Annotated in this window: 52 protein-coding genes (2 of these 52 running past the window's edge); 22 read left to right on the forward strand and 30 right to left on the reverse strand. The window is 36.8% G+C overall.

Annotated features, from left to right (window positions below):
* Together rplU and J0M15_00855 are read right to left on the reverse strand one after the other, a co-directional pair.
* On the reverse strand, positions 1–198 hold the start of the coding sequence (rplU, locus tag J0M15_00850) for a 50S ribosomal protein L21 (protein MBN8535573.1). 393 nt of this gene lie to the left of the window's left edge; only the first 198 of its 591 coding nucleotides appear in the window; the start codon lies at positions 196–198; its stop codon lies beyond the left edge, outside the window.
* Positions 199–315: 117 nt separating this feature from the next.
* Positions 316–1,848, reverse strand: coding sequence for an Rne/Rng family ribonuclease (locus J0M15_00855; protein ID MBN8535574.1), 1,533 nt, complete (start codon positions 1,846–1,848; stop codon positions 316–318).
* A gap of 139 nt (positions 1,849–1,987) precedes the next feature.
* On the opposite strand from J0M15_00855, the gene J0M15_00860 reads away from it, so the two are divergent.
* Both J0M15_00860 and J0M15_00865 read left to right on the forward strand, forming a co-directional pair.
* Entirely contained in the window at positions 1,988–3,061 is a 1,074-nt protein-coding gene (locus J0M15_00860) for a type IV pilus twitching motility protein PilT (GenBank protein MBN8535575.1), read from the forward strand.
* A 140-nt stretch (positions 3,062–3,201) separates the two neighbouring features.
* Positions 3,202–3,612, forward strand: coding sequence for a hypothetical protein (locus tag J0M15_00865; protein ID MBN8535576.1), 411 nt, complete (start codon positions 3,202–3,204; stop codon positions 3,610–3,612).
* A 17-nt stretch (positions 3,613–3,629) separates the two neighbouring features.
* On the opposite strand, the gene J0M15_00870 is transcribed toward J0M15_00865, so the two are convergent.
* Positions 3,630–3,938, reverse strand: a complete 309-nt coding sequence (locus J0M15_00870; GenBank protein ID MBN8535577.1) for a hypothetical protein — start codon at positions 3,936–3,938, stop codon at positions 3,630–3,632.
* Between the two features lie 130 nt (positions 3,939–4,068).
* Here J0M15_00870 and deoC point away from each other — a divergent pair, with 130 nt between their 5' ends.
* From deoC to J0M15_00885, 3 genes are read left to right on the forward strand one after another with little or no spacing between them, the layout of a single operon-like run.
* On the forward strand, positions 4,069–4,758 hold the full coding sequence (gene deoC / locus J0M15_00875; GenBank protein MBN8535578.1) for a deoxyribose-phosphate aldolase: 690 nt from the start codon (positions 4,069–4,071) through the stop codon (positions 4,756–4,758).
* A 39-nt stretch (positions 4,759–4,797) separates the two neighbouring features.
* Positions 4,798–6,123, forward strand: a complete 1,326-nt coding sequence (locus J0M15_00880; GenBank protein MBN8535579.1) for a thymidine phosphorylase — start codon at positions 4,798–4,800, stop codon at positions 6,121–6,123.
* Positions 6,124–6,144: 21 nt separating this feature from the next.
* Positions 6,145–6,972: a purine-nucleoside phosphorylase gene (locus tag J0M15_00885; protein MBN8535580.1), complete on the forward strand. Its 828-nt coding sequence runs from the start codon at positions 6,145–6,147 to the stop codon at positions 6,970–6,972.
* A 79-nt stretch (positions 6,973–7,051) separates the two neighbouring features.
* On the opposite strand, the gene J0M15_00890 is transcribed toward J0M15_00885, so the two are convergent.
* On the reverse strand, positions 7,052–7,543 hold the full coding sequence (locus tag J0M15_00890; GenBank protein ID MBN8535581.1) for a hypothetical protein: 492 nt from the start codon (positions 7,541–7,543) through the stop codon (positions 7,052–7,054).
* A gap of 294 nt (positions 7,544–7,837) precedes the next feature.
* On the opposite strand from J0M15_00890, the gene J0M15_00895 reads away from it, so the two are divergent.
* From J0M15_00895 to J0M15_00920, 6 genes are all read left to right on the forward strand, one after another.
* The gene (locus J0M15_00895) at positions 7,838–9,115 is read left to right on the forward strand and encodes a S8 family serine peptidase (GenBank protein MBN8535582.1); all 1,278 of its coding nucleotides are present in this window, start codon (positions 7,838–7,840) and stop codon (positions 9,113–9,115) included.
* Positions 9,116–9,148: 33 nt separating this feature from the next.
* On the forward strand, positions 9,149–9,637 hold the full coding sequence (locus J0M15_00900; GenBank protein ID MBN8535583.1) for a DUF1456 family protein: 489 nt from the start codon (positions 9,149–9,151) through the stop codon (positions 9,635–9,637).
* Between the two features lie 108 nt (positions 9,638–9,745).
* Positions 9,746–11,035, forward strand: coding sequence for an asparagine--tRNA ligase (gene asnS / locus J0M15_00905; GenBank protein MBN8535584.1), 1,290 nt, complete (start codon positions 9,746–9,748; stop codon positions 11,033–11,035).
* Positions 11,036–11,128: 93 nt separating this feature from the next.
* On the forward strand, positions 11,129–12,691 hold the full coding sequence (locus J0M15_00910; GenBank protein ID MBN8535585.1) for an acyl-CoA carboxylase subunit beta: 1,563 nt from the start codon (positions 11,129–11,131) through the stop codon (positions 12,689–12,691).
* Between the two features lie 36 nt (positions 12,692–12,727).
* Positions 12,728–14,245, forward strand: a complete 1,518-nt coding sequence (accC, locus tag J0M15_00915; protein MBN8535586.1) for an acetyl-CoA carboxylase biotin carboxylase subunit — start codon at positions 12,728–12,730, stop codon at positions 14,243–14,245.
* A 17-nt stretch (positions 14,246–14,262) separates the two neighbouring features.
* On the forward strand, positions 14,263–14,793 hold the full coding sequence (locus tag J0M15_00920) for an acetyl-CoA carboxylase biotin carboxyl carrier protein subunit (GenBank protein MBN8535587.1): 531 nt from the start codon (positions 14,263–14,265) through the stop codon (positions 14,791–14,793).
* A gap of 56 nt (positions 14,794–14,849) precedes the next feature.
* Here the strand turns inward: J0M15_00920 and tatC are convergent, their stop codons facing one another.
* From tatC to J0M15_00940, 4 genes are all read right to left on the reverse strand, one after another.
* Positions 14,850–15,620, reverse strand: a complete 771-nt coding sequence (gene tatC / locus J0M15_00925) for a twin-arginine translocase subunit TatC (protein MBN8535588.1) — start codon at positions 15,618–15,620, stop codon at positions 14,850–14,852.
* Positions 15,621–15,631: 11 nt separating this feature from the next.
* Positions 15,632–16,015 carry a twin-arginine translocase TatA/TatE family subunit gene (locus J0M15_00930; protein ID MBN8535589.1) on the reverse strand — a complete coding sequence of 128 codons (384 nt, stop codon included), beginning with the start codon at positions 16,013–16,015 and terminating at the stop codon, positions 15,632–15,634.
* 133 nt (positions 16,016–16,148) lie between these two features.
* Complete coding sequence (locus J0M15_00935) at positions 16,149–16,796, reverse strand: hypothetical protein (protein MBN8535590.1); 648 nt, start codon at positions 16,794–16,796, stop codon at positions 16,149–16,151.
* Between the two features lie 156 nt (positions 16,797–16,952).
* On the reverse strand, positions 16,953–19,547 hold the full coding sequence (locus J0M15_00940) for an insulinase family protein (GenBank protein ID MBN8535591.1): 2,595 nt from the start codon (positions 19,545–19,547) through the stop codon (positions 16,953–16,955).
* A 16-nt stretch (positions 19,548–19,563) separates the two neighbouring features.
* Between J0M15_00940 and hemW the strand changes: the two genes are divergently transcribed.
* The 7 genes from hemW (at position 19,564) to lon (ending at position 27,965) form a co-directional block, all read left to right on the forward strand.
* On the forward strand, positions 19,564–20,754 hold the full coding sequence (hemW, locus tag J0M15_00945; protein MBN8535592.1) for a radical SAM family heme chaperone HemW: 1,191 nt from the start codon (positions 19,564–19,566) through the stop codon (positions 20,752–20,754).
* A gap of 96 nt (positions 20,755–20,850) precedes the next feature.
* Complete coding sequence (gene grpE, locus J0M15_00950; protein MBN8535593.1) at positions 20,851–21,420, forward strand: nucleotide exchange factor GrpE; 570 nt, start codon at positions 20,851–20,853, stop codon at positions 21,418–21,420.
* A gap of 26 nt (positions 21,421–21,446) precedes the next feature.
* Positions 21,447–22,454 (forward strand): DnaJ domain-containing protein, encoded by a 1,008-nt coding sequence (locus J0M15_00955; protein MBN8535594.1) that lies wholly within the window; start codon positions 21,447–21,449, stop codon positions 22,452–22,454.
* A 23-nt stretch (positions 22,455–22,477) separates the two neighbouring features.
* Positions 22,478–24,190, forward strand: coding sequence for a penicillin-binding protein activator (locus J0M15_00960; GenBank protein MBN8535595.1), 1,713 nt, complete (start codon positions 22,478–22,480; stop codon positions 24,188–24,190).
* An 83-nt stretch (positions 24,191–24,273) separates the two neighbouring features.
* A complete protein-coding gene (locus J0M15_00965; GenBank protein MBN8535596.1) occupies positions 24,274–24,654 on the forward strand; it encodes a TraR/DksA family transcriptional regulator in 381 nt (126 codons plus the stop codon).
* Positions 24,655–24,883: 229 nt separating this feature from the next.
* Positions 24,884–25,327: a TraR/DksA family transcriptional regulator gene (locus tag J0M15_00970; protein MBN8535597.1), complete on the forward strand. Its 444-nt coding sequence runs from the start codon at positions 24,884–24,886 to the stop codon at positions 25,325–25,327.
* 202 nt (positions 25,328–25,529) lie between these two features.
* The gene (lon, locus tag J0M15_00975; GenBank protein MBN8535598.1) at positions 25,530–27,965 is read left to right on the forward strand and encodes an endopeptidase La; all 2,436 of its coding nucleotides are present in this window, start codon (positions 25,530–25,532) and stop codon (positions 27,963–27,965) included.
* Here the strand turns inward: lon and J0M15_00980 are convergent.
* Positions 27,962–28,996 carry a hypothetical protein gene (locus tag J0M15_00980; protein MBN8535599.1) on the reverse strand — a complete coding sequence of 345 codons (1,035 nt, stop codon included), beginning with the start codon at positions 28,994–28,996 and terminating at the stop codon, positions 27,962–27,964. The genes lon and J0M15_00980 overlap by 4 nt on opposite strands.
* Before the next feature lie 31 nt (positions 28,997–29,027).
* Positions 29,028–29,780, reverse strand: a complete 753-nt coding sequence (locus tag J0M15_00985) for a hypothetical protein (protein ID MBN8535600.1) — start codon at positions 29,778–29,780, stop codon at positions 29,028–29,030.
* Between the two features lie 374 nt (positions 29,781–30,154).
* Between J0M15_00985 and J0M15_00990 the strand changes: the two genes are divergently transcribed.
* Complete coding sequence (locus tag J0M15_00990) at positions 30,155–31,357, forward strand: patatin-like phospholipase family protein (GenBank protein ID MBN8535601.1); 1,203 nt, start codon at positions 30,155–30,157, stop codon at positions 31,355–31,357.
* Here the strand turns inward: J0M15_00990 and J0M15_00995 are convergent.
* Genes J0M15_00995 through J0M15_01025 form a run of 7 tightly spaced genes read right to left on the reverse strand, consistent with a single transcriptional unit; the run spans position 31,354 to position 38,724 of the window.
* Positions 31,354–32,817, reverse strand: coding sequence for an NADH-quinone oxidoreductase subunit N (locus J0M15_00995; GenBank protein MBN8535602.1), 1,464 nt, complete (start codon positions 32,815–32,817; stop codon positions 31,354–31,356). The genes J0M15_00990 and J0M15_00995 overlap by 4 nt on opposite strands.
* A gap of 10 nt (positions 32,818–32,827) precedes the next feature.
* A complete protein-coding gene (locus tag J0M15_01000; protein ID MBN8535603.1) occupies positions 32,828–34,378 on the reverse strand; it encodes an NADH-quinone oxidoreductase subunit M in 1,551 nt (516 codons plus the stop codon).
* A 10-nt stretch (positions 34,379–34,388) separates the two neighbouring features.
* Positions 34,389–36,320: an NADH-quinone oxidoreductase subunit L gene (gene nuoL / locus J0M15_01005; GenBank protein MBN8535604.1), complete on the reverse strand. Its 1,932-nt coding sequence runs from the start codon at positions 36,318–36,320 to the stop codon at positions 34,389–34,391.
* Positions 36,321–36,334: 14 nt separating this feature from the next.
* On the reverse strand, positions 36,335–36,661 hold the full coding sequence (gene nuoK, locus J0M15_01010; GenBank protein ID MBN8535605.1) for an NADH-quinone oxidoreductase subunit NuoK: 327 nt from the start codon (positions 36,659–36,661) through the stop codon (positions 36,335–36,337).
* Entirely contained in the window at positions 36,648–37,196 is a 549-nt protein-coding gene (locus J0M15_01015; protein MBN8535606.1) for an NADH-quinone oxidoreductase subunit J, read from the reverse strand. Before J0M15_01015 ends, nuoK begins: the two co-directional genes overlap by 14 nt.
* A gap of 15 nt (positions 37,197–37,211) precedes the next feature.
* Positions 37,212–38,339: an NADH-quinone oxidoreductase subunit H gene (locus J0M15_01020; GenBank protein ID MBN8535607.1), complete on the reverse strand. Its 1,128-nt coding sequence runs from the start codon at positions 38,337–38,339 to the stop codon at positions 37,212–37,214.
* 13 nt (positions 38,340–38,352) lie between these two features.
* Positions 38,353–38,724, reverse strand: coding sequence for an NADH-quinone oxidoreductase subunit A (locus J0M15_01025; GenBank protein MBN8535608.1), 372 nt, complete (start codon positions 38,722–38,724; stop codon positions 38,353–38,355).
* A gap of 341 nt (positions 38,725–39,065) precedes the next feature.
* Between J0M15_01025 and mfd the strand changes: the two genes are divergently transcribed.
* Positions 39,066–42,716 carry a transcription-repair coupling factor gene (mfd, locus tag J0M15_01030; protein ID MBN8535609.1) on the forward strand — a complete coding sequence of 1,217 codons (3,651 nt, stop codon included), beginning with the start codon at positions 39,066–39,068 and terminating at the stop codon, positions 42,714–42,716.
* 3 nt (positions 42,717–42,719) lie between these two features.
* Here mfd and J0M15_01035 read toward each other — a convergent pair whose 3' ends face one another.
* The 3 genes from J0M15_01035 to J0M15_01045 all read right to left on the reverse strand — a co-directional run bounded on the left by J0M15_01035 (position 42,720) and on the right by J0M15_01045 (position 47,275).
* The gene (locus J0M15_01035) at positions 42,720–45,386 is read right to left on the reverse strand and encodes a hypothetical protein (protein MBN8535610.1); all 2,667 of its coding nucleotides are present in this window, start codon (positions 45,384–45,386) and stop codon (positions 42,720–42,722) included.
* A gap of 8 nt (positions 45,387–45,394) precedes the next feature.
* Positions 45,395–45,943 carry a hypothetical protein gene (locus tag J0M15_01040; protein ID MBN8535611.1) on the reverse strand — a complete coding sequence of 183 codons (549 nt, stop codon included), beginning with the start codon at positions 45,941–45,943 and terminating at the stop codon, positions 45,395–45,397.
* A gap of 105 nt (positions 45,944–46,048) precedes the next feature.
* A complete protein-coding gene (locus J0M15_01045; protein ID MBN8535612.1) occupies positions 46,049–47,275 on the reverse strand; it encodes a hypothetical protein in 1,227 nt (408 codons plus the stop codon).
* A 21-nt stretch (positions 47,276–47,296) separates the two neighbouring features.
* Between J0M15_01045 and J0M15_01050 the strand changes: the two genes are divergently transcribed.
* A complete protein-coding gene (locus J0M15_01050) occupies positions 47,297–48,973 on the forward strand; it encodes a glycoside hydrolase family 3 protein (protein ID MBN8535613.1) in 1,677 nt (558 codons plus the stop codon).
* A 1-nt stretch (position 48,974) separates the two neighbouring features.
* Here the strand turns inward: J0M15_01050 and atpC are convergent, their stop codons facing one another.
* The 10 genes from atpC to J0M15_01100 form a co-directional block, all read right to left on the reverse strand.
* Entirely contained in the window at positions 48,975–49,385 is a 411-nt protein-coding gene (gene atpC, locus J0M15_01055; GenBank protein ID MBN8535614.1) for an ATP synthase F1 subunit epsilon, read from the reverse strand.
* A 27-nt stretch (positions 49,386–49,412) separates the two neighbouring features.
* The gene (gene atpD / locus J0M15_01060; protein MBN8535615.1) at positions 49,413–50,816 is read right to left on the reverse strand and encodes a F0F1 ATP synthase subunit beta; all 1,404 of its coding nucleotides are present in this window, start codon (positions 50,814–50,816) and stop codon (positions 49,413–49,415) included.
* Positions 50,817–50,832: 16 nt separating this feature from the next.
* A complete protein-coding gene (gene atpG, locus J0M15_01065) occupies positions 50,833–51,714 on the reverse strand; it encodes an ATP synthase F1 subunit gamma (GenBank protein ID MBN8535616.1) in 882 nt (293 codons plus the stop codon).
* Positions 51,715–51,716: 2 nt separating this feature from the next.
* A complete protein-coding gene (locus J0M15_01070; protein MBN8535617.1) occupies positions 51,717–53,246 on the reverse strand; it encodes a F0F1 ATP synthase subunit alpha in 1,530 nt (509 codons plus the stop codon).
* Between the two features lie 17 nt (positions 53,247–53,263).
* Positions 53,264–53,803 (reverse strand): ATP synthase F1 subunit delta, encoded by a 540-nt coding sequence (atpH, locus tag J0M15_01075; GenBank protein ID MBN8535618.1) that lies wholly within the window; start codon positions 53,801–53,803, stop codon positions 53,264–53,266.
* Positions 53,800–54,423 (reverse strand): ATP synthase F0 subunit B, encoded by a 624-nt coding sequence (locus tag J0M15_01080; protein MBN8535619.1) that lies wholly within the window; start codon positions 54,421–54,423, stop codon positions 53,800–53,802. The genes atpH and J0M15_01080 overlap by 4 nt, the downstream gene beginning before the upstream one ends.
* Complete coding sequence (locus J0M15_01085; protein ID MBN8535620.1) at positions 54,423–54,851, reverse strand: ATP synthase F0 subunit B; 429 nt, start codon at positions 54,849–54,851, stop codon at positions 54,423–54,425. Before J0M15_01085 ends, J0M15_01080 begins: the two co-directional genes overlap by 1 nt.
* A 113-nt stretch (positions 54,852–54,964) precedes the next feature.
* Positions 54,965–55,315, reverse strand: coding sequence for a polymer-forming cytoskeletal protein (locus tag J0M15_01090; protein ID MBN8535621.1), 351 nt, complete (start codon positions 55,313–55,315; stop codon positions 54,965–54,967).
* On the reverse strand, positions 55,303–56,367 hold the full coding sequence (locus tag J0M15_01095) for a ParB/RepB/Spo0J family partition protein (protein ID MBN8535622.1): 1,065 nt from the start codon (positions 56,365–56,367) through the stop codon (positions 55,303–55,305). The genes J0M15_01090 and J0M15_01095 overlap by 13 nt, the downstream gene beginning before the upstream one ends.
* Positions 56,360–57,181: a ParA family protein gene (locus J0M15_01100; GenBank protein MBN8535623.1), complete on the reverse strand. Its 822-nt coding sequence runs from the start codon at positions 57,179–57,181 to the stop codon at positions 56,360–56,362. The genes J0M15_01095 and J0M15_01100 overlap by 8 nt, the downstream gene beginning before the upstream one ends.
* A gap of 206 nt (positions 57,182–57,387) precedes the next feature.
* Here J0M15_01100 and J0M15_01105 point away from each other — a divergent pair, with 206 nt between their 5' ends.
* Positions 57,388–57,671: the 5' portion of a hypothetical protein gene (locus J0M15_01105; GenBank protein MBN8535624.1), read on the forward strand. 208 nt of this gene lie beyond the right edge of the window; only the first 284 of its 492 coding nucleotides appear in the window; the start codon lies at positions 57,388–57,390; its stop codon lies beyond the right edge, outside the window.

A 57,671-nucleotide genomic window follows, 5' to 3' on the forward strand; every position in this document is an offset into this window, starting at 1 on the left:
GGCTTGCTTAGTTACCACAACAGTTACAGAGGCATTTTTAACCACTGGCTGGCCTACATGAGTTACATCTCCACCTAATAGCAAAATATCGCTAATGTTAAATTCTGATCCTAATTGCTGTTCAAGCTTCTCAACTTGCAAAACATCACCGGGTTTTACTGTATATTGTTTTCCACCAGTACGAATAACTGCGTACATTTTTGTACCTCCAAGAACGGGATTAAGCTCGATGTTAATGCCACTAAGCTCATTAATTGTCAATAATTTAATCAAACTATTTCATATAAATATAGGGGTCAATGAATATTTAGATTTTTACATTATAAATAGTTCATATTGTTCAAGATGATAATTAGGCTCAATTTTAAAAGCGACTGATTTTTTTAATTTTCGTTCTAATTGTTCAAGGGTCTCGCCCTCGAACTCATAAATCCAATCCACTATTTCACTCCGACAGTGAACAACGAAATTATTCTTCTGGTTTTCAACCATTCCAACTTCTCGCTCTAGTTCTCTGAAAATTTCATTTGCCACTGTTGATTTTCTTTTAATATAGCCCTTCCCATCACAGTAACTACAGGGTTCACACAGTATTTTAATCAAGCTTGGGCGAATTCTTTTTCGAGTCATCTCTACCAGACCCAAAGAGGACATGGATAAAACATTGACTTTGGCTCTATCTTTAATAATTTCTTCCTTTAAAGCTTCAATGATTTTTTCCCGATGACTGTCTTTTTCCATATCAATAAAGTCTATGATAATAATCCCGCCACAGTTTCGTATTCTTAATTGATGAGCAATCTCTTTAACAGATTCTAAATTCGTTTTTAAAATGGTGTCTTCCAAGTCTTTTTTCCCGACAAATCGACCCGTGTTCACATCAATAACTACAAGTGCTTCCGCTTCATCAATAACAATATATCCACCCGATTTTAACCATATTTTTCGGTCCACCGATCGAGATATTTCTAACTCGACATTATACAAATCAAACAAAGGCTTTGGCTCTTCATAAAGAATAATATTTTGCTTATATTTAGGCATCAGTTGCGAAACAAATTTAGTTACTTTTTTGTGAACTTCCACATCATCAACCCAAACAGAAGTTACCACTTCACTCATTAAGTCCCTGAGGGCTCTTAATTCCACATCCATCTCTTGATGGATCTGCCCTGGGGTTTTTTTCTTTTCATAATTTTTAAGGATCTCTTTTGATAGCCTATCTAGATACTCAATATCTGATCTTAAATTTTCTGCAGTGGCACCTTCCCCGGCTGTCCTGACGATGACCCCTCCGGTTGGGTTGATTTTTTGAACTAATTCCTTGAGCCTTTCACGCTCTTCTTCATTTTCAATTCTACGAGAAATTCCTAAATGCCTAATAGTTGGCAAGTAAACAATAAATCTTCCTGGTAAGGAAATATGGGTCGTAAGCCTCGCTCCCTTGGTGCCTAAGGGATCCTTCGCCACTTGAACCAAGATGGACTGCCCTTCTTTGAGTAAATCTTGAATTGGTGTTTTGTTGTCATTCTTTTGCGGAATACCCTCTTCATCATAAATTGTCTCTGAAAGTGGTTCTTCCCTATCTAAGTCTGAAAGGGGATAACTATCTGAGTCTAGGTCTTCCCTGATATCTCCAACATAAAGAAAAGCTGCCTTTTCTAGACCTATATCCACAAACGCTGCCTGCATGCCTGGCAAAACACGTAAAACAGTTCCTCGATGAATAGCTCCTACCAAAGTTGGAGATGTTTTTCTTTCAATTTTCAAATCCGTAAGGACCCCAGAGTCAACATAAGCCACCCTTGTCTCGTGTGGTCTTACATTAATCAAAATTTCAGCAGACATATTGGCTCCTAAAAATTAGCAGTCCAGATTTGTTTTAAATAAAACCCTAAAACACCCGTCGAGGTTTATTGTATTAAAATAATACCGATAAGTCATACATTAAAGATATTATGTATTCTACATTAACCGGGAGTTAGCTGTGGCAGCAATAGATGATTTATTCAAAATCATGGTTGAACAAAGAGCATCAGATTTACATATCACCAGTGGGGCACCTCCTTTTTTGCGACTACACGGAAGAATGATGCCTCTAAATTATAAAGAATTAAACAGCCAAGAAGTTCAAGGTTTGCTTTTTGAAATTTTAACTGAAAAGCAAAAAAAATCCTTTGTTGAAAAATGGGAGTTGGATTGCGCTTATACTCTACAGGGCGTGGCTAGATTTAGATGCAATGTTTTCATGCAGAGAAAAGGACTTGCTGGTGTTTTCAGGATTATCCCAGAAAAAATCAAATCAGCTCAAGAGCTCAATATTCCCCAAGGGATTCTGGATTTGTTGGATTGTGATCGTGGTTTGATTCTTGTGACGGGTCCAACTGGTTCTGGAAAATCAACAACTCTAGCTGCCATGATTCACGAAATAAACTTAAGCTCTGAATCGCATATTATCACGGTTGAAGATCCCATCGAATTTGTGCATCAAAATATCAAGTGCATCGTGAACCAAAGAGAAGTCGGCTCCCACACCAAATCTTTTGCCAATGCCCTCAAAGCAGCGCTGCGAGAAGATCCAGATATTATCTTAGTGGGAGAGTTGCGAGACCTTGAAACCATTTCATTAGCTCTGACTGCCGCAGAAACGGGTCATATTGTTTTTGGAACTTTACATACGAATAATTCTGCAAAAACGATTGATCGAATTATCGATGTTTTTCCTTCTGGACAGCAATCTCAAATCAGAACCATGCTTTCTGAAAGCTTACGTGGAATTGTGGCTCAAACTCTTTTTTCTCGAGCTGACGGACAGGGACGAATTGCCGCCTACGAGATTTTAAGAAACTCAAAGGCCATTGCCAATCTCATCAGGGAGGGCAAAATTCACCAAATCCCATCAGCTCTTCAAACAGGAACTTCTCTGGGCATGATTACTTTTGAAAAATATATCGAAGATCTAGTAAAAAAAGGAAAGGTATCCAGTGCTGATGCTAAGACCTTTTTAGGAAAAGAAAGTGAATCTTCGTCCTCAGTAGCGTCCGTCAAAAAATCAAGCTAGTAAAAGCATTCTAAAATGGGTTGTAAAAAATACTATCATGTGAAATTTCCTTTTTGTTGAACTATTTATAATTTCGATTTAAACACTTGAATCTAGTCTTTCAATTATGATTCGGGATTCCCTATAAAAAAGGAGAACCCATGAGCAAATTTTTACGAATACGAACCATTTTAGCTCTGGCAACATTTTTATTTTCTATGATTTCCAGTGCGAGCAATAAACTTACCTGTTTGAATCAAGCCACCGGAGCAGCTTTAGAAGTTAGCTATTTTGGTGCCCCTTCCTATTACAATACTAACGGCGAACTACGTTTAAATCATATTCTGGTTGGTTTCTTTAGATCACAAGGCCTCAACATAGAAGCGCCTTATCTTTTTGAAGGTTATACTAATTGGAGTTATAATAATTTTTCTTTTACTGCCGGAACGCCAAAAGCATTTTCACTTAATTTTTCTGCCGACTCTGGTGGCTTAAAACTTTACTATGTTCAATATTCTAGAACGACTCCTTCAACTTTTTTCTTTAACTCAGGAGAATGCCGCTTTAATTAATACACAAAAAAGAAAGTCTACCAATTGTGTTGCCACAAGGTAACCATGGCTGTTGGTTGACGGTTGTTATCATAAACAACATAACCGACTCCGGTTATAAGCCCTAAGAGAACGCCTATAGTGATATTATCAGTGTGCTCTTGGGGTTTTCCATAAAAACTCAATGTACTTAATCCCAAAACTCCGCCACCAATACTTGTAAATAAGACGGTTGCGGTGGTTCTTTTAACAGTTGAAGAGTTTAATCCGCTCTGCGCTAAACTGTTTTGTGACCAAAGAAACAAAATGGTACTAAAAAAAAGAATCCTTAGAATGACGTTTTTCATTTCACCAACCTATCATTGAACATTCAATTTTGACAATTCCTTTTACCCAGGGGTAAATTAAGAGCTGTCCAACTTATTTTTAGATAGATTCTTAACCCCAATCAGAGAAAATTCGGAGACCCAGCAGAATATGGATACAAATTTCAGTAAAACTAATTATGATATAGCAAAATATATCGATCACACCATGCTCAAACCAGAAGCAACTGAATCACAAATTAAAAATTTATGTATGGAGGCTGTAGATAATCGTTTCTACTCTGTTTGCGTCAACTCTGTCTGGGTTCCTTTGTGTTCGTCTTTACTTAAAAATTCGGAGGTTAAAGTTTGTAGCGTTATTGGATTTCCCCTTGGCGCCATGTCAAGTCAAAGCAAGGCTTTTGAAACCTCTTGGTGTGTTGAAAATGGTGCAAGTGAAATAGATATGGTCTTACAGCTTGGTTTTTTGAAGAACAATCAATTTGAATTTGTTGTCTCAGATATTCAAACGGTTGTCGCCGCTGCCAAGGGAAAAACCGTAAAGGTCATTTTTGAAACCTGCTTACTCTCCCATGATGAAAAAATCAAAGCCTGCGAGGCCTCTCTTGCTGGGGGAGCTCAGTTTGTAAAAACCTCAACTGGATTTTCAACTGCGGGAGCTACCATAGAAGACGTTCAATTGATGAAACGTATTGTTGGAAATAATGCAAAAGTAAAAGCCAGCGGTGGAATTAAAAACCTTGCCCAAGCCATGGCTTTTATTTCCGCTGGTGCGGAAAGGCTTGGTACTAGCTCTGGGGTTGAAATACTTAAAGGTCTTGAATCAAAACAAGGTTACTAATTCCATTTTAGAAATAAAAAAGAACAGCAGGGGTTTTTAATGACTTATTTACCATCAGAGTTAATCAAGAAAAAAAGAAATGGCTTCTGTCATTCAGAATCTGAAATAGATTTTCTAATTCAAGCTTACACTCGAAATGAAATTCCCGATTATCAAATGTCGGCATGGTTGATGGCGGTCTATTTTCAGGGCTTAAGTGATGAAGAAATTTTATACTTAACAAAATCAATGATTCATTCTGGTCAAGTTGTTAATTTTAAAAGTATAGACACCTTTAGAGTCGATAAACATTCTACCGGAGGAGTGGGAGATAAAACAAGTTTGATTCTTGGTCCTATTGTTGCTGCGGCAGGAATTCTCGTTCCTATGATTTCTGGCAGAGGCTTGGGACATACCGGTGGAACCTTAGATAAACTTGAATCTATTCCTGGCTTTAATACGCAGCTAACTTTGAAACAATTTGTTGAGAATGTAGAAAAACATCATATTTGTTTTATTGGACAAACCAGAGAAATTTGCCCTGCTGATAAAAAAATATACGCCTTAAGAGACGTCACTTCCACCGTAGAAAGCATCCCTCTGATTTGCGCTAGTATCATGTCGAAAAAACTAGCAGAAGGCATAAATGGTTTAGTTTTGGATGTAAAAGTTGGCTCTGGTGCTTTTATGAAAGATTTATCAAAAGCTGAAGAATTAGCTCGCCAATTAATGAATATTGGAACGGGTTATGGAAAGAAGGTGACAGCTGTGTTGACAAATATGAATCAACCACTTGGAAGATTTGCAGGAAATGCATTAGAGGTATTTGAATGCATTGAAATCCTTAAAGGAAATAGGTCCCAAAATAGCTTAGGAGTTGATTTATTTCAAGATACGAGGGAACTAAGTCTTGTTCTTTCAGCACACATGATACTTTTATCAGGAAAATATAAAAACTATGAAGCTGCCTATCAAAAAGCTACAGAGCTTTTATCTTCTGGAAAGGCATTAAAAAAATTTGAAGAGCTCTGTGAACTTCACTCTGGAAATCTAAATCAATTCAAAATTCTACCCCCTGCTTATGAAATAAAATCCCCCTCTTCAGGCTTTTTTTCCTTTGTTAATACTGAAAAAGTGGGCGTTGCCTTGATCCAATTAAAGGCAGGACGAAATCAAAAAGAAGATATTTTGGATCTTCATTCGGGGATTGAATTTCATTTTAAAACTGGCGACCACGTAACCGAAGGTGATACCCTTTTTACTCTTTATGGCTCAAATAAAAGCTTATTCCCACTTGCTGAAAAGCTGCTAATTGAATGCTTTAAAATTTCCTTGCAAAGATCTTCAAAAGAAGATCTTATCTATAAAGTGATGTTGTCCTCTTAAAGAAAAAAGTTGGGAGTCCTTTTGGTAAAAACGGCGATAGAAAAATTAACTGAAACTGTTGGTTATATTCGAAGCCAATCTCCTGTAAAACCAAAAATAGGAATTATTCTTGGCTCTGGACTTGGTGCTTTTGTCGACCAGGTCCAAGTAAGCACAAAAATTCGCTACGATGATATTCCTCATTTTATGCCCCCAACAGTAGATGGGCATCAAGGTAATTTAATTCTTGGTCATGTGGGCATCAATCCTGTGGCAATTCTTCAGGGGAGAAATCATTATTACGAAGGTCACAGCATGGAAACCGTTGTTTTCCCAACTAGAACTTTAGCTATTTTAGGAATAGAATATTTAATTTTGACTAATTCTGCTGGTGGTTTCGGCGAAACCATGCAACCGGGTGATTTCATGTTGATAGAAGATCATATTAATTTAATGGGAAATAACCCATTGATGGGTCCAAACATCAAAGAACTGGGACCTCGATTTCCTGATATGACTGAAGCCTATGATAAAAAATTGTTAGAACAAATGGAAAAAATTCTCCAACAACAATCTACAAAATATCATAAAGGCATTTATTGTGCAGTCAGCGGCCCTACCTATGAAACCCCAGCAGAGGTAAGATATTTAAAGCAAATCGGGGGTAAAGCTGTTGGCATGTCAACCGTTCCAGAAGTCATTGCCGCCAATCACCTTGGCTTAAGAGTCGCAGCACTAAGCTGCATCACCAATTTGGCTGCTGGCCTGTCGAGGCAAAAACTCTCTCACCAAGAAGTCACCGACACAGCAAAAAAAGTAGAACAAAAATTCACTCACTTTATGAAAGAATTTGTCGAAAATATAGCTTAGGTTATAATGACTTTTGAATAAAACCTCTTTAACTCTTCCTCCGAAAATTTCATCCAAGTCTTATATGTTTTTCTGTAAATTAATTTTCGGTTTCGCAGAGCCATTTCTTGGTTGGCACAAAAGTATCAATATGTAAAAATAAAATATTGCCTTCCATGTCTAGAAAGTAGGTGGCTTCTTCCGTACTTAAATCCCAACTTTGAACCACGACCTTGTAACCAAGTGAAACGTTAGTTTGAGATTCAAATTTATAGGCAGAGACTCTCATGGGATTAGACTGACCTTGTATAACTAAAGATGTATTCATTTCTTTCATATAGGCATTAATGGCCTTTTGTTCTGCTATTGTTAAACTTAAAATATTATTCACTGAGATTTGATATTTTTCTTTCAGGGTATAAGGTTTTCCTGAATTTATTTTCCTGACATTTTCTTGACAAGAAATAAGTCCTTGAAAGGCTTTTTCTTCAGAACTGGCATGACCGGATGTTTCAATAGAAACTATGTAAAACAACAAAGACCCGGTCGTAAAAAAATAGAATAACTTTTTTAAAAAAATAGAACTAATCATTTTACGATTCCCCTAAAAAATCTCGAAACAATTAAGAAATTTTTCCCTGTCAATTTGGAGCCCACCCCTGTAATAATTTCTAAAAAAAATTCCTATCTACATTTAAGTGGAAGTATACAGGCCCCAAATTTTCAATTCCTTTAACCAGCAATAACAGTGCCTATTTTAAAGACTTGGACCTTCAGCTAGATTTTTATTTTTAGACTCCCTAAATAAGGAAATGACTCCGATCTGTTTACCCGGAAGGACTTTCAGTTAGTCACATCATTGAAAGACCACCTAATGGGAGATTACATGGAAGTAAAAAAAATCATCGGGGTTCTTTCGTTTTCGCTATTTCTTATCTCTTGCGCAAACGAAACTGGCAAAACGCCAAAGAGTGTTTTTGAAAAAAAGAACTCTCAATCAAGCTCTACTGACAATTCTAGTTGTCAGTCAGAAATGCTAGAAAATAAATATGTGGTTTTGTGGGAAGATGGAAGTTTTACCTACGAACAAGGCTCTGATGAAGATACCTTTAGAGAAGGTTTTGTTAAAAACAATTTACCTCGCATTAAAAAAGTTTTTTATGACAAAAAAATGAAGTTTCTGAATGATTCCGAAGTTTCCTCAGTAAAGGTTCATTCGGAAACCTCAACGGCGCAAGCTACAAGCGCTCCAGAGCAACTATGGGGACAGCGAATGATTAAGGCCGATGAGGCTTGGAATCAAAATTTTTATGGTGATGGTGTTTTAGTGGGTGTTGTTGATTCCTATGTGGACATATCTCATTCCCAATTAAAAAGTCAAATTTACACTAATGAATTAGAAATTCCAGATAATGGTATCGATGATGACAAAAATGGATTTATTGATGATTACCGCGGGATGAGTTTTACCGGTGAAGAAAAATACACCATCAGCAATCCTCACGGTACCCATGTCAGTGGGATTATTGCCTCTAATCATGATGGTTTGATGAAGGGAATCGCTCCTCATGCTAAAATTATTCCTGCACCTTTTATTACCAACAATGGCTCCGGCTCCCTTGGTGATGCCATCAGGGCGATGAATTATGTTGTGGATAGAGGTGCCAAAATAATCAATGCTAGCTGGGGGGACAGCTCTTGTGCTAAATCTTTGAAAGAAGCATTTCAAGCTATTTCTAATCAAGGAGTTTTAATTGTCGTCGCTGCAGGAAATAGTGGAAATGATTTGGACTATTCTCCTTCTTTCCCTGCCTCTTTTAGTTTTCCAGGGCAAATCACCGTGGGGGCTTCGAACGAAAATGATTATATGTCTTCCTTTTCCAATAGCAGTTTTAACTTAGTGCATTTGGCCGCGCCTGGAGATTTAATTTTTAGCACCACCCCATCAGAAAAGTATGATTATTTAAAAGGAACGAGCATGGCGACACCTTTTGTTTCAGGTGCCGCGGCTGTTCTTTGGGGAGCTTTTCCAAAGGCCTCTTCTGTACAAATCAAGGAAGCGCTGGTCCAATCTGTAGAAGTAACTCCAAATCATGAGTTTAGAGTGGTATCAAAAGGCAGATTAAACCTATCTAAAGCCATTAGCTTTATGAAGCGGTTTTAATCTTTAATCTGAATTAAGGAAACCGAGGCCACCTTGTTAAACAATGATATCCTGCGAAGTGTTCGAAATATTTTAGACATAAGAGATCCTAAAATTATTGAAATCGCAAAACTAACAAATTACGATGTTAGCCTTGACGACGTCGTTTCATTTTTAAAAAAGGAAGAGGATCCTGGTTTTAAAAAATGTGATGATATTTTTATGTCTCATTTTTTGGATGGACTCATTATTTATAAACGAGGAAAAAAGGAACCGCAGGCTCTCTCCCCCACTCCGGCGCCCCCTGTCAGTCATGTTATTACGAATAATTTAGTTCTTAAAAAATTACGAGTCGCCTTTGAGCTTAAAGAAGAAGATATTCTTTCTTTGCTTGAAAATGCAGGGTTTAAGGCTTCAAAGCCCGAAATCAGCGCTATTTTCAGAAATGAACAGCATCGAAACTTTCGACCCAGTGGAGATCAATTTCTAAGAAACTTTCTTAAGGGTTTAACGCACAAAATTCGTGGTATAAAAAAAAGCTAAACTTTTCACAATATATTTAATAGAGTTACACGTTCTTCATTTAATGAGTCTGTCCCCAAAAGGTCAGATACAAGGCGTGATTCCGTTAAAAAATTCGTGGAGGCTTAAGTGCGCTACTATATTATTGAATTAAAAAATTATGTTGGGCAAAAAATTGAGCTCAAAGGTTGGGCTTATCAAACCAGATCCTCTGGCAAAGTGAAATTTATGGAATTGCGCGATGGAACGGGAATTGTTCCTTGCGTGTTCTTTAAAGGTGAATGCGATGATCAAGCACTTGAGCTCTTTGATAAAATAACTCAAGAAACCACGGTAAAATTAATTGGCACCGTCAGAAAGCATCCAAAACATGAAAATGTTTATGAAATGGGTGCTCAATCCATTGAGATTTTGGCTCCTTCTGAAAATTATCCCATTTCTCCAAAAGACCATGGGACAGATTTTCTTATGGAAAATCGTCATCTTTGGCTTCGTTCTAAAAGACAACATGCAATCATGAGGCTCCGGCATGAAATCATTTATGCCATAAGAGATTTTTTTGATGGCCGCGGCTTTACTTTAACTGACGCACCTATTTTCACTCCAAGTGCTTGTGAAGGAACAACTAATCTTTTTGAAACCAAATACTTTGATGAAAAAATGTATTTATCTCAATCGGGTCAATTGTATATGGAGGCTACGGCCGCAGCTTTTGGTAAGGTTTATTGCTTTGGTCCAACTTTTCGAGCCGAAAAATCAAAAACACGCAGGCATTTGATTGAATTTTGGATGGTTGAACCAGAAGTTGCCTTTAATGACATGTACGATAATATGGAGTTGGCTGAACAATTCATAGAGTACATTGTTCAGCGTGTGCTTAAAAATCGCCCTGATGAGTTCAAGATTTTAGAAAGAAACACCGCCAAACTTGAAGTGATCAAAGGATCTTTCCCACGCCTTCACTACAAAGAAGCCGCAGACCTGGTAAAAAAAGAAAATCCAGAATTTAATGTCGGTGATGATTTCGGAGCCACCGATGAAACGATCATTTCTTCCAAATTTGAAAAACCTGTTTTTGTTCACCATTACCCTCAAGCCATCAAAGCCTTTTATATGAAGGAAGACCCCAAAGAACCAGGATATGCCATGGGTTGTGATCTACTCGCTACGGAGGGCTATGGCGAAATTATCGGTGGTGGTCAGCGTGAAGAAAGTATTGAAAAATTATTAACTAAAATTAAGGAACATAAATTAGACGAAAAAGATTTCCAATGGTACTTAGATTTAAGACGCTATGGTTCCTTCCCTCATAGTGGCTTTGGTCTTGGTGTTGAGAGGGCTGTCGCATGGATTTGCGGGCTGCCTCATGTGCGGGAAACCATCCCCTTTCCAAGGCTGTATGGTCGAAGTTACCCTTAAAAAATTGTATTTTTGATTTACGTTTTTAGATTATGTATTTTTAAAATGATGCAAATTATACTAATTATACTTTAACTCTATTTAGGAGAACTGATGGAAACAGAAAATTTAAACATTCAAAAGCTTCAAGAACTTGAAAGACGAAATGAAGAAGCTATGCGTGGCGGTGGAGAAGCTCGAGTCTCTAAACATAAACAAGGTGGACGCCTCACTGCCAGAGAACGCTTGGATGTTTTGCTAGATCCTGGAAGTTTTGTAGAAACGGATCGATTCGTCACGCACCGGTGTACTAATTTTGGCATGGAAAAAAATGTAGTAATGGGTGATGGAATCATCACTGGTTATGGGCGCGTCAATGGAAAATTAGTTTATGTTTCTAGCCAGGATTTCACGGTTATTGGTGGTTCCATGTCGCGAACTCAATCAAATAAAATTTGTAAGGTTATGGATTTGGCGGCTAAAAATGGTGCTCCTTTTATTTCCATCAATGACTCTGGAGGAGCACGAATTCAAGAAGGTATCGAATCCCTTGGGGGTTATGCGGATATTTTTACTCGAAACGTGACTTCCAGCGGAGTGATTCCTCAGATTACGGCCATCATGGGCCCTTGTGCGGGTGGAGCGGTTTATTCACCCAGTATTACGGATTTTGTCTTTATGGTTCAAGATTCAAGTTACATGTTTGTCACTGGTCCCGACGTTATTAAAACAGTCACTCATGAAGATGTGACCAAAGAGGATTTGGGCGGAGCAACGACACATTCGCAAAAATCGGGAGTGGCCCATTTCGCTGTAGAAAATGATAAAAATTGTTTGTTAATGATTCGTGAATTGCTTAATTTTTTGCCTGCTAATAATCTAGACGATGCGCCCATTTTACCTTCGGCGGATCGGCCTGATCGCATTGTTGAAAAACTAAATACTTTGATTCCCGATAACCCTAAAAAACCCTATAACATGATTCAGGTAATTACAGAGTGTGCTGACGAAGGTTATTTTTTAGAAGTTCATAAAAATTTTGCACAAAATATTGTTGTTGGTTTTTCTCGATTTAATGGCCGTCCCGTAGGGATTGTTGCGAATCAACCTCAAGTACTTGCTGGTTGTTTAAATATTGAAGCTTCAAGAAAGGCCGCTCGTTTCATTCGCTTCTGCGATGCTTTTAATATACCAATTGTGAGCTTTGTTGATGTTCCTGGGTTTTTGCCCGGTCGAGATCAGGAATGGAATGGGATCATCACTCATGGAGCGAAATTGCTTTATGCCTACGCTGAAGCTACTGTTCCCAAAATCACTGTGATCACCAGGAAAGCCTATGGTGGAGCTTACATCGTTATGGGGTCAAAGCTTTTAAGGTCCGATGTGAATCTGGCTTATCCTTCTGCTGAAATTGCTGTGATGGGTGCCGAGGGCGCTGTGAGTATTATTTCTCGTGCAGAGATTGAAAAGGCCAAAGATCCTGTTGCTGAAAAAGCTCGTTTGATTGAAGAATATGAAAAGAAATTTTCAAATCCCTATATCAGCGCTGAACTGGGATATACAGATGAAATCATCGAGCCTGCAATGACTCGAAAAAGAATCATCGATTCGTTAGAGATGTTGAAAAACAAAAAAGAAGTCAATCCCCCCAAAAAACATGGAAATATTCCTCTTTAAAAACAGATTAACTTCACTTGAAGGAAAAAGTAAAAAATGAAAAATAATAAGCTCCCTTTTAAGAAAATTTTAATCGCAAATCGCGGAGAAATTGCCATCCGAATCACACGAGCTTGTCGCGAGCTTGGCATTTCTGCAGTCGCAGTATTTAGTGATGCGGACAGAGACAGTCTTCATGTTTTTTTGGCCGATCAGGCTTACAATATAGGACCAGCACCATCTAAAGAGTCCTATCTGAATATTCCTAAAATTATCAGTGTGGCCAAGGAGGCTGGCGTTGATGCCATTCACCCTGGCTATGGTTTTCTCTCTGAAAACACCCATTTTGCTCGAGCTTGTAAAGAAGCCGGGATCGTTTTTATCGGCCCAACATCAGAAAATATCGAAGCCATGGGCGATAAACTTTCCGCAAAGGCCTTAATGAAAAAAGCCAAGGTGCCCACCGTACCTGGAAGCGATGGCGGAGTTGAAACCTTAGAGCAGGCTAAGCTGATAGCTGCAGAGATTGGTTTTCCTGTTATTATAAAAGCTTCTGCGGGGGGTGGTGGAAAAGGCATGCGAGTCGTCCGCCAGGAAAGTGAGTTAGAGAGTGGATTTCGCGCTTGCAAGTCAGAAGGGCAAAATTATTTTTCTGATCCGACAGTCTATATTGAAAGATTTATTAACGATCCAAAGCATATTGAAATTCAAGTTTTTGGCGACCAACATGGAAATGTTTGCCACTTATATGAAAGAGAATGTTCTGTCCAACGACGACATCAAAAAATTATTGAGGAAGCTCCGTCTCCCTCTGTTCCTCCAGAGGTCCGCTTACGAATGGGTGAATCGGCTGTTAGAGCTGCCAAGCAAATTAATTACGAAGGCGCGGGAACTATTGAGTTTATTTTTGATAACTCAACCAAAGAATTTTTTTTCATGGAAATGAATACTCGTCTTCAAGTGGAACATCCCATTACCGAAGCCATCACCGGGATTGATTTAGTAAAAGAACAAATCTTTGTCGCGGCAGGAAGGCCCCTAAGCTTCAAACAAGAAGATGTAAAAATAAAAGGTCATGCTATTGAGGCCAGAATCTGCGCCGAAGATCCCGTAACCTACAAGCCTTCCCCTGGAATGATTCGCGCCTGTCGACATCCACAAGGGCCATTTATGCGAGTTGATTCCTATGCCTATCCTGGCTACGAAGTTCCAATTTACTATGACCCCATGATTGCTAAGCTCATTACCTGGGGTGATTCTAGGGAAGATGCCATTCGTAGAATGCAACGGGCTTTAAGTGAGTTTGTTTTAACTGGAATTAAAACAAACATCGTGCTTCATAAAACTATTTTAGATCACCCTAAATTTCTAGATGGTAGCTATACCACTCAATTCATCGAAAAAAACTTTGAAGTGATCGAACCCCTTTTGTTTAAACAAATTGAAGATCCCATGTTTCTTATCGCCGCAGCCATCACGGCTTACAATGATCGCAAGTCAAAAGATGTTCGACATTTAAACATAACTTCTAACTGGAAACGAATTGGCAGAAAAATGTCAATGCGATTAGCCTAAGAACGCTGAGGTAAAAAATGTATTTTGAAGCAGACCTTAAAGGACGAAAATATAAACTAGATGTGACAGAGCTTCGACATAGCTGGAAAGTTTCCATACAACCTGAAAAGGGGGAATGGCAACACTATGACGTTTCGAAAAATGATTTCAAACAAGCTGAAGAATATATAAGTTTTTTATTTCAAGGGCAGTCCTATTTAGTGGATGTCATTGGCAAAGATACTAAATACACCGTTTTCGCAAGGAACTCATTTCGAAACATTAAAATTTTTAACGATGAGATGCTTTTGCATGAATCTCTTAAAAAAGGAGGCTCCATTGGTGGCGCTAACGAGCTTCGTGCCGGAATGCCTGGCAAAGTTATTGAAATTTTTGCCAAACAAGGTGAGATCATCAAAGCGAATAAATCTTTACTCATTATGGAAGCTATGAAAATGGAAAATGAAATGCGCTCCGACCGAGATGTAAAGATTAAAGAAGTTTGTGTTAAACAAGGCGACAGTGTCGAAGCTGGCGCCCTCTTGCTAAAATTTGAAGAAATTGGATAGAGCGCTAAGAAGGACCTTGTTAAGTTTACTAAAAATTCCAGATAAAACTTGCATTTTTATTCTTTGCTACTTGGTGAGCCATCAATGCCAGTTGATTTTCTTTGAACAAATCCCACCAAAATAACTCCAATATAATAAAGAACGACTAAGGGTACGAGCATTATCATCATGCTCATCACATCTGGGGGCGTTATGATTGCAGCAATTACTGCGAGGATCATCACGGCATAACGACCTTTTTCAATCAAAAATTTCTGAGAGACAATCCCTAACATTGCCAAAATACACATTATAAGTGGAAGCTCAAAGGACACTCCAAACATCAAACTAAATTGACCAACAAAATCGAGATAATGTTCTATCGTAATCAATGGCTTGTCTTCATTCCCACCAAAGTTAAATAAAAATTCAAACGCCATCGGTAAAGCTACAAAATAAGAAAACAAAACTCCAGATAAGAACAAAACCGTTCCTAAACTGATGAAGCTAGCGGCATACTTTTTTTCATTTCGATAAAGGCCAGGGGCCACAAATAACCAAATTTGGTAAATTATAAACGGACTCGACAAAATAATTCCCATAATAATAGAAATTTTAAAATGGGCCATAAATTTATCCATAGGAGCGGTATACACCAAGCCTCCACTTGGCAAATATTTTATAATGGGTTTTCTAACAAGATCAAAAATTTCATTACTATAATCGTAGGCGATACCTGTAAATATCATTAATGCCCACAAACTATTGACTAATCTCTTTCTGAGATCCCGGAGATGCTCTACAAGGGTCATGTGATGTTCTAAATTTTCTTGGGTTTGATCATTCATTCGGATTCTCTTTAAGATTTTGTAGGTTTTTCATCGATTGATTCATCGACTATGGTTTTTTTTTCAGTTGATTTATCTCCTGCAAGTTTCGAATCAAATAAGTTCAACTGGGTTTCGTTTTCTTTATCTTTTCCATCTGCAATCAATCGATGTACTTTGTTTTCTGCAATCTCCTCTGCCGGAGGAGACAATGATTTATTTTCTTCTGGATTTATAAAATTCAAATCAACTTTAGCTTGTTTTTTTAAATCATCGGTTAGTCCCTCGGTTGATCTTTTAAGCTCATTTAAAAACTTACCAATCGTTCTCGCAATCTCTGGAAGCTGATCAGGTCCAATGAGAATCAAAGCTAATATCCCCAAAACTAAAATTTCACTCATCCCTAAGCCAAACATTGTATACCCTTTGATTCCAATTCAATCATGTACGCCTAATTAGAACTCACAAACAAATAATACTCCAATTATAATTTTAACTTAAGAATTTTAATTCTACATAACTGGGCGCGTGACAAAATAGAATTATTATCTAATTTTGTTTATATGATTTTTTACTGTCATAAGGTACCGTAACAATTCCCATTTCATCTAATTTTTGTTTGGCAAGATCAGAACCTGTTTTTAAATAGCTATCATATAATCTAAGCAAACTTTGATTATTAGAAATCATCGATTTATGACTGATATAAGTTAGTGTCTCCACAAAGTCAGAAAATTGTTTAGAAAAAACTGCGAATACTTTTTTTAAAGGATCACTTTTACTTACCGAGTGGGAAAGCTCACCATAGGCATTACCACCCATATTCACATAGTAATCCACATCAATTATTTTTCTTGAAAGCGAATCGCCGAAAAATCCACTTATGTAAAGCGCTCTATCCCCTAACTTTCTTAACAAGTCCAGTTTCGTTGAATTTTCAGAATTAATTGCAACCAAATAAATCTCAGCTAACGTTTGAGGTTTTTTTTTGCCAGACTCATCTGCTATTTCAGTTTCAAAAAGATTTTCTGTTGAAAGAAAAAACTCTAAAAGTTTTACCAAATATTGTCTTACATACGGATCAGCTTTAATTCGACGAGAATTTAGAGCATCATCAATAGCATCATTAAAATAGTCCGAAGGACTTAGCAAAAGACTAAAATTTTCGTTCTGTATTTTAGGTCCAGTACTACTCATAATATTAGTTCCAGTTTACATTGTATAAAAATATTATCCTCAATTAAAGACAAGACTTACAATAACTAGACTTTTATCATTATTTTCTCATTTTGAGACATAAATGAGGGGCTCAAAATCACAATTCAGCAAACCATTTTATTGTTCTTAAAAAAATTAAACACTCGGAGGTGTGGCCCCAACCACGGATATTATCGATGGTGTTTGAAAGATTCGTTGGCTGACTCTTAAAATATCATCAGCAGTTACTTGAAAATATTTTTCAGTAGCTTTAAAAATCTCATCAGAGTCCATTCCGTAAATCACATCAAACAATATTCCCGTACAAATAGTTCCCTTTTTTTGTAAATCAATATCATTTCTTCCAGATAAATATTTTTGGGCACGTAATAATTCTTCAGAAGCCACCGGGGTCGTACAAAGTTTTTTGAATTCTTCCTTAAGCATGGATATCGATTTATCTACTTTTTCTGGTGAACAACCAATGTATCCCCCAAAATATCCTGTTTCTATTCCTTCCATTTTTATTGGAGATACCGAATAAGCTAAGGAGTTTTTGTCTCTTAGTTCGATGAATAATCGACCACCTTGGCCAGAAAGTATTGATTGAATCACTTCTAGGGTGTATCGGTCTTTATCTCCAAGTGGCAATCCACGATAAGCAACAACCACATGTGATTGCTCTTTCTTAAGTTCATGAAAAATCACCTTGTCTTGACTTAAATCACTTAATGGAAATTTGGATGAAAACTTTTCCCCAACGGGTATTTTTTCTATGATATGATTCAATTCTTGAACAAGTTTTGCCTTATTAAAATCACCAACAGCACATAAATACATGTTTCCTGATTTTAAAATGGCTTCATGATAATTTTTAAAATCCTTTTGAGTGAGACGATCTAAAGATTCTTTGCTTCCTAAAATTTCTTTAGCATAAGGATGACCATGAAACATTCCTTTCATAAACTGCATTATACAAACTTGAGAAGGATTATCGTTTTGAGACTGTATTTGATTCTTTTGTATCTGCTTTTCTCTTTGAATAATTTCTTCATCCCAAGTTGGGTTTAAAATCAGATCCCCAGTAATATCCAGTATTTCTTGTTCATTTAAGGATAAATAATTAAGGCTCAAACCAACAGTATTACGCCCAGAAAAAGCACTTAAACTCGCTGCCATTTTATCAATTTTTTCGTTGATTTCCTGCTCTGTAAACTTAGCACATCCTGCAGGCCACACTCTTGAATAAAGTTCTGCCAATCCACCTTGTGTCTCATTTTCTAATCTGACACCGCCTAAAAAAGCGATTTTAAGGGAGCAAGTTGGGGTTTCCTTTTGCTCACGATAATATAATTTTATTCCTCTTTTTAAAGTGACCACTTCGGTTTTAGCTTTTGTCGCTTCCAAATTAAAATTAAATTTTAATTTTTGTGGAGCAAATTTTTTTGTTTTTCCAATATATGAAATTTCTTCTTCTAGATCTTTCACGAATTGAGCAATGAGTGCTTTTCCTTCTGACACTGAATTTTTCGTCATCAAAACAAAGGTCATTTTTTTTGGATCCAAATATTTTTTTGCTAACTTTTGGATGTCTTCCGGCTGAAGGGCGTAAAGTTGTCTAAGGTATTCTTTATAGTAGTTAGGATCGTTCATGTAAAACTCAAGAGATCCCACTTTTCTTGCAAGACCATCAACGCTTTCCAGGGAATAGATTTGTTCAGAGGCAATATTTGTAATGGCCTTTTGAGTTTCTTCATGACTCGGTGGAGTTTGAATGAGTTTAATTATTTCCAATTTTAATTTTTCCAAATAGGCCGCTAAATTCTCTGGTTCTAAACTCGCAGAAACCGCAATAAGCCCTTCATCCTGTGGGGTAAAGGCAAAGGCCCCGGTCGAGTTAACGATGGGCGAATCCATTCTGAGTGACTTAACAAGTCTAGAGCTATCTCCTTGTCCAAGAATCAATGCAAGAACGTCTAAACCTGTAACGTCTTTATGCTTCACATTGGGTCCTTTGAAAGCTAAATAGGTAAGCGCTTCTTGAAATTTTGTTTCTTGAACAAGAATTTGTGTTTTAGTTTGAACTGGTTCTTTTTTTCGCACCACTTTTTTAATCTTATAATCTTTAAATCCTCCAAAATAAGATTCTATTTTTTTCTTCATGTCTGCAGAGACAAAATCCCCAGCGACAACCAGAAACATATTTCTAGGGGCATAACGGCTATGAAAGTACTCCACTATTTTTTTTGCCGATAAGGTTTTTATGTTTTTATCATAACCAATAACGGGAACTTTATAGGCATGATTTTTATACGCTGTTGAAAATAACATCTGGGAAATCTGTCTTTGCGGAGAGTCTTCTCCTCTTTTGATTTCTTCAATAACTACTTCTCGCTCATTATCAATTTCGTTTTTATCAAAAGTTGGATACCCCATCATTTGACTGATAACGTCTAGCCCCACATCGGAATACTGTTTTGAAATGGTGACATAAAACACTGTTTGATCAAAGGAAGTATAAGCATTTAATTCTCCGCCAGACCCCTCAACCGCAGAGGCTATTTCCCCCAACTTGTATTTTTCTGTTCCTTTAAATACCAAATGTTCTATAAAGTGAGAAATACCTTCTTCATTTTTTCCCTCATCTGCGCTTCCTGTTTTAACCCACATTTGAATGGAAACCACCGGCGATTTATGGCTTTCTACAAGTAATACCTTTAAACCATTTTTTAGTTGATATTTTTTGGACATACTCTATTTTCTCCCTATGTTGTTCGGTGTCTATTTTCATATTCCCTATTGTATTCAACGCTGCACCTATTGCGATTTTGCGACCTACGAACAATCACAAATACTGCCACCAGATAGTTACACCCAGCTAGTGATTAAAGAAATCGCTTTGAAAAAAAGGTTATTCCTTGGCGGCTCAACGACTCGAGAAATAAACACAACCTATTTTGGCGGCGGCACTCCAAGTCTTTTTTCCATTGAAAATATTGTACTCCTATTGGAAGCCTTATCAAGGGAAGGATTTTATCGCAGTCCAGATGCAGAACTCACCATTGAAATAAATCCTGGAACCGTGAATGAGCGAAAATTAAATCAGTATCTAGAGTTGGGTTTTAATCGATTCAGCCTTGGTGCTCAAACCTTTAATCAAAATCATCTAAAAAGAGTCCATCGCGAACACTCTGTAGAACAGACCTTGGAATCCTTGGATCTTTTTAGGCGCTACAAGTTAAATTTTAACTTCGATATTTTATTTGGTCTTCCTTTTCAAAATGTCGAAGAATTAAAAGAGGACATTCTTCGAGCTGTTTGTCTGGGGTCTACTCATATAAGTCCTTATTACCTGACCGTTCCGGAGGGACATCCTTTGTCTAAAAACCGCCCCCCCGAAGACGCGCAAATTTCCATGTTCGAGACTATTGATCGCGAACTAACTCATAGTGGGTATTTTCGATATGAACTTTCAAATTATGCAAAACCAGGTTTTGAGTCCAAACACAATATGTTATATTGGACGGATCAAGAATATGCTGGATTTGGACTTTCAAGTCATTCTTATGTTAAACAATCTTTTGAAAATAGCACCCCCTGGGGATCAAGGTTTTGGAACCCAAATAATATAAAAATTTATGAGAATGAAATTAGGGAACAAAGCTCTCAAAATGATTTTTGTTTTATCTCGCCAAAGGAGTTGCCAAAAAAATATTTCGAGGTTCTTGCTGAGAACCAGTCCTTAACAGATTTTTGTCATACATCGTTAAGAATTGCCAGAGGTATTGATTTGTCACAATTGGAAGCAAAGTTTTCAAATACTTTCTATCAACAGGCTCTATCTTCCTTTAGAAAGCTTACCGCCGGTGGTCTTTTGATTGAGACACCTATGGGTTTTTCCCTCTCAAATAATGGAAAAATGATCAGTAATTTTGTTTTTCAAAAATTGACTTTTTAAGATAGATTCACACCTTAATAGTTGTATATACAAGGGATAAAATATATTTTTATCCTCAACTTAGCATGACTCAACTTTTAGAGAAGGAGAACCCCTGTGAGTTCAAATCAACAACCTAATTCTTCAAATTCCGATGATACGACCTCTGATCAAAATGAGAATCCACTAAACTCAAACTCGACAGATTTAAACAGTGAAACTACAAAACTTTTAGAGGAGGTGGATAAATTTAAGAACGACTACCTCTATTTAAAAGCAGAATTCGAAAACTATAAACGACATTCTATTAAAGAGCGCTCTGAACTTTTAAAATACGGAGCTGAAAGATTTATTAAAGACCTTTTGGGCGTCCTTGATAATTTTGAAAGAGCCATGCAAATGAAGGTAACTGCCGATAACTTTCAAACTTTTGTGAAAGGAATTGATCTGACCTCTTCTGAATTAAAGGGCCTCTTAACTAAACATGCCGTTGTCGAGATTCCTAGCGAAGGCAAGCCCTTTGATCCAAATATTCATGAAGCCCTCAGTGCTGAACCTACGGATAAATTACCCCCTGGTTATGTTGTAAAGGTTTTTCAAAAGCCCTACAAATATCAAGAAAAAATCATTCGACCGGGACAAGTTATTGTGGCAATGGCCCCATCAAAAAATTCTGAATCTAATTAATCTGAGTTTAACTAAAAGGAGCAGTGGTGGCGAAACAAGACTTTTATCATCTTTTGGGTGTTTCTAGAACAGCCTCAGACGAAGAAATTAAAAAGGCTTATCGCAAGTTAGCTATTCAATTTCATCCTGATCGAAATCCTGATGATAAAAAAGCCGAAGAAAAGTTTAAAGAAATTTCTGAAGCCTATGAAACATTAAGTGATCCCAAGAAAAGAGAAGTCTATGACCAGTTTGGACACACTCAATCTGGTGGAAATCCTTTTGGCGCCGGAGGAAACCCCTTTGGGGGCGGCAATCCTTTTGGTCGAGGTTCAGGAGGACCTTCTCAAGGTGGTGATCCGTTTCAAGATATCTTTGGCGATGTTTTTAGCGAAATTTTTGGAGCCAATCGCAATGGCGGTTCGCCCTCTGGTGGTGGCTATCAATCTCAGACCAGAAGAAAGCATCAACGTGGTGCTGATTTAAGATACACACTGAGTATTTCTTTGGAAGAAGCCGCTCTGGGATGTGAAAAACCCATCCATTTTGTCAGAAATCGTGGTTCCAAGGAAGAAAATGCAAAACTTGCAGTTACTGTTCCTGCGGGAGTCAAAGAAAATCAGAAATTAAAGTTGACTGGTGAGGGAGATTCATCAACCTCCGGAGCCGCTGGTGATTTATATGTAATTATTCAGATTCAAGAACATCCTTTGTTTCAACGGGATGAGAATGATATCATATTAAATTTGCCTATTCATTTTCTAGATGCCATTTTAGGAACGGCTGTAGAAATTCCCACGCTCACAGGAAAAGTGTTGATTAAAATTCCGCCTGGCACTCATACGGGTCAAATTTTACGAGTTAAAGGAAAAGGTCTTCCTAAAATGGGTGGTTTTGGAGGCGGAGATATGTTGGTAAAAGTGCTTGTTGATATTCCCAATGAAATTTCGCCAGCAGATAAGGAGCTTTTTAACAAGCTTTCTCAGGCAGCTTTGGAAACTCCCATGGTCAAAGAATATAAGGAAAAATTAATTCGTCTAGGAAAATTTAAATAATTACGCACGCTGAAAGGAATTTTATGTTTAATTTTCGATGGCTATGGCCTGTGTTTTTTTTAGTTGGCTGTGCCTCTCCGATAAGAAAAACTCACTCAGTAAATCATGTCCCTTCAGAGAAAACCATCGAAAGATCTTCAGAAAAAAAACCGATTTCTAATTCAAGCATGCAAGCAGGAAGTCCCCATGGAGTGCAACAACCGCAACAAACAAAGACGACACCTCTTCCAAATGATGATTTTAATTATTCCCAATTGGTTAGAGCTGGTTCATTTTTAGAAGCCTTTAATCTGAGCTCGGCTTTGGCCCTTTCAACTGGAGATCCTGCCAAAATTGAAAATTACAAACAAAAATCCATTGAGCTAATAAATGAAAAACTAACATCTGAAGAGCTGCACCATGTCTCTAGAACTTCTGATTACGGTTATTTTAGAAGCTATTCTTTATTTCGCCTTGGAAACAAAGAAATGCAAGTTAACCCAGAGGAAAGTAAAAAGTTCTATCACTCAGTCATTGAACTCATGCCTGATGGTGAATTAGCAGAAAAATCTAAAACCATTCTCAATGATATGGAGATAAGCCGGCGCGTCTCTCCACAAACAATAGGGGTTGTATTGCCATTAACTGGAAAAAATGCAGCTATTGGCCAGCGCCTTCTTCGCGGGGTTCAGTTAGGTCTAGGAACCCATCAATCTTTTTCAAAATTCAAAATTGCAATTGTTGATAGTGAAGGCCGCGCCGATACGGCAAGAATCGGGGTTGAGCGTTTGATTAAAGAAGATAATGTGATTGCTATTATTGGTGGAGCACTTAATAAAACCGTTCAGTCAGAGCTTATAGTTGCTAATGAATTCAATGTACCTTTTATTTATTTGTCACAAAAACAAGGGATCAATGAAATTCATCCTACCTCCATCAGAAATTCCTTAACTCCAGAAATGCAAGTCAGACAAATTGTGAGAACGGCAATGCTTGATTTGAATATGAAAAATTTTGCAATTCTTTACCCGAATGATCCTTATGGAATTGAATACACTAATGCCTTCTGGGACGAGGTTTTGGCTCAAGGTGGTCACATTGTTTCTGCACAAACTTACAATCCTAAGGAAAATGATTTCAGGCCCATGGTCCAACGGCTCGTTGGCACCTATTATATAGAAGCAAGAAAAGAAGAGTACTTGCAAAAATTGAAACTTTTTAAACAAAATTTGAAAACCAAAAACTCTAGAGAAAACGTCAACGTTGACGATATCCTTCCTGCTATTCAAGATTTTGATGCTATTTTTATACCGGATCAAGCCCGTGTGATTGCTCAAATCGGTGCTTTCTTAAGTTACTCAGGAATTAAAGATACAACTATTTTGTCAACAAACCTGTTGAACATACCTGGCATTAGTAAAAAATTTATTAACTTTAATTTTCCCGTTCTTTTTGTAGACAGTTTTATTTCAGATGGACCAAATCAAATTGCCTCTGATTTTGCAAAGGACTATGAAAGTATTTTTAATGAGAAACCTTCTCAGATTGAAATCTCGGCTTATGATTCTGGTTTAATTCTGAGGCAACTGATTTTAAAGGGTTCTGACACCAGAGAAGATCTTGGCCTAAAGTTAACTCAACTTAAATCATTTCCTGCAAGTTACGGACAGCTAAATGTGACCTCAACCAAAGAAGTTTTAAAGCCTCTCATCACCTTAACTCTAAAAAAGGGTGAAGTTTCGATTTTTAAAAATTAATTTTAACCGTTTTTCGTTGCTGAAGACTCATAGGCTCCAAAGGTTGGATTCAATTAAGATCCAATTAATTAATGGAGGAAATGATGAAGGTTTCAAATTTCAATGACCAGTTTATTTTAGAATGTCGCCAAAAGTTAACTCTTGTAAAACAAGATTTGCTTAACAGAATGAAAGTTTCTGCCGAAAGATTTAGAGAAAATAATAAAAATGTTGGGGATGAGATTGACCAATCTGTTGCACAAATAGAAGAGTATAATATTCTTATCACGCAAGATAGAATCAGAAATCAATTATTAGAAGTAGAATTTGCATTGGCCCGAATTGAGAATGGAGATTTTGGTTTTTGCGAAGAAACCTTAGAGCCAATCGAGAAACAAAGATTGCTAACGATTCCTTGGACAAGACTAAGTATTGAAGGAGCAGAAATTCGCGAAAGATATAAAAAACATTATGCTCAGATATAAATTATTTTTGTTTGTCTGAAATGATCTTAACATCTCTGTCTTGATTTAATTTCATCGCGTTAAATCTTTGTTGAATAAATAATCAAATTCATTTTTTTGATGACATGAAACTTGTTGTACGTTTAATTCACCCATATTTCATTCACTAGAGTAAAATATATTCTCACTTTTGGAGGGGAAAATGAAACAAGCTAGTATCTCAGCAAAGAGTTCAAAACTTCAAAAAACTATGAAACCAAAATCTAAGAAATTAAGTTTACAAAAATCAAATAACACTCTCATCGCTCCTAATTTGGAAAATCATTCAGAAGAACCAGTTCTTGCAAAAATAATCCCTACCTTAAAAGAGTCTTTACTTTTTCAAAAAAGTTCCATTTTGAATAAAACCAATGAGTTTAAAAGACAGCAAGCAGAGACGGTACAGTTGTCTGATGAAGCTGAAGTTGCTTCTAATGAGCTGAGCCAAAATCTTTCAATCCATTTGCATGAAAGGGATTTAAAATCTCTCATTCAGATTGAAAAGGCTCTGGGCAAGATTGCCGCAGGAACCTATGGCGAATGTGAAATATGTTCAGACATGATTAACGCCAAAAGACTGCAAGTAAGACCCCTTGCGACCCTATGTGTTTCTTGTATGGAAGATCTTGAAGAAGAGAGAAAAAGAATTCAGTAATCATTTTTTATGTCAAAAGATTTAAGACGTGGAAGTCTTTGTCACTTTCTATAGTTTTCTGGACTAAGTGTCAGTTATCCATATTTTTGCACAATCAAAATCCGGTCCTTTGATAGTTATATTTGAGTAAAGCTATTGCCTTTTCCAGCCGAGAAAAATGTCAGGAAATCTTGAAAAGACATTGAAAAGAAAAGGGTGTTTTATGAATTTTGATGACAGAAGCGGAAATGGTGGAAATTACAAAGATGATAAGACAGTTGAAGTTCCATCAACACTACCCATGCTTCCTGTACGGGATTTTGTTGTGTTTCCATATATGATTATACCATTGGTTGTTGGTAGAGAATCTTCTATTAGATCTGTGGAAGAGGCTTTGTCAAAAAATCGTTTAATTTTTTTGGTTTCTCAAAAAGATTTAAATGAAGAAAATCCTAATCCTGATTCGATTTATACGGTTGGAACCGTCGCGATGATTATGCGAATGAAAAAAGTTCCTGATGGCCAGATTCGAATATTAATTCAAGGAGTCGCCAAAGCCCGCATTAAAAATTATTCCAAAACATATCCAAATTTTGAAGTGGCCGTTGAGAAAATCGAAGATCTGCGGACCACAACGCCCACTGAGAATGAAGTCTTAATGCAAAAATCTAAAGAAAAAATTGAGAAAATTATTTCCTTAGGAAAAACCCTTCTCCCTGATATTTTATTAGTGTTAGATGATCTACAAGACCCAGGAAAAGGTGCTGATTTGATAGCCGCCAATTTAGGAATTAAAGTGGCTGAGGCTCAAAAAGTTCTTGAAACGGCCGACGCAAAAGAAAGAATGGGGCTTGTTCTTGAATTGTTAAATTCTGAAATCGAAGCCATGCAATTGCTACAAAAAGCAAAGTCGGGAAAAGACGAGACCGGTAAAAACAATCGTGAGCAATTTTTTAAAGATCAAATGAAAGCCATAAAAAATGAACTTGGTGATAATGATTCAAAATCCGAAGAACTTGAGGAATTAAAGGAAAAAATAAATTCTTCAGGAATGCCCAAGCCCGTATTGACAGAAGCACTGAAACAACTACATCGCCTGGAAAGAATGCATCCCGATGCTTCCGAAGCAACGATGGTTAGAACCTATCTGGATTGGATGGTAGATTTGCCATGGAATAAACGATCCGAAGATTCTATTGATTTAAAAGTAGCTAAAGAAATCCTTGATGAAGATCATCATGAATTAATAAAAGCGAAGGATCGTGTTTTAGAATTTTTAGCTGTCAGAAAATTAAAAAGCACGATGAAAGGTCCTATCCTTTGTTTTGCTGGACCTCCAGGGGTTGGGAAAACATCGCTCGGAAAATCGATAGCTCGCGCTATGGGTAGAGAATATTTTCGTATCGCTTTTGGTGGCGTCAAAGATGAAGCTGAAATTCGTGGTCACAGAAGAACTTATGTTGGGGCTATGCCTGGTAAAATTGTTCAAGCATTGCGACAAGTCAAAACTAACAACCCCGTGTTGGTTCTTGATGAAATCGATAAACTTGGAAGTGATTTCAGAGGTGATCCTTCGGCGGCGATGCTTGAGGTTTTAGATCCAGAACAAAATGCAACCTTTAGAGATAACTATCTCAATGTTGATTTTGATCTAAGTAATGCTTTATTTATTGCAACTGCCAACGTATTGGAAAATATTCCTGCAGCCCTTAGAGATCGAATGGAAATCATTCAAATACCAGGATATACCGAGAATGATAAACTTTTAATTTCCAAAAAACATTTAATAAAAAGACAAATGGAAAACAATGGAATTACCTCGGACCAAGTCACTTTCACAGATGACGGTATTAAGTACATCATTTCTGGCTACACTCGTGAAGCTGGTTTAAGAAATCTAGAAAGAGAAATTGGTTCTGTTTGTAGAAAAATTGCAAAGATGATTGTCATGAATGAAGCCTCACATCTAGAAATCACGCCAACAACAGTAACGGAACTTTTGGGACCACCCAAATTCCTGCGAGAAGAAAAGCTATATGATTCTCAAGTCGGAGTTGTGCAAGGTTTAGCATGGACCCAAGCAGGCGGCGAAGTTTTACAAGTAGAGGCTCTTAAGATGAAAGGAAAAGGACATCTCGCACTTACGGGACAACTTGGAGATGTGATGAAGGAGTCCGCTCATGCTGCCATGTCGTACTGCAAAGCACATATGGAAGAATTGGGTATTCCTGAAGATTTCTTTGATCGTTATGATATTCATGTTCACTTGCCGGCAGGAGCCATTCCAAAAGATGGGCCTTCCGCTGGAATAACTTTAACAACTGCCCTTGTGAGTTTAATGACTGAAACTCCAATTCGACATGATTTTGCCATGACGGGAGAAGTAACCTTACAAGGTAAAGTTCTTCCTGTAGGCGGCATCAGAGAGAAGTGTTTAGCTGCTTTAAATCAAGGAATTACAAACGTTATTATTCCTCTTGCTAACCAAAAAGATTTAGCTGACATCCCTAAATTATTTAAAGATAAAATGAATTTCATTTTAGCAGAAAATTTAGATGAAGTGTTTGCTGTCGCATTAGATAAATCAGCAAAAGGAAAAAACAAGAAGACTGATGTTAAAAAAGAAAAAAAGAACAAGACATCATCGGCAGCTGCTTAGTTTTTAAAACTAAGCACTTCGGTGATACCTCTTTTTAAAATTTCACTTGGTAACCACAAATATCCGGTCTTGGGGTCACATTTTCCTATTAGCTCTGGATTCTGATAACTGGAACAGTTTATGCCCCAAGAATTTCTTAATAAAAACTCACACTGGTTTTGTTCATCATTCCATCGTCGCCCGACAATGAGTGAGACATGACCTCCGTATGTTTGATAAGATTGATATCCTTTTTCGTCAAAAATGCTCGTATTATAACCAACAGAAACTGGTTTGTTATTTGAAATATAATAATTAGTTTTTTTTATTAAATTCTCTTTTCCAGATATTGCGAAACCTTTACTTAGCTCATAGTGAAATAATCCATTGATCATAAAATAATTATAATCGACATCATTTATGTCCATTTTTAATTTTATTAAGTCCTTTCCACAAATCCTATTAGCTAATTTTCGCAGAAACGTTTTTCTTGATGAGTTTTTTAATATTTCTTCTACTTCTTCGAGTGAAATTTTATTCATTAAACTATTTGATAGAGTATATTGATTTATTCTTTGTAAATAACTGCTCAAATATTCTTGATTTTTTTTCCTTTTATCGTAGGCATCTTTTAAGTAAACTAAATTATTTATTTTTTCACGCAGAGTTTTATGCGGACCCGTTATGAAAAATTCTTCTTCTAAACTTCCTGTACAAACACCAAAATATTCAGCAATAAGCAAAGCAGGAAGAACATCGCCGACATCATCATTGGGGTATTTTTGAAAAATTTCATTATTTAGTAATGCGATATAACTGGCAGAAACCCGAGCGCCCCTCAATTCATTTTTAAATTTAAACGCGATAAGATCAGCTGCTACATTTGCATAGCACCATCCTATATCTCTTTGATCTCTTAGCGGCCCAAAGTTTTCAGATAAGTCCACTGATGAGCATTTTTCTTTGTCTATTCTCTGATCGCCCCATGTAATTATTGCTAAACTTAAGATTGCTAGTATAATTTTAAGCCGTTTTGGTAAGTTTTTTTTCATCTCAAAAAACTATAGCAAAATACCTACCACATCATGACCACTGATTTTTTATTCTATTATTTTCGCTCTCCAGAACCTTAACTAAGGTTTTTAAATCCGAGACTTCCTCTTTTAAAGTCATTATTTGTTCTTCTTTTTCGTGAAGAATTTGAGTGTAGGCTTTTTTTAGTTCCGCCAGAAGCTTATTGGCTGCTGTTAAAATGGGCTCTTTGACTCCAATTTTAGATATCTTTTCAGAAAACTCTTTGATTCCTGAATTTTCACTAGCTGATGCAGGCATTTCTGTTTTTACATATTCGAACTCTGAAACTATTTTTCGATCTTCTTTTTGTTTCTTAAAATAATATTCTTCTTCTATGTTGATAGAAGGTGAAATTGCAGAACTCAATTCCTGTTTTGGATTTTTATTCTTATACAACATTCCAACTTCATTTTTTAATTGGGGCAATCTTGATGTAGCTGTTTTTCTTAAATTTTCAAGAAAGTTGGAATCTTCATTCTTTATTGAAGACTCCAACTTATCTTCAGTTGAACCTTCAACTGCAAGTTCTAACGAGGTCAAAGGTGATAACTCTGGTGGTGCTGATTCTGAATTTAAATAACTTTGGGAGGGGCTATTTACTTTAGAATTTGTTGAACTTGTTGGTCCTAGGTTTTCATAAATAAAATACTTACCATCTTGAAATAAATATTTAATGTCCTCAGCTTTAATTCGCCGTCTCAATGTACTAACGCTTACTTTATACTTTGTTGCATAATCTGTAAGTGGCAACCATTGATCCATTAAACTATCCTTCCAACTTTCTATTTTCAAAACTAAAAAATAATGGTTTAGGTTTTTTTTAGTTTCAAAATGAGCAAACAAAAGTCGAAATTATTTCTTGTTTTGCTTGCTCATTTTATTATTCATCTTGTTGCGGGAGATCGCTCCAACAACTTAGCGGTTTTTGAATAGTCATTAAAGTGGTGGCTTTGACTATTCTTAGATTAACTTAAGCTAATTGATTATCCTAAGTCAAATTTCTTGTGACTAATCTCTTGAATACCCATCAAATCTAAACTAAGGACCTGATCAAGCTTCAATTAGTTTACTTAATTGTTGGATATCCAATTGATTAGCCATAATTATTAGTGCTAGTCTACTTAGTCAGAATGAACATTAAAATTCAAAATAAAAAAAAGATTGGCCTTGTGCTGAGTGGCGGTGGAATTAAAGCTGCCGCTTTCCACATTGGTGTCTGTTTAGCCTTAAAAGAAAAAGGATTCGTTTTTAGCGGTGGATCTAAAAGTTTGGTCAGAAAGGACACGGCCGCTCCATCATCCCCTTTGACTATTCAACTTTACGTGGGATCAAGTGCTGGTTCCTTTATAAGCACTATTTTAGCTGCTGGATATCCAGTTGAAGCTTTAATCACGGCTTTCCAAATAGGCATCGGCGAAAGTCCTGAATATCCACCAAGTAATTTCCGACTACTCAAACCTTTGACCTATGGAAGACTATTCAATCTCAACAAAAAAAGTTGGTTATCCATAATGCCGACATCATGGTTACAAAAGTCCTTAGTCACTGGAGGGCTTGAGTCTTTGATAAAAAATGGATTTAAGCTGAATGGTCTGTTCTCAACTTCTGGAATTGAGCGTTATCTAAGACAATATGTTTTGGTCGAAAATGATTTTTCTAGCCTAAATGCCGAGCTCTATATTGTTTCGACACAGCTTAATCATACTCGAAAAGTAATATTTGGAAATTTTAAAGATAATATCAAAACTCCCTCAACAAAACATATTAATTATGCAAGTATCAGCGAAGCCGTTGCTTGTAGTACTGCTCTGCCTCCTATATATTCACCTTATAATTTACATAATCAAAATGGAGAAGAGCGCTACTATTATGATGGTGAAATTAGAGAAACCTTATCCGCTCATATTGCAGCAGACATGGGATGTGACTTAGTTATCTCGTCCTTTTCGATGCAGCCCTACCATTATACTCCAGAAATTGGGAGCCTACATAATTACGGAATTCCTGTAATTTTAAATCAGGCACTTTATCAAGTATTGGAACAAAAAACGCATAAACATATAGAATGGCAAAATACCCTTAAGCATATTTACAAAACTATTGATGGATACTTCAAACAAAACTCTCTTCCTGAAGAACACCGTCAAAAAATACTCGATATTTATAAAGCACGCTTTAAGTTTAATCCCGAAGTTGATTATATTAACATCACGCCTCGACCACAAAATTATGAAATGTTTTTGGTGGACCACTTCAGTTTAAATCCAAAAATCTTAGAGAGAATTCTTAAAATTGGCTTTAAATCAGGCATTAATACCTTAAGAAAATTAAATATTTAATTTATAAAACTTTTTTCCACTGCTGAGAAAAGTGGTCCAGACAAAACACCCAAAACAGCAATAAAAGCAGCTGATGCTAAAACTGTCACGGTGGTCGCATTTAAACTATGCCCAGCAATATCGCTTTCCCCTTCAGTCATATACATTAAAACAATGGGTTTTAAGTAATAAAAAACGCTGATTACTGAATTAATAACCCCCCAAATAGCGAGCCAAATTAATCCTTCACCAATAGCTGCATTAAATAAATAAAATTTTCCAAAGAACCCTAATGCTGGAGGAAGTCCTGCAAGTGAGATCAAAAATAAAGAAAAACAAAATGCATGGATAGGTTTTTTATGAGCCAGACCTTTTAAGTTATCAATAGTTATGATATCGTCGTCTGATTTTTCTAAAATAGAAACAATAGCAAAAGTCCCCAATGTCATCACACAATAACTAAAGAGATAAAAAACAACAGAAGAGGCACCAAAAAATCCCGCATCACTCACGCCCGCAGTAATCACACCCACAAGAATATAGCCCGAATGAGCAATACTCGAGTATGCCAACATTCTTTTTAAGTTTGTTTGTACAATAGCCCCTAAATTTCCAACTAACATAGTTATCACAGCAAGCCATTGAAGCACCATAAACAATCCATCCGAAGCTGCTAATGATTTCGTAGCAACAACTCTCAATAAAGCAGCAAAAGAAACTACTTTAACAGCTGTTGCCATAAAGGCCGTGTGTGGAGTTGGGGCCCCTTGATAAACGTCTGGAGTCCAAGCATGGAAAGGAGCAATCGAAATCTTAAAGCAAAACCCTAAAATCACTAATGAAATTCCAAACAAGAATAACCGATTTGTTTGTACCAACCCCATCGCGTCTTGCATTAACAACCCCACATTTGTTGAACCAGTTGTTCCATAAATAAATGAAGTTCCATACAAAAATATTGCAGACGCAAAACTTCCTAATACAAAATATTTAAATGAAGCCTCTTTTGAAAGCTTTTCTTCGTGGCTCATCCCAATCATTAAATACAATGATAATGACATCAATTCTAAACCAATAAAAACGGTCAATAAATCCAATGCTGAAACAAGAATCAGCATTCCTACTACGGAGTTAAGTGCTAAAAATACTAACTCTGAAAATTGATTTCCATTTGTTGCTGGGTTTTCATACATCATGATAATTGCTGTTCCCGCAGAGGAAATGGCGATAATTCCCATCCAAAAAGAAATCGAATCAAAAACCAATACTTTGTTAAATGCGGTTTCCCCGCTTCCGCCAAAAACAGCTAATAATACTAATCCCACAATAAGACCACCAATTCCCTCTATGAGGGTGATTAAATTTGATGGCTCTTTATTGTTATTAAATAATTTTGAGGTCAGCGGAATTAAGCTAGCTAAAAAAATTGCAATCATAGGAGAAGTTCTAATTATATCTGCCATACCAATATCTATTTTCATTTTGCTACCTTTATTTGTTTTCTATTTGTTTAAGGTTTCCAGATTTAATATCTTCAATTTGTAAATAATATCTATTTTTATTGGTAACTAAATGTTTCACGCTGGCTTTGCTATAATCTAAAAATTGATTTGGAAAAAGCCCCATCCAAAAAACCAAAATAACCAGAGGGGTCAAAATAGAAATCTCACGAAGACTCAGATCTTTCAGGGGATGATGAATATCTTTGACCAGCTCTCCTTTTTCTCCAAAAAAAACTCGCTTAAACATCCACAACATATACGAGGCACCAAACACCACACCACTGACAGCGAAATAAGCATAAATTGGTTTCGCCTGATGCAGGCCTAATAGAATTAAAAACTCTCCAATAAATCCATTTGTCATTGGAACAGCAATCGATGACAGCGTGATGATAAAAAAGAAAATTGTAAAAATAGGTAGAACTCCTGCGAGTCCACCATACTTAGAAATTTCCCTTGAATGCGTTCTTTCGTATATCATTCCAATTAACAAAAATAAAGCTCCTGTGGAAACACCGTGGTTCAACATCTGATATAATCCGCCAGTAATTCCATACTCATTAAAGACAAACAGTCCAACAATAATATAACCCATGTGAGAAACAGAAGAATAAGCGACTAATTTTTTAATGTCTGGTTGAACCATAGCAACAAGAGCACCATAGATAATTCCAATAACTCCTAAAACCAGAAATACCCAAGCCCAATATTCAGCAGCATCTGGAAACAATGGAATGACCCATCTTAGGAAACCGTAGGTTCCCATTTTTAACATCACACCGGCAAGAATCACAGACCCAGGAGTTGGCGCCTCCACGTGAGCATCTGGCAGCCACGTATGAACTGGCCAAACAGGTACTTTGATTGCAAACGCTAAAGCAAATGCAAAAAACAAAAGGGATTGTAAATTTAAAATAGAACCCCCAACAAATGGAATTCTAACTTTGTAAAATTCAAGAAGACTAGCGCTCATTTGTCCTGATGATTGCTGAGTTAAATACATGAGGTAAATAATTGCAATCAACATCAAAACTGAACCCGCCATGGTGAATATGAAAAACTTTATAGTCGCATAAATCCTGCGCGAGCCACCCCAAATTCCAATCATAAAATACATAGGGATTAATGAAAGCTCCCAAAAAACATAAAAGAAAACGGCGTCCATGGCTAAAAAGGTACCAAGCATAGCTGACTGAAGAACGAACATCGCCACGTGAAAACCTTTTAATTTTTTATCAATGGAATTCCAACTTGCCAGAATTATAATCGGTGTTAAGAACGTTGTTAACAAAACAAGCCAAAGAGATATCCCATCAATTCCAAGAAAATATTGAATTCCAAAACGTTCAATCCACATTTGTTTTTCAACTAATTGCAATTGTGCCGTACCTGAATCAAATTTATTTAAAACAATTAAACTTATAAGAAACTCAAGCAAACTTAATATAAAAGCAATATGTCTGATTGTTTTAGCTTGAGGCCAAACCAAAACAACAAAAGCGAAAATAATTGGCAAAAAAACAATGGTTGAAAGTAACATTTCATTTCCCCTATTTCATGATAATAATCGAAAGAGCAATCACTAATCCTATGGCTATGTACATGGCATATTGTTGTAAATTTCCAGTCTGTAAGGCTCGAACAATGCCGCCACCGCCTTTTACAATATCGCTAATAATATAAGTCGTTTTATCTACAAAATTCACATCTATGTATAACCATAATCTTTTTGAAAAACAGACTAAAGGATCAATAATCACTTTAAAATAAAACTCATCAACTAAATATTTTTTAGAAACTAATGAATGAAAAGGTTTAATCGAATTTGCAATTTTTTCTGGAATTTCAGGTGATTTTACATAAAAACGATATGAGATAAATGCTGAAATACTAGCAAACCCTAGAGAGACGCCCATGAGTCCCCACTCCTGACCATGATCAGCCTCGATTAAATTTGGAATTGGTCGAATCACCGGCAACAACCATTCTCCCAACACATTTGGAAGATGCCCAAGACTTTCACCAATCACTTCAGGAATGCCAATCCATCCACCAACTAAACTCAATATGGCAAGAATAATCAAAGGCACCGTCATCAGGGCTGGCGATTCATGGGGGTGAACACTCTTTGATACTCGGGACTTTCCCCAGAATGTTAAGCACATCAATCTCGTCATATAAAATGCCGTCATTGAGGCGCCAAGCACGCCCAAAGCCCACAATGCTGGAGATCCTAATGGAGAATGAAAGCTCATCCACAAAATTTCATCCTTAGAAAAAAATCCCGCAAAAGGAGGCACTCCAATAATTGCCAACCAACCCACAAAAAAAGTTAAATGAGTCACTGGAAGATATTTTTTAAGCGCTCCCATTTTTCGAATATCTTGTTCTTCATGCATAGCATGAATAACGCTACCAGAGCCCAAAAACATGAGCGCCTTAAAAAAAGCATGAGTCATCAAATGAAACATCCCCGCTCCAAAAGCTCCAACCCCCACAGCTAAAAACATATAACCAAGTTGAGAAATCGTTGAATAGGCTAGGATTTTTTTTATGTCCCATTGAGTGATTCCAATGCTTGCCGCCAAGACCGCCGTCAAGGCTCCTATCAAGGAAATAACCATCATGGTATTTGGGGCCATAATAAATAATGGATTTAGCCTCACAATCATGTACACACCGGCAGTCACCATCGTGGCAGCATGGATAAGCGCCGAAACAGGCGTGGGTCCTGCCATGGCGTCTGGAAGCCAGACATACAAAGGAATTTGTGCAGATTTTCCAGTTGCCCCAATAAATAAAAGCAAAGTCCCCAAGGTTAAAGCGCCAAACCAAGAAGCCTCAACCATTGTTGGCGCCAAAGAATTCATTTCTTGAATATTGAGCGTTCCAAATGTTGCAAAAAGCACAAACATCCCAATTAAAAAAGCAGCATCACCGATTCTGTTGGTAATAAAAGCCTTCATTCCCGCTGCGGCTTTATCTTTGTCATTAAACCAAAATCCAATTAAAAGATAGCTACAGAGACCAACGCCTTCCCATCCAACGAACATAGTTACCAAGCTATCGCCCAGAACCAATATCAACATATTGAAAATAAATAGATTTAAGTAAGAAAAATATTTGGTAACACCCTTGTCGTGGTGCATGTAACCAATGGAAAACAAGTGAATCAAAGAGCCCACCCCAGTAATAACTAAAATCATGATGGCGCTAATTTGATCTAAATAAAACGAAGCATTTACTTTAAATTTTCCGACCATAATCCATTCAAAAAATGAAATTTGAATTTTTCTCGTCTCTGCAGGCATCCCAACAAGATCAATAACCAAAAATAGGGAACTTAAAAAAGATACCACCACCGCTGCCGTAGCGATACCCCCTGATAAGTTAGCTGTTGGTTGTTTATATCTGACTCCATTTATTAAAAATCCAACAAGAGGACTTAATAACAAAACTGCCATTAACAACGAATGATCCATTTTCACCTCAATAATTAACCACGTAAGTGTTCAAAAAATCTAATATTAACTTCTTTAAATCTTTTAAAAATTGTCACCGCGATTGCCAAACCGACAGCCGCTTCCGCTGCAGCAATAGTCATTACGAAGAACACCATGATTTGGCCATCTATATTATGAAGATATTTACTAAATGCGATAAATGAAATATTCACGCCATTCAACATGAGCTCTATGGACATCAAAATCACGATAATATTTTTTCTTAATAAGACTCCCGCCATTCCCATCACAAAAAGCAAAGACGACAAAATAAGATAATGCTGAAGTCCAATATCTAATATAAAATTAGTGTTTGGCATGCGTTCCCCCTTTACTTCTAGCCAAGGCAACTGTTCCCACGGCGATAACTGTTAATAACACTCCTAAGGCTTCAAAACCGAATACATGTTTTGAAAATAAAGCCACACCTAGAGCCTTAGAATTGTCCTCGCTAATCACTGCGCTATTTGCTGCATTTTGAGTTTTTATTTGAGATTTAAAGAAATTCTCCTGACTCATTACTATCCCACCAACGATGAGTCCCGACAAAACTCCAATAGAAACAAGCTTAATGGTTCCAGATATTTTACCCGCAGTGAATGCTTGAAGCTCTGATTTTAAATCAAACAGCATCAGCACCATAACAAACAATACCATCACTGCCCCGGCGTAAACAATCAACTGAACTCCAGCAATAAAATAAGCTCCAAGTGTTACAAAAATTGCTCCTACACCAACCATTGTCATTGCTAAAGAAAGCGCAGAATAAACTGGATTTGTAAATAAAATTACCGACAATCCGCTAGACAAAACAACGAAAGCTAAAAACCAAAACAAAATTGCATCTGTTATCATCGCGTTCTCCAAATATTAAATCACTACTGATGTCATATAAATTATAATTGCTGTTACAATGGTATTTCCAAGGGCCCAAGGAAGCATTGTTCTCCAACCTAAGTCCATTAATTGATCATATCTAAATCTTGGCAACGTCCATCTAACCCAAATAAAAATCCATAAAAAGAAAGCTAACTTTAATGTGAAACACAAAAAATGAACCAATGTTGTTATAAGACTGATTCCCCCCGGTGAGTCAGCAAATCCAGCGGCCCACTGTCTTACTTGTTCAATGGTAATTCCAGGCAATCCATAACCACCAAAGAAAAAGATAATCATCAATGAAGATCCCAAAATCATATGTCCATACTCTCCGATAAAAAACATAAGCATTTTAAAGCCACCATATTCCGTGTGAAATCCAGCAACAATTTCAGCTTCTCCTTCTGCTAAATCAAATGGCAATCTGTTTGACTCAGCAAAAGTAGCTGCAAAAAACAAGATGGCGCCTAGGGGTTGAAAAAAAATTCCCCAATTAGGTAAAAAATCAGAACTCACCTTATAGCCAAACGCGTGGAAGACCAAGGTCCCCTGTTGTGCCATTATCATCTCTGTGAGATTAAATGTTCCAAAAAGCATGATCACTCCAACAATTGAGAGTCCTAATGCTAATTCATAACTGATAACTTGAGCACTGGCCCTTAAGGCCCCCAATAAAGAAAACTTACTGCCAGAACCCCAACCGGCCATTAAAATAGTGTACGCAGCAAGACCCGACACTCCCAAAATAAAAACAATTCCTACGTTCATTTCATAACCCTGAATAGGGAATACATAACCCCCTATACTCAAAGGAACAGAAAGTGGAATGGCCGCAAACGCTAGAGCCGCAGGAATCAAAGCAAAAATAGGAGCCGCATAAAACAAAGGTTTCACCGCTTTATCTGGAGCAAAATCTTCTTTAGTTAAAAATTTTACAGCATCTGCAAGAAGTTGCATCAAACCTAAGGGACCAATTCTGTTTGGTCCAAGTCGATTTTGAATAAAAGCAGAGCCTCGTCTTTCAACCCAAACCAAAATAGGCACAGCTTGAACAATCATAAAAAAAACGACAACAAGTTTAATTAAATTAATTGAAATTTCAAAAAAATCATTTCCCATAATCGCTCCCTATTTAATCCCACTCCAACGCTTTTGATTTTATCTCCCAAAATAAACCATAAATAAAGATGCTCAAAAATACCATCATTGAAATAAACACAAAAGCACCTTGTCCAGAAGAAATAAAATCCCTAAAGGTGACGGCCCATGGGTACATAAAAATGATTTCAATATCAAACAAGATAAATAGAATTGCTGTCAGATAAAACTTAACAGAAACTTTCGTCTCACGTTTTTCTTGAACCGGTATTCCGCACTCATAAATTTCTTTTTTTACATCTGAATTATTTTTTCTTGTTCCACCGATTAGACGAGCAAGGATAATCAATATGGTACCAAATATAGCAATAAAAACTGACATGAAAACGACGCCACCTAAGGGCATGCCTGCGGCCACTGAGTTCATACTGTCCTCCAAAAATTATAGGGTCTGATTCTACCTTTTCTAATTTCGAAACTTAACAAGATTCAGTTATACTTTCCATTACTTAGAAAACCAAGCAATATGCAATTTGCACGAGTGGCGCCGCGGCAAATTTTTTATTGTGAGGCAACCACTAGAAGCCTGTTTGAAAAAACTTAAATCGAGGCCGTAGGAGAAAGGAGGCTGAGGCTTAGCACAGCTAAGTCGCAGGGAGTCCGATCGACGAGAACGAAGATTTAAGACTTTTCAAACACGCTCTGACTTGTTACTTAATTGGACAATATTTTTTCGAAAGAATCTCTATGAAATTTGAGCCACTTAATTTAAATCTAGAATCCCAGCTCGAAAGGGTTTTCGATGGTCCTTCGAAAAAAGAAGTTCAAATCATTGGATCTTCCTCGCTACTCTCCTTTGCTCTCTTTCTAAGTCAATCACACAGCAAACAAATTCACGCGCTCCCTCACTTAGTTATTGTCAGCAACTCTAATGATGCAAATAAATTAATCAATTATATTGAGTTTTTTGATCCAAGCAAAGTTTGCTATGTGTTACCAGAATTCGATGTCTCCCCCTATTCAGGAGTCTACCCTTCTCCGAAAATAATTAAAGAGAGAATGCTCTTTATGAGCCGTGCTCAAAACGCCAGAAAGGGCGAAATTTTTGTCGCGTCTTACTTGGGTATGCAACAAAAATCAATCCCCGTGGATGTTTTGATTGAATCCAATAAATTGTATAAAAAAGGAGACTTTTTACCTGAAAATTTGTCTCTTCATTTAATAAATTTGGGCTATGAATCGGCACCTATGGTTGAAGATGTGGGCCAGTTTGCCATTCGTGGCGGAATTGTCGATATCTTTTCCCCAGGAGAAAAACTTCCTGTCCGTGTCGAGCTTTTTGGTGACCAGATTGAAACGCTTAGATTTTTTTCTCCTACGACGTTAAAAAGTGAAACCGCTATCGATAGTTTTCTTTTAACACCTGCAAAAGAGATTTTATACTTAGACAATGAGTATGAGCACTTGGTCTCGAGATTTAAAGCTTCTACCCAAGGAAGAGTTATTCCAAATGAAGAAGTCGACGACATTTCTCGCTCTTTAGTGCAAAAAAACTTCTTTCCTGGCATCGAATTTTTGATTACTTGTTTTTATGAAAAGCCATCTCTGCCAATTGAACATTTTGCAACTTCTTTAAACCTTTGGATTGTAGATCCCATTGAGGTTCAAAAAATAAGTGATGACTCTTTGTCAGAACTCAAAACTGAGTTCAATAATTCTGAAAATTCATTGATCAGACCAAAACTGGAAGATTTTTTTAATCCCGCTTGGATTTCTTCCACCAGTGAATCCTCTGCAGATTTCTGTGGGTTAAATGAAAACATTATTTTGAAAAAAATATTTTTTTCAAATATCGATTTTAAAAACACAAACTTTGATGAGGGCTCTGAATCTCCTTGTCGAATTGAATATCGTTCTTTTACGACACAAGAATTTTCCAATCTTTCTTTGGCCTCAACGCCAGGATCAGAGGCCTGGAATATTTCTTTGTCAAACAAACTAAACCATTGGAAAAAAGATCATTATAAAATATTTGTGGCTATACGAAACACCGCCCAAGCCGAAAGACTCAAACACTTTTTAGATCAAATTCATTTTCAGTTTGGCAAAGTCTCTAATGAAGATTATTGCTGGGACAGCTGGTGCCGCGAACAGGAATTTAATCCACACCTTATTCATCTTATTCCACGTTTTCTAAGTGAAAGCCTGCGTGTTGAAGAAGAAAAAATCATTTTTTTGCGTGAAGAGGATTTCTTCGGAAAAAAAGACCGAATCCGCTCTACTCAAGGTGCTGAGGACTTCCAAAAACAAGCCAAACGTCTTAATTTTGGCGATTTGAAGCCGGGCGATTTGGTTGTTCATATCAAACATGGAATCGGCCAGTACGAAGGTCTTAAGGTAATGAATATCAACGGCGTGGAAAGCGAGTTTATTCAGCTTTCTTATAAAGAAAAAGATAAACTTTACCTTCCTGTCTATCGTGTCAGTCAACTACAAAAATATTCAAGCAGCATTTCCACTTCCCTACTAGATAAGCTGGGTGGAACCAGCTGGGAAAAAACAAAAATTAAAGTTAAGAATCATCTTAAAGATATCGCTAGCGAGTTGCTAGCTCTCTATGCCAAGCGAGCCGAAATGCACCGCCCTCCTTTTAAACTGAGTGAATCAGAAGCTCAACTTTTTGAAAAAGGATTTCCCTTCCAAGAAACAGATGATCAATTGCGCTCCATTAATGATATTATTAAAGACCTGTCTTCCTCTAAACCAATGGACAGGTTAATTTGTGGAGATGTTGGTTTTGGAAAAACGGAAGTGGCCATGCGGGCAGCCTTTTTTGCTGTGGAAAGTAAAAAACAAGTGGCCATTTTAGCCCCTACTACTATTTTAACATTCCAACATTTCGAAAATTTCAAAAAACGTTTCCACGGTTGGCCCATTGAAATCCGCGAGCTCAACCGTTTTGTTTCCACCGCTGATGCGAAAAAAACCCTCGTAGATCTAAAAGAAGGACGTGTCGATATTTTAATTGGCACTCATCGAATACTTTCAAAAGATGTAAACTTTAAAGAGCTAGGACTTTTAGTCGTTGATGAGGAACAAAAGTTTGGAGTCATCCACAAAGAGAAAATTAAAAAATTAAAAACCTCCGTAGACACCTTAACTCTTTCAGCGACACCAATACCAAGAACTTTGAACATGAGTCTTGTTGGCATTCGTGATCTCAGTTTAATTAACACCGCTCCTGTGGATCGACTGCCCACCCGAACTTTCATTTGCAAATGGGAAGCTGAAACCATCCGTAAGGCAATTGAATCAGAGATTCATCGTGGAGGTCAGGTTTATTTCATCCACAACCGAATTCAAACAATCTATGGAGTCGCTGACGAAATCAGACAGATTGTTCCTAAAGCTCGAATTAAAGTGGCTCATGGGCAAATGGATGAAGAAGAGTTAGAGAAAACCACCTTGGCTTTTTTTAATCATGACATCGACGTGCTCATCAGCACAGCCATTGTGGAATCGGGCATGGACGTCTCGCGAGCCAATACCATGTTTATTGACCAAGCTCAGTTGTTTGGCCTATCTCAACTCTATCAACTCCGAGGTCGAGTGGGACGGTCTAAACAACGCGCTTATTGCTATCTCCTGTTACCAAGAAGTCGACAATTAGATAAAGAGGCCCAAGAACGCTTAAAAATAATCCAGGAAAACACTCAACTTGGCAGTGGTATTCGCATCGCTCAATATGATCTTGAGTTACGTGGTGCTGGTAATATTTTAGGAGATGAGCAGTCTGGACATGTAAACTCTGTTGGTTATGAGTTGTATATGGATTTACTTAATGACGCCATTTCTAGAGCTAAGGGCGAAGAGGTAGATGATTTTGAATTAGATCCAGAAATTAACTTAAGAATTTCCGCAATGATTCCAGATAAATATATTCCAGATATCCGAATGAGGCTAAGCTATTACAAAGCCTTAGCTGAAATTAAATTCGAATCCGATGTCGAGCAAATTGAAAATGAATTGCAAGATCAGTTTGGACCTCTACCAGAACCTGTCGTTAATCTCATAGGTGTTATGCTTGTAAGAAAGCTCTGCAAGGATTTAGGGGTTAGAGACGTGAGTGCCGGAGTTAAAACTGTTTCCCTTGTTTTCACTGAAAAATCTAAACTTTCTCCAGAGCAAGCGATCAAGCTTGCCATGAGAGAAACTAAAAAATACTCGCTAACTCCCGACAACAGACTAAATATCCGTTTAGAAATCATCGGCTGGTCTCAAGTGTACGAAGAGCTTAAATATTTATTAGCTGTCTCGGAGGGAAACGACCCCAAAAACCCAAAACCACCTCAACAGCCCACGCAAACCAAACTCATCCGCCGTATGGGAATATTTTAATTCCTACGGACCTGGATCGTCATTTGTAGAAAGAGGTGGTGGTGGTGGCGGTATCTCCACCTCACCTTGCTTTGCTTTTGGAACTGTTGACGTCGTTACCGGTGCCTTTGCTGGAGGTTTTGCTGCTGCGCTTGGAGCTGGAACTGCCGGCACCTCTACGGGTGCCACAGCCGGTGTCGCGGCCGTCGGTGAAACCGCTGCCGGTGCTGAGGCTGGCGGTGGTGGTGGCGTTTGATTACCCGAACCATCTTGCGATTTTGGTGCCTCTATTTCTCCTGGAACTTTATCTCCCACTTCCTTTGGTTTTCCCTTGCTTGATTTTGAGCTTTCTTTTAACTTTTCCGCCTGCTGAGACGATACACCGATTATAGTTCCTGTCGTTGTTACCGCTTTAAATTTCTTTTGATTTTGAATTTCTTTCTGTTCTTCTAGTAATTTAGTTTTTTCTGCTTCGAATTTTTTAATTTCTCTTTGAGTATCGCTTATTAGATTATCGATTTTTTCACTGTTAGCGTTACTGTCTTTTGATTTTTGCCCTTTCAGATCTTCAATATATTTTCTTTGCTCTTCAATAATATAATTTATTTTCTCTATTTTCTTACCTTTGAATAGATCATCTAATGTCTTTTGAGCCATCACTGTTTTGGTATTAATTTCATTACTAAGATCTTTCAATTCCCTTGCCTTTTTTTCATACTCTAAGGCATCCTTAGTGTTTTTAAAACTTGGTTTATTTTCGGGAATTTGAGTTTTTTTAGGATCTTTAGGTTTTGCATTGGATTCTAAAAATTCTTGCAATTCTTTATTTTTTTCAAAATATTGGTTTTGAATTTCTCTAATTTCATTTTCAACCTTTTTAACCTCGTTAAGTCCTTTATTAATCTCATAGTTTTTATCTTTTAGATTCTTCATTGACTCTTTGGCAGCTTCAACTCTTCCTTGACCTACTTCTTTCAAAGTATCACCTGCGGATTTTATTGGAGGCTTAGAACTTTTTGCCATCACGCCGCCAACCCCTTTCAGAGTCGATCCACCAACAGCGTTAATGGCTGCTCCTGTTGTGGCTCCTGCGATACCAAGAGCTGTCTTGCCATTATATATTTTAAAGCCAACCAGTTTGAAAGGTAAGGTCAAAGGTAAATGAGACGCTGTTAAACCGCCCTTGAAGCCAGATTTTATGCCTTTCAGAGTTTCAGCAACTAACCCTTTTCCCGCTGTCTGGTTCTCCGCAATTCCTTTGCGAAAGGCTTCTAATTTTCCCTCTGCCTTAAATTTCCCTGCGGATTTAGTCGCAATCTTAGCACCTATTTTTGCTCCCACAACCGCGCCAGACTTAATCATTCCTCCCATGGCAGCGCCAAAGCCGACGTTGCCACCAACAAATTTCCCCAACATGGCGCAACCCAATTCAATCTTCGTGCTGTCGTTCACACAAGACATTAGAGCCGAATCCCAACCTACCAACTCTTGTAGAACTTTAGTTAGTGTTTCTATTGGTTTTTCTTTTAGTTCAGACAAAAGCATGGGTATGCTTGTAATCCAGCCAAACGAAAAAAAGTCAAGAAATGAGTTTATTCCATTTATCATTAAAGAAGCGCCCAAATTTCTTATACATTGCTGAATCAAAGGCAAAGTATCTTTTTTGGATTCTTTATCGAACATATCTTGGCATAAGCGATCCGATGGTTTCGAGCCTTTGATTGCAGAAAAGCCCAACGAATTCCAATTTTTTGAAATATTATCACAACAAGCTTTTTCTTCTGCCTCTGCTGCAAGTTCTTTTGTTTCTGTTGGGTTTTTTGTTCCGCTTGGACAATTTTTACCATCAGCACAGATTCCAGCCTCAGATTTTGTAGGTGAGTTCCTTCCTGTCTCTTTGGCGTCAATTTTTCCCTGATCTGAATTCCCCGCGGCCTGACCAACCTTGTCTATGGCTTCCTTCATTTGGCTCTGTATGATTGTATTTACCTTGTCATAAAATGTATTATTAGTTTCCTTCAAATACCCCAGACCATCAACAATCGTTTGAAATAGTTCTTTTCCAGACTCTGTTTTATTACAGGTATTTTTTTTCTTACTTTTATCTGAAGAGAAATCCAATTTTGTTATTGAAAATCCTGGCATCGAATCATTTACTTCAGACTCAATGACTTTACAGTCAATTTTTAGCGTCTTTTCATTTGGACTACAAAACGATTCTTTTCTAGTTGCCTCAATTTCACAGCCAAAATCATTTGACAGTTTCTGAAAATAGGACCTCCATTCTTCCATAGCAACAGTATGAAGAAGAAACAAACAATCCGTCATTTTCTTGTTTTTTAAATCTAATATATCTGTTTGCAATTTTTCAAAATCAAAAATTCTTTCGCCTAAATGTTCTATATCTTCATTTTTAGTTAGACTTCCTTTAACTTTGGTTTTTTGCCCATTTATTTCGACTTCTTCTTCTCTGATATAGGCATTTAATTTCGCCAATACTTGTTGATTGATCCCATTGGCTGGATTTGATTTTCCTTTTGCTTCGTCATAACCACATTCTTTTGTCTTGAGTACGCCTTCCGTATAGAAGTTTTTTTCTATCCCTTCCGCATAGGCATTAAATCCAAGTGCTAGTTCCACTAGAACCAAAAATATCTTACCAATTAAACTTATATAAAATTTATTTTTCATTATATTTCCTATTCAAATTCAGGCTTAAAGTTATGTAGACTGTTTTTTGCCTCTTCTATGGCTCTTTTCTCTGCAGATTGAGGATATATGAGGTGAATGGATCTGGCCCTCTTGTCTTTTGAAAAATAATAATGTTCAATAAATACTTTGGTGTCTCCATGATTTCCTTTATAACTTCCCATAAGTTCTAATTTTTCTCCCACAGGAGTTGGTTGAAATTTGTAATTATCAAGTTTCCAATCCTTTACTCCAAACTTAAAATTGAATTCCTGTTTTCCTTGAAGGAATTCGGGATGGATCTTCCCTTCCATAGTCTTAGGAGAACCTTTTGCGGTTTTGAGTTCAGGCATAATATAAATGTCTATTTTCTTTTTCCCCAAAGAATGAAATTCTGTTGGAAGCAAATCGGGAAAAAAATTTGTTTTAGCTTCAAAGTCCTTTGGAGGATGATATTCAAAATCACTTTTTTTGGATGCTCTGACAAGAACTCCAAACGTAATAATTAAAAAAAGAACTCCAAGACTCTTCGCCTTGTTTTTTTTAAAATACGCCATCATAAATTTTCCCACCTATAATGATAAAAAATAAGTTTTTATCTTTCTTTATTCTATCCGATTATTTTTTATTTTGAATATTATTTAACCATCTAATTGACGTTTTGATTAAAACTCAACTCTTAGTCCAGCGCCCCAGTTGATGTCACTTTCTAAGTTTGGTTTTGGATCATCATTAGGATTTTCATGTTTGGTCCAGTGAAAATCTAAATATGTATTTTCAAGACCATGCTCTAAGTAAGCCTGTTTAGAAACTTCTTTTTCTATCCAATTAAGTTGTATTAAAAATCCAACGGTAAATGAATACCCAACATCCGATGTGTCTTCATAAGACTTTTCAACGCTTTTTACATTCTCAGATACCTTAAACCGAAACACAGAAGCTCCTAGGTAAGGAACAAAATAAGGCTCCCGCATCAGATTATCTGCCAGAAATTGAATGCTCGCGCTTATTTTCTCGATGGCAATGGTCCGTTCGTCTCCAATTCTGTCGTCGAGCAAGGATCCTTGACCAAAACCAAGTCCAAAGGTCAAGCTTCCGAGTAGAAAATTAAATTTATAGTTTAAATTTAGCTCCGGTACTGTTAGATCTTCATTTCCCCAAAGCTCTTCATAAAGTAGCTGATCATGTTGAGATACATAGTCTGCGAAATATAAGTTTTCAGATCCCAAGTACATCATAAAGCCATTAGTGGTTCTTCTTTCTTTGTAGTTTTCGTAATTTTTAAATTTCAAAACTTCAACATTCCCTTGATAGGGAATGACTTCAACAAGCTCTTCTCTCGGTTTAGGATCAAGACGTCGATCCCTGTTTTGATCCATACTTTGATTATTGGATTGATCCATACGTTGATCTAAACGTTGTTCTATACTTTGATCGATATTTTTTTCAGTGCTTTGATCTATATCGCTTATGGTTTTGGATTCAACGCTTTCTAATTTTTTTTCTTCTAGCTGATGTTTTTCGGTTTCCTCGGCAACTTCTTGTGTTTCTTCTTTATCCACAGTGTCCGAGTTCTCTTCATTCTCTGCATTTAATGTGTCGTCTGTGTCGTCTGCGTCGTCTGCCGCGGCTTTGTCATCTCCTTGTTCATCAGCCTCTTTCTGATCATTGTCACTATCACTTTCACTATCATTCTCTACAGCATTGTCATCCTCTTCGTCTTTGCTTGCTTTTAAACGGTCTGTGCTACTTTTTTCTATGGCAACTGCTTTTGTAACAGGGAAAATTACCGTGCCACTTACCGTAATAAAAAAAAATGAGAGTAAAAATCGCGCCTTAAGACTAAGGTCCTTTTTATAAAAATTTTTATTTTTTGTCTCATTTGTTTTCATTTATTACCGATATCTTATTATATGTCTTCTGAGTTTACGGTAAAAATTAAAAATATATTATTATATTTATCGCTGATCTCTCAATTTCAGAACTTTTCGCTAGCTATGACTCAAGAAATAACTCGATCATTTTCAGATTCCTCAGCTGAAAAAATTCTATCCCAAATGAGTTTAGATGAAAAAATTGGACAATTATTTATTGTTGGTTTTCCACAAAACAGTTTTGACCAGAAACTAAAAAAACATATTCAAATCAACAAAATAGGTTCATTTATTCTTTTTAAGCGAAATATTACTGACTTAGTCTCTTTAAAAAAATTAAATTCCGAATTGGTCCAGTATTCAGTTGAAAAGCTCAGTGTGCCCCCTTTGCTGGCTGTTGATCAAGAAGGCGGTAATGTAGCACGTATTGAAACAACTCCCAAAATGCCTTATTTTTTTCAATTAGGAAATATTGAAGATTCCAATTTAATTTACCAGTTTGGAAAATATACAGCTGAATTGCTTTCCTCATTGGGTTTTAATTTAAATTTAGCTCCTGTTCTAGATCTTGCCGATTCGACGGAAAGCAGTTTTATTTCTCTTCGATCTTTTGGAAATAACCCCATAAAGGTATCCACCCTTGGATATTCCTACTCTAAAGGTCTATTAGACAATGGCGTTATTCCAACGGCAAAACATTTTCCAGGGCTCGGCAATTCGAGGAATGACCCTCATACTTCTTTTACGAGTCGAAATACTTCTTTAAATGATTTGGAAACTTTCGATTTAAAACCCTTCAAAGAGTTTTCAAAATTAGGTCCGAATTCTGCAGTGATGTTGTCCCATATGGTTTACAAAAATCTTGATCATTCACTAAAACCTGCTTCTTTCTCTCAGTTTATTATTAAAGATCTTCTTCGGAGCCGTTTAGGGTTTTCTGGAGTTATTATAACAGATGATTTGCAAATGAAAGCCTCTTCTTTAGCTTCCTTTGGTCCATCACAGGCAGCCTTGGAAGCCCTCATGGCGGGAGCAGATATTGTCATGCTTTCTTGGTCTTTAACTGATCAAACTAAAGCCTTTAATTTGGTTAAATCCGCGGTTTCCTCTGGAAAATTGCCAATTGCCCTTGTTAACGAAAAAGTATTGAGAATTCTTTCTCTTAAAAAGAATATTCATCAAAAATCAAATCTCTTATTTAAAAAATTTCAGACAGATGATATTCGTGTTCTAAATCAAGTACAAAAAAATATTTTCACGACAAAAGTGAATACCGCACTTCTCAATCCTGAACTGCTTTTAAACTCAAAAAACTCCAAGAATAAATTTTGTGTTGTTTCAAATTTAAATAAAATTTTTGATAAATTTAAGTTTCCAAACTTTCATCAATTTCTTGGTTTTAAATTACCACAAAATACAAGCGCAGAAGAGTTTGTAAGTTTTTTTAAAAAATGTCCCTGTGAAGTTTTTTTTCTTATTGTTGATAATTTCGAACAAGTCCGCTTGTTAAATGCCTTTTCTCCAAGTAAGGATAAAAAAATTGTAGTTTTTAACTACACGCACCCGTCAGCGCTTAAAAACAGAGATAAATTTTTTAATGTCATTGATTTTTATGGACTTGCTTCCGCCGACATAGAAGCTCTTTCAAGTCGCCTACAAGAATTTTCGCTTCTGGTATCTAAAAAATTTAAACAGAATTCTTTCTACAAAGAATAATTTAATTTTTATATTTAGAAATTTCTAGATCGGCTCGCATTCGATTTATTTCTCTAGTAACGCTTTCAAAAGTTTCATCATTCAAAATTTCGGAATTTAAACGTTTCTCTGCTGACACAATATAGCGTTTACACTCTTCGACATCTACTTCAGCTGGAAGATCCGCTATTTCAGCTAATATATCCACACCACCTGGAAAAATCTCGCAATAACCCCAAGAAACAACAGCATGGTTGTAAGTTTCTTTCCCTTTTTCTTTCCACTTAACAATTCCTGTTTCCAAGGAGGTAATAAGAGGAGTATGCCCTCCTAATATATTCAGCTCTCCTCGGTTTGCAGGCACTACGACGGATTCAACTTCTTGATCCATTATAATTTTTTTTTCAGGGGTCACTAAGGTCAGTTTAAACATTTGATATAACCTTTTAAATTTGTTTCACTATACAAGTTTTTTAGCTTTTTCAATAGCATCTTCAATGGTTCCAACTAAATAAAATGCCTGTTCTGGAAGTTCATCATGTTTTCCATCTAGGATTTCTCTAAATCCTTTGATAGTGTCTTTGATGTCTATATACTTACCCGGCATTCCTGTAAACTGTTCCGCCACGAAAAACGGTTGCGACAAAAACCTTTGTATTTTTCTAGCTCTTGTAACAACGAGCTTATCTTCTTCAGACAATTCATCCATACCAAGAATGGCAATAATATCTTGAAGCTCTCTGTATCTTTGTAACAAAGCTTGAACATCCCGAGCGCACTTGTAGTGCTCTTCGCCAACAACTTGAGGGTCCAACAGTCTTGATGTGGATGTTAAGGGGTGAACCGCAGGGTAAATCCCAAGAGCGGCAATATCTCTATCTAGGTTGGTTGTTGCATCTAGATGGGTAAATGTCGTCGCCGGAGCTGGATCTGTATAGTCATCAGCTGGAACATAAACAGCTTGTACAGAAGTAATTGAGCCTTGTTTAGTCGAAGTAATTCTTTCCTGTAAGTTCCCCATTTCGGTTCCAAGAGTAGGCTGATAACCAACGGCTGAAGGGATACGACCCAATAAAGCCGAAACCTCTGCACCTGCTTGAGTAAATCTAAAAATATTATCTACGAAAAATAAAACGTCTTGTTTTTCAACATCTCGGAAATATTCTGCAACCGTTAGGCCTGTCAACGCAACCCTAGCTCTTGCTCCTGGAGGTTCGTTCATCTGCCCAAAAACTAGAGCTGTTTTTTCGATAACTCCAGATTCTTTCATTTCTCTCCAAAGATCGTTTCCTTCCCTTGTTCGTTCTCCAACACCAGCGAAAACAGAATAGCCTCCATGTTCGGTGGCGATATTTCTGATCAATTCTTGAATGAGAACTGTTTTACCAACACCGGCGCCTCCGAATAAGCCAATTTTCCCACCCTTTGCATAAGGGGCTAATAAATCTATTACTTTAATCCCCGTCATCAACATTTCTGTTTTTGTGGCTTGATCTTCGAATTTGGGGGCGCTCCTATGAATTGGCCATTTTTCTTTTGTGTTAACAGGACCCGCCTCATCAACAGGCTCTCCAATAACATTGATAATTCTACCAAGAGCCTCTTTACCAACAGGGGCCATAATCATATTCCCTGTATAAGTTACTTTGCTGCCACGAACTAACCCCTCTGTGGAGTCCATTGAAATCGTTCTAACAACATTATCACCTAAATGTTGCGCTACTTCTAAGACCAAATTTTCATCTTTATTTGAAATAAAAGAGTTTGTCGCTCTTAATGCTGAGTTGATCGCTGGAAGATCTCCACCCTCAAACACAACGTCCACAACGGGACCCAAAACTTGTTTTATTTTTCCATTTGCCATTAATTGCTCCTTAATTTTATTTCAAAGCCTCTGCTCCACTTACAATTTCGATTAATTCAGTGGTTATTTTTTCTTGTCTTAATTTGTTATATGTTAAAGAAAGCTTAGCGATCATTTCTTTTGCGTTATTTGAAGCATTTTCCATTGCTGTCATTCTTGCTCCATGTTCGGCAGCAACGCTTTCAGACATGCATCTGTATATTTGCAAATCAAAATGTTTTACCAATAGTTCTTCAATAATTTCTTTTGCTGACGGTTCAAAAATTAAATCTTTAGAAAATTTTTGAATGTTTTTTTCATCATTAAATGAACTTAAACTGACATCAATGGGAATAAGGGTTTCGCACACGACATTTTGTGAGATTGCTGATTTAAATTCGTTATAAACCAATCTGATCTCATGATATTCACCTGATAAATATTGCTTCAAAAGCTTATCTGCAACATGAGCAGCAAGGTCATAGGAAATATCTTTATCCAACTTAACAATGAAGTCGATTGGTTTTATTGATCGTTTATTAAAATGATCCACGCCTCTTTTGCCAATAAAGAAAAAATCTATTTTTTCTAACTGACTGTTATTTTCTTTGAAATATTTTTCAGCGTATTTGTTAATATTTGTATTAAAAGCTCCACACAAACCTCTGTCTGAAGTTAATACAACTAAAAGAATTTTTTTAGGATTTTCTTTTTTTTGCATCAACGGATGAGATATTTTTTGAGTCACTGAAATATCTGAAATCACTCTTCTTAAAGACAACGCATAAGGCCTCATGTTCACTATATTGTGTTGAGCCTTTCTCAGTTTAGAAGCTGAAACCAGCTTCATGGCCTTAGTGATTTGTTGTGTGTTTTTAGTAGACTCTATTTGAGCCCTTATATCTTTCAAGCTTCCCATAATTATTTCTTCTGATTTACTTGGAAGATAGATTTAAATTCAATCAATGCATCCTGAAGTAGCTTTTCGTTATCCTTTGTAAGTTCTTTTTTCTCAGAAACTGATTTTAATATCCCTGAATGTTTGTGTTTTACAAATTCAAGCATTTCTTTTTCATATCTTCTCACTTCAATTTCTGGATATTCATCTAGAAATCCATTGGTAGCTGCATAAATTGATAAAACCTGATCTTCAACTTTTAATGGTTGGTACTGACCTTGTTTCAACAATTCAACAAGTCTTCTTCCTCTGGCAAGTTGTCGTTGAGAAGCTTTGTCCAGATCAGATGCAAAAGCCGCAAAAGCTTCAAGGGCTCTGTATTGTGCTAATTCTAGTTTTATAGTTCCCGCAATTTTTTTCATTGCTTTGATTTGGGCAGCCCCACCAACCCTGGACACCGACTTACCAACCGAAATAGCTGGACGGACTCCTTTATAAAATAAATCCGTCTCAAGAAAAATTTGACCATCGGTAATTGAAATTACATTCGTTGGGATATATGCAGAAATATCTCCTGCCTGAGTTTCAATGATGGGAAGTGCGGTCAACGAACCTGCACCTTTGTCATCCGATAACTTGGCCGCTCTTTCAAGCAATCGAGAGTGAAGATAAAACACATCCCCAGGGTAAGCCTCTCTACCTGGAGGTCTTCTTAATAACAATGATAATTGACGATAGGCCTGAGCTTGTTTAGTTAAATCATCATAAATAATTAAAGCATGTCGACCCGTGTCTCTGAAGTATTCAGCCATAGCTGTTCCAGAATACGCTGCCAAAAACTGAAGAGGAGCTGCATCTGATGCGTTTGCCGCAATAACCGTAGTATATTCCAATGATCCCGCTGCTCGCAGTTTTTCTACCACCAAAGCAACGGTTGATTGTTTCTGCCCAATTGCCACATAAAAACACTGAACGTTTAGTCCTTTTTGATTAATAATCGTATCAATCGCAATCGCCGTTTTTCCCGTTTGTCTATCGCCAATGATAAGCTCTCTTTGTCCTCTTCCAATGGGGATCATTGAGTCAATAGCTTTGATGCCCGTTTGCAAAGGTTCATGAACGGGTTGTCTATAAACAATTCCAGGAGCTTTTAACTCAACAACTCGCGAGTGAGGAGTATTCAAAGGACCCCTTCCATCGATCGGATTTCCAAGCGCATCGACAACCCTTCCCAAAAGGGCTTCGCCTACGGGAACCTCCACAATCTTTTTCGTCCTTTTAACTGTGTCGCCTTCCTTGATATATCTATCTTCACCAAATATAACGACACCAACATAACCTTCTTCTAAATTTAGTACCATTCCTTGAACGCCACTGCTGAACTCAACAAGCTCACCAGCCTGCACATTTTCTAATCCATAAACCCTGGCAACACCATCTCCAACAGAAAGAACACTTCCAGCTTCGCTAACTTCTATTTTTTTTGAGAATTGATTTATTTGCTCCTTAAGAACTCTGCTAATTTCATCGGCTCTAACCTGATTCATATCCATTGTAACTTGCTCCTAAATTAGTGATTTAATAATTTTTCATTTAATTTTTTTAATTGCGTGTCAAGACTATCATCAAAAGTCCATCCACCAACTCTTGCTATCACACCCGCAATCATCGAAGGGTCCTCACTTGCTGATAACACAATTTTTTTCTTAAGTACTTGAGTTATTTTACTTTCTAATAAGGCCAAAGATTCCTTCGAAAGGGGTTTGGCGGAAGTAACAAATCCTCTCGTAACCCCATTGTTTTCATCTACAATAGCCTCAAAAACTTTTACAATCTCAGGAAGCAAGGACATCCTTTTTCGGTCCAATAGAAGATTAAAAAAGGAACTGAGCTCTGGGGCGAAACTGGTGTCAGAAAAAATTTTATTAATCGCTTGTTTCTTGACGGACAAGGACACGTTAGGGTTGTTAATAAATTCTTTTACTTCTTTTTTTTCCAAAGCAAAGTTAATTGTTCTTAATTGATCAAATATTTTTTCTTGTGAATTACTTTCTTTGCTTATGGCAAAAAGAGATTTTGCATATCTTTTGGAAAGATCAACTTTACTCATGGATTTGTCGCCTCAATATTTTTATTAAAATCGGATTGCAATCTCAAATGGTCTTGCGCCCCAATATCTTTTGTTAGAAGACCTTTAGCCAATACTATGGAATCCAGCACAAGCTTCTTCTGCACCGATTGATAGGCTTTTTGCGCTTCAATTTTAATTGATAGCAAAGTCTCTAATCCAATTTTGTGGGCAGACTCCTCGGCCTCTTTTATAATATTTTTTTTCATTTCCATAGCTTCTAGTCTGGCCCTAGCTATACTTTCATCGGAGCTGTTTTGCAATATCTCCAGTCGATGTTTAATATCGTGATATTCTTTTTCAGCCTCAAGATAAATAGCTTTAGACTTTTCCGCCTGACTTAAATAGTCTTTTTGTTTTTGGTCGAAATAATTTTTTATTGGAATTTTTGTATACTTATAAATGATTAAAAACAAAACTCCAAGATTAAAAAATTGCCAAAGAATAACAGATGGAATTTCATTTGAGTGAGCTCCCGTGTTGGCTTCTGCGAAACTATACCCACTTAAAAAAAATAAATAAAAACCCAAACTCTTCACTGTTAATTTTATTGTTAAATAACTTTTATTATTCATTCTATTGTTTATATCAATGTTCGTCATTATTTGCCCAACATCTTATTGGTTATAGCTAGGACAATTCCTGGCTTAAGAGTCTCTAGATCTTTTTGAATTTTTCCAACTTCATCTTCATTAGTTTTTCGGTTTTTTTCAATCAGCTGTCTTGCCTCTTCTCTGGCTCTGTTAATGATTTTATCATACTCATTAGTGGCCTCTGCTTTAACAACCTTATAAATTTCAGAGATAACCGAGTGAATTTCTCTCGCTTTTACTGAATATTCCGAGTGCAATTCTATAGATTTTCTACCAATTTCATCTGCTATTTCAGCGCTCCCCAAAGTGCGCTTTTGTCTTTCTAGAAGAGCTTTTGTAAAGGGTTCATAAACTAGTTTAATAAGCGCAAAAAATGTAATTATAAATATAGCAAATTGAATCAATGACGTCGAATTTATACCCAACTGATTTAGCATGCATTTTTCCTATAAAATTAGGGATTAACGTTTTGTTTGCATTGCTGAGATATCATCTTTAAAATTATTTTGCAAAAATTATTTTTGTAGAATTATATCAATTTCTATCCGTATTATGTGGCGGGCATATAAGAGGCGCCTTCAAAAACAACACCTTCATCAATTCTTAAACTTGGCGATGTGACCGTCCCTCTAAAAATTGTTGGTGGATGCATGACCACCCTTTTTCTTGCAAAAACATTTCCTTCAACTTTACCACTTATTATAATTGTGTCTGCTTCAATTTGTGCGGTAACCTCAGCGCCTTCACATATAACCAAAGTATCATTAGTGAAAATTTCTCCCTTAAATACTCCACCTATCTGAACTGTCCCTTCAAAGGCAAGTTTTCCCTCGAAAGAGGCCCCTTTATCTAGAATTGCTGTTACCTGTTGGCTATTTGTTGTTTGTTCTATAGTTGACATCCTGCTTTTAGCTTATCAATAATTCCCGTGAGTTCCTCATCTGAATAAAAATAGATACTCAGTTTTCCTTTTGTCCCATTGTAATCAATATTTACCTTTGTTCCAAGAAGCTTTTGCATCTCTTCTCCTAGACCGTTTATCAGTCGATCAGACAAGGAAGATTGCAATAACGTATTGTCTTTACTCTCTGATTTATTTTCTGGAGATTTCATTGCTAATTTTTCAAGCTTTCGGACGCTTATTTTTTCATTTTTACATAAATCTGCCAATTCAATTTGTCTATTTTTGTCCACAACACTTAACAAAATTTTTGCATGACCAACTGAAATATCTGAATTTTCTATATATTTTCTAATCTCTATCGGTAATGCCAAAAGCCTGATGGCATTACTTACGGAAGACCTGTCTTTGCCGACCTTTTCAGCAATTTGTTGATGAGATAATGAGAACTCATTTATAAGGCGCGAGTAACCTTCTGCCTCTTCTATAGGACTAAGATCTTCTCTTTGAATATTTTCAACAATAGACAATTCAAGGGTTTCTTTGTCGGTGTAGTTCTTAATCAATACAGGAACCTCATGAAGTCCTGCCGCTTGAGCCGCTCTCCAGCGCCGCTCTCCAGCTATAATTTCAAAACCCTCATCTTTTTTTCTGACAATAATGGGTTGTAAGATTCCACTTTGTTTTATTGATAAAGACAATTCTTCAATTTTTTCTTTATTAAATGTCTTTCTTGGTTGGTAGGCTCCCGGTTTTAGTTTTTCTACACTTACCTTCCAAACCTTACCGTCCGTATTAAGTCCCTGGATAGCCACGGAGTCTTTGGATATTCTATTTGTTTCAATTTTATTCTGTTCTTCTGAGTTTTGAATACCCAACCGAGCTGAAATAGCTCTTTTTTTTGATTCATTGTGATTTTGATGACTACTCAACTCTTTGTGACTATCCAATCTGGATAGTCCACTTGATAGTCCACCTGAACCATCTCCAAGCAAAGACCCCAATCCTCTTCCTAATCCTCTTTTTTTAGAATCAGCATTTAAATCAGACACTTAAATCACCAACCCCTTCTATTTCACGGTTTTTATGACTCTGAGCGTTGGCGTACTTGTTTAATACCTCTTTGGCCAGCTCTAAATATTTAATGGCACCTATCGATTTTCCATCATAATCAAATATTGACTGCCCATGACTTGGAGCTTCGCTTAACCTTACGTTCCTTGGTATAATGGACTGAAATACTTTTTCTCCAAAATGGTTTTTGATTTCTGTCACTACTTGATGGCTTAGATTGTTCCTTGTATCAAACATAGTAAGGACGATTCCTTCAATGTGTAGCTCGTGGTTTAATGATTTTTTAATTAAACCGGCAGTATTCAAAAGTTGACTCAATCCCTCAAGAGCATAATATTCGCACTGCAGAGGAACTAAAAAACTATTGGCTGCGGTTAGCGCGTTTAGAGTTAATAGCCCTAAAGATGGTGGGCAATCTATAATAAAATAGTCAAAATGATCCGATATGGCCGCAATTGCTTGTTTTAATTTATATTCTCTTTGTGGGATATCTACCAACTCAATTTCAGCACCAACCAAATCAGGATTTGCCGTAACAATAAACAAATTTGGATCTTTTGTCTTTAAAATGGTCTCGGCAATTGATTTTTCTCCAATTAAAACATGATAAATATTGTTTTCTTGGCACTCATATTTTTTAATACCAAGACCACTGGACGCGTTTCCTTGTGGATCCATGTCTAAAAGTAATACTTTTTTACCAAGTAATGCCAGCGCGGAGGATAGGTTTACTGAAGTTGTTGTCTTACCCACCCCTCCTTTTTGATTTGCAATGCATATCGTTTTTGCCATTAATGTTCTCCAATGGAAGGAAATTGTAGTGCGAGTTAATTAAAGATATAAATTTCGCTTAATTCAACATTTTTTTTGTTTTTTCACTTATGCTTTGTGTCTTTTATTCCGATGTTCCACGTGGAACTTGGTTTTAGGAAAAAATGTATTTGAACTTTAATTTTTTTGTCACATTGAAACTTCTCTTGTGTTCCACGTGGAACATCTTGATCCTTTTTTTTCTGATGTTTTTATTGGGCTGCAAGAAAGATGATCCGAATCCTGAGTTAAAAGACAAAATCTATCTAGATTTAGTAAATCAAGAAGCTATCGAGCTTAAAAAAATTGAGGATAGCGTGGCAAAAATTCAAGAAATATTAAAATCATTAGAAAAAAGTAAACCACAAACTGGGGACATCAAAAGAAACACCATAAAACTTCATGATTTTGAAAATATAAAAATAAAACAGCAGCAGCAATTGAAAATGTGGAGAATTCTAAAATTTGAGCG

It is taken from the genome of Deltaproteobacteria bacterium (assembly GCA_017302835.1).
Lineage (GTDB): Bacteria > Bdellovibrionota > Bdellovibrionia > Bdellovibrionales > Bdellovibrionaceae > UBA2316.

What these genes read in the sequence shown, in the direction of transcription:
- J0M15_00855 (MBN8535574.1), bottom strand. Translation starts at nt 1,848, where the DNA reads ATGTCTGCTGAAATTTTGATTAATGTAAGACCACACGAGACAAGGGTG.
- J0M15_00980 (MBN8535599.1), bottom strand. Translation starts at nt 28,996, where the DNA reads ATGAAAAAAAACTTACCAAAACGGCTTAAAATTATACTAGCAATCTTA.
- J0M15_01050 (MBN8535613.1), top strand. Translation starts at nt 47,297, where the DNA reads ATGTCTTCTGAGTTTACGGTAAAAATTAAAAATATATTATTATATTTA.
- J0M15_00985 (MBN8535600.1), bottom strand. Translation starts at nt 29,780, where the DNA reads ATGGATCAATGGTTGCCACTTACAGATTATGCAACAAAGTATAAAGTA.
- J0M15_00895 (MBN8535582.1), top strand. Translation starts at nt 7,838, where the DNA reads ATGGAAGTAAAAAAAATCATCGGGGTTCTTTCGTTTTCGCTATTTCTT.
- J0M15_01045 (MBN8535612.1), bottom strand. Translation starts at nt 47,275, where the DNA reads ATGAAAACAAATGAGACAAAAAATAAAAATTTTTATAAAAAGGACCTT.
- atpD (MBN8535615.1), bottom strand. Translation starts at nt 50,816, where the DNA reads ATGGCAAATGGAAAAATAAAACAAGTTTTGGGTCCCGTTGTGGACGTT.
- J0M15_00870 (MBN8535577.1), bottom strand. Translation starts at nt 3,938, where the DNA reads ATGAAAAACGTCATTCTAAGGATTCTTTTTTTTAGTACCATTTTGTTT.
- J0M15_01070 (MBN8535617.1), bottom strand. Translation starts at nt 53,246, where the DNA reads ATGGATATGAATCAGGTTAGAGCCGATGAAATTAGCAGAGTTCTTAAG.
- atpH (MBN8535618.1), bottom strand. Translation starts at nt 53,803, where the DNA reads ATGAGTAAAGTTGATCTTTCCAAAAGATATGCAAAATCTCTTTTTGCC.
- J0M15_00965 (MBN8535596.1), top strand. Translation starts at nt 24,274, where the DNA reads ATGAAGGTTTCAAATTTCAATGACCAGTTTATTTTAGAATGTCGCCAA.
- J0M15_00865 (MBN8535576.1), top strand. Translation starts at nt 3,202, where the DNA reads ATGAGCAAATTTTTACGAATACGAACCATTTTAGCTCTGGCAACATTT.
- J0M15_01085 (MBN8535620.1), bottom strand. Translation starts at nt 54,851, where the DNA reads ATGCTAAATCAGTTGGGTATAAATTCGACGTCATTGATTCAATTTGCT.
- J0M15_00960 (MBN8535595.1), top strand. Translation starts at nt 22,478, where the DNA reads ATGTTTAATTTTCGATGGCTATGGCCTGTGTTTTTTTTAGTTGGCTGT.
- J0M15_00995 (MBN8535602.1), bottom strand. Translation starts at nt 32,817, where the DNA reads ATGAAAATAGATATTGGTATGGCAGATATAATTAGAACTTCTCCTATG.
- J0M15_01090 (MBN8535621.1), bottom strand. Translation starts at nt 55,315, where the DNA reads ATGTCAACTATAGAACAAACAACAAATAGCCAACAGGTAACAGCAATT.
- J0M15_00940 (MBN8535591.1), bottom strand. Translation starts at nt 19,547, where the DNA reads ATGTCCAAAAAATATCAACTAAAAAATGGTTTAAAGGTATTACTTGTA.
- J0M15_01080 (MBN8535619.1), bottom strand. Translation starts at nt 54,423, where the DNA reads ATGACGAACATTGATATAAACAATAGAATGAATAATAAAAGTTATTTA.
- J0M15_01015 (MBN8535606.1), bottom strand. Translation starts at nt 37,196, where the DNA reads ATGATAACAGATGCAATTTTGTTTTGGTTTTTAGCTTTCGTTGTTTTG.
- J0M15_01025 (MBN8535608.1), bottom strand. Translation starts at nt 38,724, where the DNA reads ATGCCCTTAGGTGGCGTCGTTTTCATGTCAGTTTTTATTGCTATATTT.
- tatC (MBN8535588.1), bottom strand. Translation starts at nt 15,620, where the DNA reads ATGAATGATCAAACCCAAGAAAATTTAGAACATCACATGACCCTTGTA.
- accC (MBN8535586.1), top strand. Translation starts at nt 12,728, where the DNA reads ATGAAAAATAATAAGCTCCCTTTTAAGAAAATTTTAATCGCAAATCGC.
- J0M15_00890 (MBN8535581.1), bottom strand. Translation starts at nt 7,543, where the DNA reads ATGATTAGTTCTATTTTTTTAAAAAAGTTATTCTATTTTTTTACGACC.
- J0M15_01000 (MBN8535603.1), bottom strand. Translation starts at nt 34,378, where the DNA reads ATGTTACTTTCAACCATTGTTTTTTTGCCAATTATTTTCGCTTTTGTT.
- J0M15_01020 (MBN8535607.1), bottom strand. Translation starts at nt 38,339, where the DNA reads ATGGGAAATGATTTTTTTGAAATTTCAATTAATTTAATTAAACTTGTT.
- mfd (MBN8535609.1), top strand. Translation starts at nt 39,066, where the DNA reads ATGAAATTTGAGCCACTTAATTTAAATCTAGAATCCCAGCTCGAAAGG.
- hemW (MBN8535592.1), top strand. Translation starts at nt 19,564, where the DNA reads ATGTTGTTCGGTGTCTATTTTCATATTCCCTATTGTATTCAACGCTGC.
- J0M15_00910 (MBN8535585.1), top strand. Translation starts at nt 11,129, where the DNA reads ATGGAAACAGAAAATTTAAACATTCAAAAGCTTCAAGAACTTGAAAGA.
- J0M15_00920 (MBN8535587.1), top strand. Translation starts at nt 14,263, where the DNA reads ATGTATTTTGAAGCAGACCTTAAAGGACGAAAATATAAACTAGATGTG.
- J0M15_01035 (MBN8535610.1), bottom strand. Translation starts at nt 45,386, where the DNA reads ATGAAAAATAAATTTTATATAAGTTTAATTGGTAAGATATTTTTGGTT.
- deoC (MBN8535578.1), top strand. Translation starts at nt 4,069, where the DNA reads ATGGATACAAATTTCAGTAAAACTAATTATGATATAGCAAAATATATC.
- J0M15_01100 (MBN8535623.1), bottom strand. Translation starts at nt 57,181, where the DNA reads ATGGCAAAAACGATATGCATTGCAAATCAAAAAGGAGGGGTGGGTAAG.
- nuoK (MBN8535605.1), bottom strand. Translation starts at nt 36,661, where the DNA reads ATGCCAAACACTAATTTTATATTAGATATTGGACTTCAGCATTATCTT.
- atpC (MBN8535614.1), bottom strand. Translation starts at nt 49,385, where the DNA reads ATGTTTAAACTGACCTTAGTGACCCCTGAAAAAAAAATTATAATGGAT.
- J0M15_00970 (MBN8535597.1), top strand. Translation starts at nt 24,884, where the DNA reads ATGAAACCAAAATCTAAGAAATTAAGTTTACAAAAATCAAATAACACT.
- atpG (MBN8535616.1), bottom strand. Translation starts at nt 51,714, where the DNA reads ATGGGAAGCTTGAAAGATATAAGGGCTCAAATAGAGTCTACTAAAAAC.
- J0M15_01040 (MBN8535611.1), bottom strand. Translation starts at nt 45,943, where the DNA reads ATGATGGCGTATTTTAAAAAAAACAAGGCGAAGAGTCTTGGAGTTCTT.
- J0M15_00880 (MBN8535579.1), top strand. Translation starts at nt 4,798, where the DNA reads ATGACTTATTTACCATCAGAGTTAATCAAGAAAAAAAGAAATGGCTTC.
- nuoL (MBN8535604.1), bottom strand. Translation starts at nt 36,320, where the DNA reads ATGGATCATTCGTTGTTAATGGCAGTTTTGTTATTAAGTCCTCTTGTT.
- lon (MBN8535598.1), top strand. Translation starts at nt 25,530, where the DNA reads ATGAATTTTGATGACAGAAGCGGAAATGGTGGAAATTACAAAGATGAT.
- J0M15_00930 (MBN8535589.1), bottom strand. Translation starts at nt 16,015, where the DNA reads ATGTTTGGCTTAGGGATGAGTGAAATTTTAGTTTTGGGGATATTAGCT.
- J0M15_00935 (MBN8535590.1), bottom strand. Translation starts at nt 16,796, where the DNA reads ATGAGTAGTACTGGACCTAAAATACAGAACGAAAATTTTAGTCTTTTG.